Source organism: Pseudoxanthomonas sp. 134C1, assembly GCF_057773065.1.
This window is the reverse complement of record NZ_JBYMTH010000002.1, coordinates 224,247-280,107: the sequence shown is the minus strand read 5'-3', so window position 1 is coordinate 280,107 and position 55,861 is coordinate 224,247. Positions and strand designations below refer to the sequence as shown.

At 68.3% G+C, this 55,861-nt stretch carries 52 protein-coding genes and 1 tRNA gene (2 of these 53 only partly in view); 26 read left to right on the top strand and 27 right to left on the bottom strand.

Annotated features, from left to right (window positions below; genetic code table 11):
• Positions 1-175: the 5' portion of an acyl carrier protein gene (locus AC3DEZ_RS05155; RefSeq protein WP_447101663.1), read on the bottom strand. 74 nt of this gene lie to the left of the window's left edge; 175 of the gene's 249 nt are visible here — the first part of the coding sequence; the start codon lies at positions 173-175; the stop codon falls past the left edge of the window.
• A 139-nt stretch (positions 176-314) separates the two neighbouring features.
• On the opposite strand from AC3DEZ_RS05155, the gene AC3DEZ_RS05150 reads away from it, so the two are divergent.
• Positions 315-1,508 (top strand): PQQ-dependent sugar dehydrogenase, encoded by a 1,194-nt coding sequence (locus AC3DEZ_RS05150; RefSeq protein ID WP_488387272.1) that lies wholly within the window; start codon positions 315-317, stop codon positions 1,506-1,508.
• Here the strand turns inward: AC3DEZ_RS05150 and AC3DEZ_RS05145 are convergent.
• The 3 genes from AC3DEZ_RS05145 to AC3DEZ_RS05135 are packed head-to-tail and all read right to left on the bottom strand — an operon-like array spanning position 1,505 to position 5,698.
• The gene (locus AC3DEZ_RS05145) at positions 1,505-2,446 is read right to left on the bottom strand and encodes a methyltransferase domain-containing protein (protein ID WP_488387271.1); all 942 of its coding nucleotides are present in this window, start codon (positions 2,444-2,446) and stop codon (positions 1,505-1,507) included. The genes AC3DEZ_RS05150 and AC3DEZ_RS05145 overlap by 4 nt on opposite strands.
• Before the next feature lie 48 nt (positions 2,447-2,494).
• Positions 2,495-4,489 (bottom strand): asparagine synthase (glutamine-hydrolyzing), encoded by a 1,995-nt coding sequence (asnB, locus tag AC3DEZ_RS05140; protein WP_488387270.1) that lies wholly within the window; start codon positions 4,487-4,489, stop codon positions 2,495-2,497.
• 24 nt (positions 4,490-4,513) lie between these two features.
• Positions 4,514-5,698, bottom strand: coding sequence for a glycosyltransferase (locus AC3DEZ_RS05135; RefSeq protein ID WP_488387269.1), 1,185 nt, complete (start codon positions 5,696-5,698; stop codon positions 4,514-4,516).
• Between the two features lie 94 nt (positions 5,699-5,792).
• On the opposite strand from AC3DEZ_RS05135, the gene AC3DEZ_RS05130 reads away from it, so the two are divergent.
• The 3 genes from AC3DEZ_RS05130 to AC3DEZ_RS05120 all read left to right on the top strand — a co-directional run bounded on the left by AC3DEZ_RS05130 (position 5,793) and on the right by AC3DEZ_RS05120 (position 9,048).
• Entirely contained in the window at positions 5,793-6,824 is a 1,032-nt protein-coding gene (locus AC3DEZ_RS05130) for an acyltransferase family protein (protein ID WP_488387268.1), read from the top strand.
• Between the two features lie 43 nt (positions 6,825-6,867).
• Positions 6,868-8,340 (top strand): oligosaccharide flippase family protein, encoded by a 1,473-nt coding sequence (locus AC3DEZ_RS05125; RefSeq protein WP_488387267.1) that lies wholly within the window; start codon positions 6,868-6,870, stop codon positions 8,338-8,340.
• Between the two features lie 78 nt (positions 8,341-8,418).
• Positions 8,419-9,048 (top strand): hypothetical protein, encoded by a 630-nt coding sequence (locus tag AC3DEZ_RS05120; protein WP_447101670.1) that lies wholly within the window; start codon positions 8,419-8,421, stop codon positions 9,046-9,048.
• A gap of 27 nt (positions 9,049-9,075) precedes the next feature.
• Here the strand turns inward: AC3DEZ_RS05120 and AC3DEZ_RS05115 are convergent, their stop codons facing one another.
• The 7 genes from AC3DEZ_RS05115 to AC3DEZ_RS05085 all read right to left on the bottom strand — a co-directional run bounded on the left by AC3DEZ_RS05115 (position 9,076) and on the right by AC3DEZ_RS05085 (position 16,348).
• Positions 9,076-10,176: a GNAT family N-acetyltransferase gene (locus AC3DEZ_RS05115; RefSeq protein ID WP_488387266.1), complete on the bottom strand. Its 1,101-nt coding sequence runs from the start codon at positions 10,174-10,176 to the stop codon at positions 9,076-9,078.
• Complete coding sequence (locus tag AC3DEZ_RS05110) at positions 10,173-11,300, bottom strand: GNAT family N-acetyltransferase (RefSeq protein ID WP_488387265.1); 1,128 nt, start codon at positions 11,298-11,300, stop codon at positions 10,173-10,175. The genes AC3DEZ_RS05115 and AC3DEZ_RS05110 overlap by 4 nt, the downstream gene beginning before the upstream one ends.
• Positions 11,301-11,432: 132 nt before the next feature.
• Complete coding sequence (locus AC3DEZ_RS05105) at positions 11,433-13,493, bottom strand: NAD-dependent epimerase/dehydratase family protein (protein ID WP_488387264.1); 2,061 nt, start codon at positions 13,491-13,493, stop codon at positions 11,433-11,435.
• A gap of 17 nt (positions 13,494-13,510) precedes the next feature.
• On the bottom strand, positions 13,511-14,698 hold the full coding sequence (locus AC3DEZ_RS05100; protein ID WP_488387263.1) for a glycosyltransferase: 1,188 nt from the start codon (positions 14,696-14,698) through the stop codon (positions 13,511-13,513).
• Positions 14,691-15,302 (bottom strand): class I SAM-dependent methyltransferase, encoded by a 612-nt coding sequence (locus AC3DEZ_RS05095; RefSeq protein WP_488387262.1) that lies wholly within the window; start codon positions 15,300-15,302, stop codon positions 14,691-14,693. Before AC3DEZ_RS05095 ends, AC3DEZ_RS05100 begins: the two co-directional genes overlap by 8 nt.
• A 25-nt stretch (positions 15,303-15,327) precedes the next feature.
• Positions 15,328-16,077: a hypothetical protein gene (locus AC3DEZ_RS05090; RefSeq protein ID WP_488387261.1), complete on the bottom strand. Its 750-nt coding sequence runs from the start codon at positions 16,075-16,077 to the stop codon at positions 15,328-15,330.
• A 31-nt stretch (positions 16,078-16,108) separates the two neighbouring features.
• Positions 16,109-16,348 carry a hypothetical protein gene (locus tag AC3DEZ_RS05085; protein WP_488387260.1) on the bottom strand — a complete coding sequence of 80 codons (240 nt, stop codon included), beginning with the start codon at positions 16,346-16,348 and terminating at the stop codon, positions 16,109-16,111.
• Between AC3DEZ_RS05085 and AC3DEZ_RS05080 the strand changes: the two genes are divergently transcribed.
• The 9 genes from AC3DEZ_RS05080 to AC3DEZ_RS05040 all read left to right on the top strand — a co-directional run bounded on the left by AC3DEZ_RS05080 (position 16,347) and on the right by AC3DEZ_RS05040 (position 26,424).
• A complete protein-coding gene (locus AC3DEZ_RS05080) occupies positions 16,347-17,327 on the top strand; it encodes a polysaccharide deacetylase family protein (protein WP_488387259.1) in 981 nt (326 codons plus the stop codon). The genes AC3DEZ_RS05085 and AC3DEZ_RS05080 overlap by 2 nt on opposite strands.
• Positions 17,328-17,349: 22 nt before the next feature.
• Entirely contained in the window at positions 17,350-18,645 is a 1,296-nt protein-coding gene (locus AC3DEZ_RS05075) for an O-antigen ligase family protein (protein ID WP_488387258.1), read from the top strand.
• Entirely contained in the window at positions 18,642-20,195 is a 1,554-nt protein-coding gene (locus tag AC3DEZ_RS05070) for an oligosaccharide flippase family protein (RefSeq protein ID WP_488387257.1), read from the top strand. The genes AC3DEZ_RS05075 and AC3DEZ_RS05070 overlap by 4 nt, the downstream gene beginning before the upstream one ends.
• On the top strand, positions 20,192-21,532 hold the full coding sequence (locus AC3DEZ_RS05065) for a phenylacetate--CoA ligase family protein (protein WP_488387256.1): 1,341 nt from the start codon (positions 20,192-20,194) through the stop codon (positions 21,530-21,532). Before AC3DEZ_RS05070 ends, AC3DEZ_RS05065 begins: the two co-directional genes overlap by 4 nt.
• Positions 21,529-22,683: a glycosyltransferase gene (locus tag AC3DEZ_RS05060; RefSeq protein ID WP_488387255.1), complete on the top strand. Its 1,155-nt coding sequence runs from the start codon at positions 21,529-21,531 to the stop codon at positions 22,681-22,683. The genes AC3DEZ_RS05065 and AC3DEZ_RS05060 overlap by 4 nt, the downstream gene beginning before the upstream one ends.
• A gap of 109 nt (positions 22,684-22,792) precedes the next feature.
• Complete coding sequence (locus AC3DEZ_RS05055) at positions 22,793-23,431, top strand: polysaccharide deacetylase family protein (RefSeq protein ID WP_488387254.1); 639 nt, start codon at positions 22,793-22,795, stop codon at positions 23,429-23,431.
• A gap of 92 nt (positions 23,432-23,523) precedes the next feature.
• A complete protein-coding gene (locus tag AC3DEZ_RS05050; protein ID WP_488387253.1) occupies positions 23,524-24,729 on the top strand; it encodes a hypothetical protein in 1,206 nt (401 codons plus the stop codon).
• Complete coding sequence (locus tag AC3DEZ_RS05045) at positions 24,726-25,517, top strand: glycosyltransferase family 2 protein (RefSeq protein WP_488387252.1); 792 nt, start codon at positions 24,726-24,728, stop codon at positions 25,515-25,517. Before AC3DEZ_RS05050 ends, AC3DEZ_RS05045 begins: the two co-directional genes overlap by 4 nt.
• 7 nt (positions 25,518-25,524) lie before the next feature.
• Entirely contained in the window at positions 25,525-26,424 is a 900-nt protein-coding gene (locus AC3DEZ_RS05040; RefSeq protein WP_488387251.1) for a glycosyltransferase family 2 protein, read from the top strand.
• A 30-nt stretch (positions 26,425-26,454) separates the two neighbouring features.
• Here AC3DEZ_RS05040 and AC3DEZ_RS05035 read toward each other — a convergent pair whose 3' ends face one another.
• The 8 genes from AC3DEZ_RS05035 to AC3DEZ_RS05000 form a co-directional block, all read right to left on the bottom strand.
• Complete coding sequence (locus tag AC3DEZ_RS05035) at positions 26,455-28,326, bottom strand: hypothetical protein (RefSeq protein ID WP_488387250.1); 1,872 nt, start codon at positions 28,324-28,326, stop codon at positions 26,455-26,457.
• Positions 28,327-28,671: 345 nt separating this feature from the next.
• Positions 28,672-30,543: a heparinase II/III family protein gene (locus AC3DEZ_RS05030; RefSeq protein WP_488387249.1), complete on the bottom strand. Its 1,872-nt coding sequence runs from the start codon at positions 30,541-30,543 to the stop codon at positions 28,672-28,674.
• A 10-nt stretch (positions 30,544-30,553) separates the two neighbouring features.
• Positions 30,554-31,861 (bottom strand): hypothetical protein, encoded by a 1,308-nt coding sequence (locus tag AC3DEZ_RS05025; protein WP_488387248.1) that lies wholly within the window; start codon positions 31,859-31,861, stop codon positions 30,554-30,556.
• Between the two features lie 18 nt (positions 31,862-31,879).
• A complete protein-coding gene (locus AC3DEZ_RS05020; RefSeq protein WP_488387247.1) occupies positions 31,880-32,644 on the bottom strand; it encodes a P-loop NTPase family protein in 765 nt (254 codons plus the stop codon).
• Between the two features lie 10 nt (positions 32,645-32,654).
• The gene (locus AC3DEZ_RS05015) at positions 32,655-34,250 is read right to left on the bottom strand and encodes an XrtA system polysaccharide chain length determinant (RefSeq protein WP_488387246.1); all 1,596 of its coding nucleotides are present in this window, start codon (positions 34,248-34,250) and stop codon (positions 32,655-32,657) included.
• Positions 34,250-34,873, bottom strand: a complete 624-nt coding sequence (locus AC3DEZ_RS05010; protein WP_488387245.1) for an XrtA/PEP-CTERM system exopolysaccharide export protein — start codon at positions 34,871-34,873, stop codon at positions 34,250-34,252. Before AC3DEZ_RS05010 ends, AC3DEZ_RS05015 begins: the two co-directional genes overlap by 1 nt.
• A 73-nt stretch (positions 34,874-34,946) precedes the next feature.
• Positions 34,947-35,954: an NAD-dependent epimerase gene (locus AC3DEZ_RS05005; protein WP_488387244.1), complete on the bottom strand. Its 1,008-nt coding sequence runs from the start codon at positions 35,952-35,954 to the stop codon at positions 34,947-34,949.
• A gap of 51 nt (positions 35,955-36,005) precedes the next feature.
• Positions 36,006-37,295, bottom strand: a complete 1,290-nt coding sequence (locus AC3DEZ_RS05000; protein ID WP_488387243.1) for a nucleotide sugar dehydrogenase — start codon at positions 37,293-37,295, stop codon at positions 36,006-36,008.
• A 207-nt stretch (positions 37,296-37,502) separates the two neighbouring features.
• On the opposite strand from AC3DEZ_RS05000, the gene galE reads away from it, so the two are divergent.
• The gene (galE, locus tag AC3DEZ_RS04995; RefSeq protein ID WP_488387242.1) at positions 37,503-38,519 is read left to right on the top strand and encodes a UDP-glucose 4-epimerase GalE; all 1,017 of its coding nucleotides are present in this window, start codon (positions 37,503-37,505) and stop codon (positions 38,517-38,519) included.
• A gap of 103 nt (positions 38,520-38,622) precedes the next feature.
• On the top strand, positions 38,623-39,672 hold the full coding sequence (locus tag AC3DEZ_RS04990; protein ID WP_488387241.1) for a diguanylate cyclase: 1,050 nt from the start codon (positions 38,623-38,625) through the stop codon (positions 39,670-39,672).
• Positions 39,673-39,675: 3 nt separating this feature from the next.
• On the opposite strand, the gene AC3DEZ_RS04985 is transcribed toward AC3DEZ_RS04990, so the two are convergent.
• The 6 genes from AC3DEZ_RS04985 to AC3DEZ_RS04960 form a co-directional block, all read right to left on the bottom strand.
• Positions 39,676-40,524, bottom strand: a complete 849-nt coding sequence (locus AC3DEZ_RS04985) for an alpha/beta hydrolase family protein (RefSeq protein ID WP_488387240.1) — start codon at positions 40,522-40,524, stop codon at positions 39,676-39,678.
• On the bottom strand, positions 40,521-41,330 hold the full coding sequence (gene thiD / locus AC3DEZ_RS04980; RefSeq protein ID WP_488387239.1) for a bifunctional hydroxymethylpyrimidine kinase/phosphomethylpyrimidine kinase: 810 nt from the start codon (positions 41,328-41,330) through the stop codon (positions 40,521-40,523). The genes AC3DEZ_RS04985 and thiD overlap by 4 nt, the downstream gene beginning before the upstream one ends.
• 40 nt (positions 41,331-41,370) lie before the next feature.
• Complete coding sequence (locus tag AC3DEZ_RS04975) at positions 41,371-42,045, bottom strand: YoaK family protein (RefSeq protein ID WP_488387238.1); 675 nt, start codon at positions 42,043-42,045, stop codon at positions 41,371-41,373.
• Between the two features lie 104 nt (positions 42,046-42,149).
• Positions 42,150-43,550 carry a PhoH family protein gene (locus tag AC3DEZ_RS04970; RefSeq protein WP_488387237.1) on the bottom strand — a complete coding sequence of 467 codons (1,401 nt, stop codon included), beginning with the start codon at positions 43,548-43,550 and terminating at the stop codon, positions 42,150-42,152.
• A gap of 115 nt (positions 43,551-43,665) precedes the next feature.
• Positions 43,666-44,154 carry a peroxiredoxin gene (locus tag AC3DEZ_RS04965; protein WP_488387236.1) on the bottom strand — a complete coding sequence of 163 codons (489 nt, stop codon included), beginning with the start codon at positions 44,152-44,154 and terminating at the stop codon, positions 43,666-43,668.
• Positions 44,155-44,156: 2 nt separating this feature from the next.
• Positions 44,157-44,717, bottom strand: a complete 561-nt coding sequence (locus AC3DEZ_RS04960; RefSeq protein WP_141453362.1) for a glycine cleavage system transcriptional repressor — start codon at positions 44,715-44,717, stop codon at positions 44,157-44,159.
• Between the two features lie 159 nt (positions 44,718-44,876).
• Here AC3DEZ_RS04960 and dapA point away from each other — a divergent pair, with 159 nt between their 5' ends.
• On the top strand, positions 44,877-45,785 hold the full coding sequence (dapA, locus tag AC3DEZ_RS04955) for a 4-hydroxy-tetrahydrodipicolinate synthase (RefSeq protein WP_488387235.1): 909 nt from the start codon (positions 44,877-44,879) through the stop codon (positions 45,783-45,785).
• Between the two features lie 15 nt (positions 45,786-45,800).
• Positions 45,801-46,325 (top strand): hypothetical protein, encoded by a 525-nt coding sequence (locus AC3DEZ_RS04950; RefSeq protein WP_447101704.1) that lies wholly within the window; start codon positions 45,801-45,803, stop codon positions 46,323-46,325.
• A gap of 164 nt (positions 46,326-46,489) precedes the next feature.
• On the opposite strand, the gene fdxA is transcribed toward AC3DEZ_RS04950, so the two are convergent.
• A complete protein-coding gene (gene fdxA / locus AC3DEZ_RS04945) occupies positions 46,490-46,813 on the bottom strand; it encodes a ferredoxin FdxA (RefSeq protein WP_447101705.1) in 324 nt (107 codons plus the stop codon).
• Between the two features lie 309 nt (positions 46,814-47,122).
• On the opposite strand from fdxA, the gene AC3DEZ_RS04940 reads away from it, so the two are divergent.
• The 3 genes from AC3DEZ_RS04940 to AC3DEZ_RS04930 all read left to right on the top strand — a co-directional run bounded on the left by AC3DEZ_RS04940 (position 47,123) and on the right by AC3DEZ_RS04930 (position 51,179).
• Positions 47,123-47,827 (top strand): pirin family protein, encoded by a 705-nt coding sequence (locus AC3DEZ_RS04940; RefSeq protein WP_488387234.1) that lies wholly within the window; start codon positions 47,123-47,125, stop codon positions 47,825-47,827.
• Positions 47,828-47,922: 95 nt separating this feature from the next.
• A complete protein-coding gene (locus AC3DEZ_RS04935) occupies positions 47,923-49,032 on the top strand; it encodes a PLP-dependent cysteine synthase family protein (RefSeq protein WP_488387233.1) in 1,110 nt (369 codons plus the stop codon).
• Between the two features lie 104 nt (positions 49,033-49,136).
• Positions 49,137-51,179 carry a M3 family metallopeptidase gene (locus tag AC3DEZ_RS04930; protein WP_488387232.1) on the top strand — a complete coding sequence of 681 codons (2,043 nt, stop codon included), beginning with the start codon at positions 49,137-49,139 and terminating at the stop codon, positions 51,177-51,179.
• Positions 51,180-51,260: 81 nt separating this feature from the next.
• Here AC3DEZ_RS04930 and AC3DEZ_RS04925 read toward each other — a convergent pair.
• A tRNA-Glu gene (locus AC3DEZ_RS04925) sits at positions 51,261-51,335 on the bottom strand.
• A gap of 9 nt (positions 51,336-51,344) precedes the next feature.
• Here AC3DEZ_RS04925 and pcnB point away from each other — a divergent pair.
• The 6 genes from pcnB to pgi form a co-directional block, all read left to right on the top strand.
• On the top strand, positions 51,345-52,754 hold the full coding sequence (gene pcnB / locus AC3DEZ_RS04920) for a polynucleotide adenylyltransferase PcnB (RefSeq protein ID WP_488387231.1): 1,410 nt from the start codon (positions 51,345-51,347) through the stop codon (positions 52,752-52,754).
• The gene (folK, locus tag AC3DEZ_RS04915; protein WP_488387230.1) at positions 52,751-53,242 is read left to right on the top strand and encodes a 2-amino-4-hydroxy-6-hydroxymethyldihydropteridine diphosphokinase; all 492 of its coding nucleotides are present in this window, start codon (positions 52,751-52,753) and stop codon (positions 53,240-53,242) included. Before pcnB ends, folK begins: the two co-directional genes overlap by 4 nt.
• Positions 53,243-53,259: 17 nt before the next feature.
• The gene (gene panB / locus AC3DEZ_RS04910) at positions 53,260-54,072 is read left to right on the top strand and encodes a 3-methyl-2-oxobutanoate hydroxymethyltransferase (protein ID WP_488387229.1); all 813 of its coding nucleotides are present in this window, start codon (positions 53,260-53,262) and stop codon (positions 54,070-54,072) included.
• A 48-nt stretch (positions 54,073-54,120) separates the two neighbouring features.
• Positions 54,121-54,963, top strand: coding sequence for a pantoate--beta-alanine ligase (gene panC / locus AC3DEZ_RS04905; protein ID WP_488387228.1), 843 nt, complete (start codon positions 54,121-54,123; stop codon positions 54,961-54,963).
• A gap of 109 nt (positions 54,964-55,072) precedes the next feature.
• On the top strand, positions 55,073-55,453 hold the full coding sequence (panD, locus tag AC3DEZ_RS04900) for an aspartate 1-decarboxylase (protein ID WP_488387227.1): 381 nt from the start codon (positions 55,073-55,075) through the stop codon (positions 55,451-55,453).
• Positions 55,450-55,861: the 5' end (the start) of a glucose-6-phosphate isomerase gene (gene pgi, locus AC3DEZ_RS04895; RefSeq protein ID WP_488387226.1), read on the top strand. The gene runs 1,106 nt beyond the window's last position; the window shows 412 of its 1,518 coding nt (coding positions 1-412); its start codon is at positions 55,450-55,452; its stop codon lies off the right edge, out of view. Before panD ends, pgi begins: the two co-directional genes overlap by 4 nt.

Here is a 55,861-nt window from a genome sequence, read left to right as displayed (position 1 = left end):
CCGGCACGATCTGCAGCTTGAACTGATCCTCGAGAAAGAAGATCAGTTCGTGGATGCCGGTCGAGTCGATGATGCCGCCGCGGATGAGCGAGTCCTGGTCCCCGATGGCGGAGGGATCCTCGGAGAACAGGAAGTTCTCCAGGATGAACTGCTTGATCTGTTGCTTCTGCTGCATGGGGATCCCCTGTGGCTGTTTCGCTTGCTGTCATTGAAAACGCAAGCCCGGTGGGCATCCGGCCAGTCCGTACGGCGGCGTTGGCGGGGCGGGTGGCGGTGTTACCATCGCGCCCGTCGTCACACCGGGGAAGCCCACGATGCGTCGTCTGTCACTGGTCCTGCTGCTGGGATTGGCGGCCTGCCGCCAGGACGCGCCGGCGCCCGCCGCGCAGCCGCACGTGGTCCGCGATGCGGCGCCGATGCGATACGCCTCCGAGAAGGGCGCTTACGCCGTGACCGAACTGGTGACCGGACTGGAACACCCGTGGGCGCTGGCATTCCTGCCCGACGGCGGCCTGCTGGTGACCGAGCGCCCGGGCCGCCTGCGCCGGATTGGCGCGGATGGGCAGGTGTCGCCCCCCATCTCCGGATTGCCCGACATCTTCGTCGATGGCCAGGCCGGCCTGCTGGACGTGGCGCTGTCGCCGCAGTTCGCCCGCGACAAATGGGTGTATCTGGCATTCGCCGAACCCACCTTCCGCGGCAACAAGGCCGGTACCGCGGTGGCGCGCGGGCGACTGGAGGGTGACGCGCTGAAAGACGTGGAAGTGGTGTACCGGCAGGAGCCCAGACTCTCGCACGGCACCCATGTCGGCGCGCGGCTGGTGTTCGACGATGCGGGCCGTCTGTTCGTCACCCAGGGCGACAACCGGGTGGCCGCCGCCGCCGCGCAGGAACTGGACAAACTGCAGGGCAAGCTGGTCCGGATCTGGCCGGACGGGCGGATTCCGGACGACAACCCGTTCGTGGGCAAGGCCGGCGCGCGGCCGGAAATCTGGTCCTACGGCCATCGCAACATGCAAGGCGCGGCGCTGCATCCGGTCACCCGCGCACTGTGGACCAGCGAGCACGGCCCGCAGGGCGGGGACGAGGTCAACCTGCCGCGACCGGGCGCCAACTACGGCTGGCCGCTGGCCACCCATGGCATCGACTACAGCGGCAAGCCGGTGGAGGGCGCTCGCGGACGCAGCGTGCCGGGCATGGAGGATCCGCATTACGTGTGGGAGAAATCCCCGGCGGTGAGCGGGATGGCGTTCTACACCGGCGGACTGTTCCCGCAATGGCAGGGCAATCTGTTCCTGGGCGCGCTGGCGGCCAAGCAGCTGATCCGGCTGGAACTGGACGGCGACAAGGTGGTGCACGAGGAACGGCTGCTGGGCGAGCGCGGCCAGCGCATCCGCGACGTGCGCCAGGGACCGGACGGCGCGTTGTACGTGCTGGTGGATGCGCCGGACGGCAAGCTGTTGCGGATTGCGCCGCCGGCGGATGCCGTGGGCGCGCCGGGCGGCTAGACCGCGGCGGCCACCGCGTGCGCCATCGGCGTGGCGGGTTTGCGCGCGATGAAATCCACGCTGGTGATGCACAGTTGTTCCGGGGGGATGCCTTCGAACTGCGGATGCACCGGTGTGGCCGCCAGCTGGCGCAGGCGTTCCGGGCGCGCGTTCGAGGTGTCCAGCACGATGGCGAATCCGCAGTCGCGGGCGTCATCGACGAATCGGTGCGCGCGCAGGCGGTTCTGGTAGAGGAAGGCGTTGTTCCAGCGCTGCCACTGCCGATCCGAATAGCGCAGGTAGTGCAATTGGTGGATCTCGCGATCCACGTAGGCATAGTGGTCGCCGCAGTTGACCGAATGGAACATGATGCCGCCCGGCGCCAGGATCCGCATCGCTTCGCGGTACATCGCGCCGATGACCTCCGGTGGCACGTGTTCCAGCACGCTGTTGGAGAACACCACGTCGACCTCGTCATCGCCCAGCGTGGTGCGGGTGGCGTCGGCCGGGGCGCGGTACTGGACCACGCCGCCGGTGGCCGCTTCCAGCGAGTCGCCCGCCAGCAGACGGTTGCGCAGGCGCAGGTAGCGTTCGCGCACCGCATGCGGCTCGGCGCCGCCGGCTTCGGCGATGCGCGGCAGGAATTTCTCCAGGGTCGCCACGCAACGTTCGGTCAGGTCGCGGCGCAGGTGGGTATTCAGATCGTAGGTGGTGACCCGCGCCGCGCCGGCCAGGTAGCAGGCGAACGGGAACGTGGGATACCAGCCGGTGCCGATTTCGAAACCGCGCATGCCGGCGAAGGGATGGCCGGCATCGCGCAGGTGGCCCGCCATGATTGCCCAGTCGTCGATCTTCACCGACAGCTCGCGCTCGAAATCCTGCAGCCCGCCGAACTGGCGCTGCAGGTGGAAATGCAGGGTATGGCCGCCGGGCAGGTACCCCAGCACTTTCTGGACCATTCCTTTGACTCGCCAGTGCATGTCGGCTCCGTGATGGGGTGGGTGCGCTCAGGCCGCCGGAACGGCCAGCGGCGCGTCGGCGGCGTGCTGGACCGCGGGGGCGGTGTGCGCTTCGTTGAGCTGGCGGTGCACCAGCATGGTCGAGAGGATGCCGACGAACGCCTGGTTGTCGGCGAACCCGGTGGCGCGGCCCTGCCGGCATTTCTCCACCAACCGCGAGACCGCCTGCGGTTCGAAGTAGCCGGCATCGCGGACGGAAGCCGGCGCCAGCAGTTCGGCCACGTAGTCCAGCGGCTTTCCGTCGAAGAAGAAACTCTGGCTGTCCGGCGCGCGGTAGGGCTGCTTGGTCCGCTGCACGATGTCGGCCGGCAGCAGATCCGCCAGCGCGCGGCGCAGCAGGTACTTTTCGGTCATGCCGCGGATCTTGAAACTGGGCGGCAACCGGTTGGCGAATTCGATGACCCGGTGATCCAGGTAGGGGAAGCGCCCTTCGATGGAATTGGCCATCGCCACCCGATCGCCCTGCGAGGACAGCAGGTAGCCGGCGAGCAGCGACTTGGCTTCGACGTACTGATCGCGTGCCAGCGGACTCCAGTCCATGATGCCCGGCGGCAGGGTCTGCTCGTAGGCGTCGAGGGGATCCCAGCTGGAGGCGGCCACCCGCAGATCCGGCGACAGGAATCCGAGCGCGCGCTGCGAGGTGGTCCAGCGCGGGACATGCGCGAACACCGGCCGTTGCAGGTGTTCCATGCCCTGGCCGAAGAACGACTGGGCGAAGCCCGGATGACTGACCGGCGAGTTGCGCAGGTAACCGTACAGGCGCTCCAGCAGGCGCGGACGCAGGTGCGAATCCGGTTGGCGCGCCCAGAACCGGCGCACCTTGGCTTCCTTGAACAGATCGTAGCCGCCGAACACCTCGTCGGCGCCTTCGCCGGTGAGCACCACTTTGTAGCCATGTTCGCGCACGCTGCCGGCCAGCAGCATCAGCGGCACCGGCGCGGTGCGCAGCACCGGGGTCTCGGTATGGCGGATCAGGCGCGGGAACGCTTCGCCGATGTCGCGGCGGGTGCAGCGCAGGGTGGTGTGGTCGGTGCCCAGGTGGCGGACCATCGCCTGCTGGTGTTCGCTCTCGTCGAATTCACCGTCCTCGAACGCGACCGAGAAGGTGCGGACCGGGGTGTCGGTGAATCCCTTGATCAGCGCGACGATGCCGGAGGAATCCAGGCCGCCGCTGAGGTACGCGCCGACCGGTACGTCGGCGCGCAATTGCAGGCGCACGGCGTCGACCAGCAGCGTGCGCAGTTCGTCGGTGGCCTGTTCCACCGTCAGCGGATAACGCGACGGCGAGGTCTCGGCGGCGTCCGGGAAGGTCCAGTTCCAGTACGGACGCAGGTGCTGGCTGCCGTCGGCCTCGATGCTCAGCAGGCAGCCCGGCGGCAGGCTCTGCACGCCTTCGTACAGGGTGTCGGGATCCACCGGCGCCCAGTAGGTCAGGGTCTGCATCAGCGCGCGCGGGTTGAGCTGCGCGCATTCGGGCAGCACCGCGAGCAGCGATTTCACTTCCGAGGCGAACCAGACCCGGCCGTGGCGGTGGGCGTGGTACAGCGGGCGGATGCCGGCGCGATCCCGCGCCAGCACCAGCCGTCGGCGCTCGCCGTCCCACAGCGCGATCGCGAACTGGCCGTTGAGGTGCTGGACGAAGTCGTCGCCGTAGCGATCGTACAGATGCACGATCACTTCGGTGTCGGAGTGGGTGTAGAAACGGTGGCCGCGCGCTTCCAGATCCCGGCGCAGCTCCACGTAGTTGAAGATCTCGCCGTTGAACACCGTCCACGCCGTGCGGCGCTCGTTATGGATCGGTTGGTCGCCGGTGGCGAGATCGATGATCGACAGCCGCGCGTGCGCCAGCGCCGCGCCGGGTTCGGCGTGGAAGCCGAAACCGTCCGGGCCGCGATGGGCGAGCGGATGGATCATCCGTTCGAGCGTCGTGCGCGCGCCATCCGGGGTGACGTCCGCGCCGCTGAAGCCTGCGATTCCGCACATGGTCGGGTCTCCTTCGCAGGCCGGTCAGGTGGAGCCGGCGGCGTACAGCGCACGCTCGCCCCGGGCTTCGGCCAGCACTTCCTCGCAGGCCAGCAGGGTGTCCTGGGCGACCTGGCGCCAGTCGCGCGAGAAGCGGCGGGCCAGGGCGGCCTCGTCCCAGTCGCGTTCCAGCGCCTGGCGCAGGCCGTCGGCCAGCGCCGCGGGATCGCGCGCCGGGACCAGCACGCCGCTGGCCGCGTCGACCACTTCGGGAATGCCGCCGACCGGGGTGGCGACGACCGGTCGGCCGCAGGCCAGCGCCTCGACCAGCACGTTGGGATGGCCTTCGGAGTAGCTGGGCAGGGTGACCAGGTCCGAGGCGCACATCCAGCGCGCGACCTCCGCCGGCGGACGGGTGCCGGCGAAACGCACCGGCAGGTCGCCGGCGGCGGCCAGCGCCGCCAGTTCCGCGTGCATCGGGCCTTCGCCGACCAGCACCAGTTGCAGGCGCGGGCGCGTGCTCCGCAGCTCGCCGGCGGCGACCAGCAGTTCGCGCAGGCCCTTTTCCGGGACCAGCCGGCCCACGTAGGTGACCACTTCCGTGTCCGCGGGCAGATCCAGGGCCTGGCGCGCTTCGGCGCGGTCGGCCGGGTGGAAGATGGAGGCGTCGCAGCCGTTGGGAATGGCGCGGATGCGGTCAGGGTGGGCGCCGTAGTCGCGTTCGGCGACCCGGCCCAGATCCTCGCTGACCACCAGCAGGCGGCGGGCGGCGTGCAGGACCGGGCGGGTCAGGCGGCGGCTGATGGTGTCGCGCACGCGCAGATCCGAGCCGCGCGCGCCGACCACCAATGGCGCGCCGATCCGGCGTGCGGCCAGCATCGCGCCGTAGGCGTCCGGGTACAGCCAGTAGGACAGCACCAGATCCGGGGCGAAGGCGCGCATGGGCGCGGCGATGGCGCGCGCGCACAGGCGGCCGTTGAACGGCCGGCTGACGGCGGGCAGGGCGGGGTAGCGCACGTACTCCACGTCGCATCCGGGCACGCTGTGGTGCTCGTCCGAGGCCCGGTACAGATAGCTGCGCGGCTGCGCCCAGCGCGGATAGGTGGCGACCGGGCTGAGCACCCGCACCTGCGCCAGCCGGGAAAGCTCGCGCACGGTCTGGTAGATCGGGCGACCGCGGTGGGGCTCGCCGGCAATCGGGAACTGCGAAGTGACGATCAGCAGCCGCATGTCGCCCCGCCTTGGCCGGGTGCCGGGAACTGGCCTGTTGCGGGACTCGCTAGCGTTATATCGACCATGCAGTGAACCGGTTCCGGGAGTTGAAGTGGTCCGCGAAAATTCGCCTTCCGTGCGCGTGGTGGAGCTGGATGCCCTGCGGGGCATCGCCGCCGTGGCCGTGATGGCTTACCACTACACAACGCGGTACACGGAGCAGATAGGCCATGCGGGGGGCATGCCGCTGGACCTGCTGGCGGGCAAGTACGGGGTGCAGTTGTTCTTCCTGATCAGCGGCTTCGTCATCTTCATGACCCTGGAGCGGACCCGGAACGCGATGGACTTCGTGGTCTCGCGCTTCTCCCGGCTGTTCCCCGGCTACTGGTCGGCGCTGGCGATCACCAGCCTGGTGGTCTATTCGATCGGCCTGCCGTTGCAGCAGCTTCCCCTGCACGACTGGGCGCTGAACCTGACGATGGTGCAGGAGTTCCTCGGCGGCGAGCACCTGGACGGTTCCTACTGGACCCTGCAGATCGAGCTGTTCTTCTACGCGCAGATGCTGCTCTGGTACATGCTGGGGCTGTTGAAGCGGATCCACTGGATCATCGCCGGCTGGCTGGTCCTGGTCGCCATCGAGGGCGTGTGCGAGAAGCACGGCTGGCATTTTTCCTACGTGCTGCGCGAGCTGCTGATCCTGCGGTTCATCCCGTTCTTCGCGATGGGCATCCTGTTCTACCGGATCCGCCAGCATCCCGGCGAATGGCCGTTGAACGCGGCGATGATCGCGTTGTGCCTGTTCGCGATCGGCATCGGCGAACGGCCGGTGTTCCTGCTGGTGGGCACGATCTGCTGCGCGATCTTCATCGCCTTCACCCTGGGCTGGCTGCGTTTCCTCAACGTGCGCTTCTTCGCCTGGCTGGGGACGCTGTCCTATTCGCTGTACCTGATCCACCAGGCCATCGGCTTCGCGGTGATCTACCGGCTGGAGCAGCTGGGCGTGCCGAGCCTGGCCGCCTGCGGCGCGGCGGTGGCGGTGGCGTTCGGCCTGGCCATGCTGCTGAGCTACGGCGTGGAGAGGCCGGCGATGCGCTGGATCCGCTCGGAGTGGAAGCGGCGCGGCATGCGCCTGGAGACCGCGTGAGCACGTACGATGGCGCCCACGCGCGGCGGGACGGGGAGCGGGTTTGAAGGACAGGCACAAGATCATTTCCGCCGCGGCGTGGAGCATCGGCGCGGGCCTGGCCGGGCGTGCGGTGGGGTTGCTGGGCACCCTGTTGATCGCCCGCCACCTGAGCCCGGACATCGTGGCCGAGGTGACGGTGGCCACGATCATCGCGCTGACCGGCAACTGGATCGGCGCCTGGGGCTGCGGCCAGTACGTGATGGTGCGTGGCGGCGAGGGGCGCGAGGCGATTTTCACCGCCAGCGTGTTCTACCTGCTGGCCGGTTCGCTGGTGATCGCGGCCACCTGGTGGGCGACGCCGTGGCTGGCCGGCTGGTTGCAGGCGCCGAACCTGGCGGCCTATCTGCCGGGCGCCCTGCTGGGCATCGGCATCCGCCGTCTGGGCGCGATACCGGACAAGCTGCTGGCGCGCGAACTGCGGTTCGGGCGCATCGCGATGGCCACCGCGATGGGCGACGTCGCCTACGCCACCGTCGCCGTGACCCTGGTGAGCACGACCGATCTGGGCGGCCGCGCGATGATCCTGGGCTTCATCGCCCAGTCCTGCGTGATCGCCGGGGTGACCATCACCGGCACCGGCTGGCGCAGCTGGCTGGCGCCGGCCCGGCTGCGCTGGGCGCGGGTGCGCGACATCATCCGTTTCGGCGCGCCGATCACCGGTGAAATCACCCTGGCCGAAGGCGGGCGCTACTGGGACAAGCCGCTGATGCTGCGGCTGGTCGGCGCGCATGACGCCGGCGCCTACGGCATGGCCTTCAACCTGGCGCAGTTGCCGGCGGTCTACGTCGGCGGCCATATCGGCACGGTGATGGTGCCGGCGATCGTGCGCGCGGAGCCGGCGGCGCGCGCGCCGCTGATCGTCAACGCGCTGGTGGTCGCGGCGGTGCTGCTGTGCCCGATGGCGGCGGGCCTGGCCATGGTCGCGCCGACCCTGGTCGCCGCATTGCTGCCGCCGACCTGGGCGCTGGTCGCGCCGCTGCTGGGCATACTGGCTTTCATGCTCCTGCTGGGACCGGGCAGCTACATCCTGTCCTCGTTCCTGACCTCGCTCGGGCGCAACGCGGTCCTGATGTGGATTGAAGTCGCGACGATGGTGGTGCTGTTGGCCGCGTTCGCCGTGCTGGCCCGTTGGGGAGTGATGGCGGCGGCCTTCGCGGTCGGCGTGGCGATGCTGGTGCAGTGGGTGCTGACGGTCCAGGCCTGTCATCGCGACGGCGTGCGGCTGGGGCGCCTGTGGTCGCCGCTGTCGCGGGTCGCGCTGGCCTGTGCGGTGATGGTGCTGGCGGTATGGGGATTGCGGGCGCTGATCGCCGGCCAGGTGCCGGCGGCGGCGCAGTTGGTGCTGGAAGTGGCGACCGGCGTGCTGGTCTATCCGGTGGCGCTGGGGATATGCGGGGGCGGCCTGCTGGGGAACCTGTTGCAGTCGGCGGGCCTGGGACGGCTGCCGCTGCTGGGGCGCTGGCTGCGCGGGTGAGGGTGGGAACCGTGCGGGGCGATCGCCTCGTGCGTACGGAATCGTGGCTTCCATGGGAGCCGAAGGGGAAGGAAGGGGATGTTCGATTTCAATGCCATCGTGCTGTTGCGACGCGAGGCCGGCAGCCCGGGCGACAATCCGCTGGCGCCGGAGCAGCAGTTCGTCGAGCTGAAGCTGGGAGACGAGGCGCGGCTGTCGAAGGTTTACCGGCAGCAGGGCCGCACCGGCGATCCGGCGCGCCTGCGCCTGCGCTTCGAGCGCGGTTTCCGGTGCTTCGCGATCGAAGAGGGCGATGAAGTCATCGCCTGGTTCTGGGCGCTGCACGGGGTGCCGCGCTACTTCGACGAGATGGGCTGGCTGTTCCCGCTGGACAAGACCCAGGTCTGGCTGCGCGATGCCTATGTCGTGCCGCGCCGGCGCGGCCGCCGGTTGCTGCTGGCGATGATGGCGATTGGCAGCACGGTGGAGGCGGCGCCGCTGGAGTACCTGTCCGATGTCAGCTACATCAACCGGCCTTCGCTGCGCGCGCACCGGACGATGGGTTTCAAGCCGTTCGCCACCGTGCGCAGCCTGATGCTGGGGGGACGCCTGCTGTGGCGGAGCCCGCCGCCGACGTTGCTGCCGGCGCCCACCGCGCTGCATCCGCACAAGCGCCTGCTGTGGTTGAGCGCCGAGGAACGCGCCTGGCACCGCACCCAGATCGCCTGAGGCGCGGCGCCGGGGCGGCGATGCGTTTCAGTCGTCGTGACCGAGCCGGTAGGCCAGCGGCCGCAGTGCGCGCGCCGCCGACAGCCAGCGGTTGGCCGCGGTTCCGGCCGCGAGCACGCCGGACACCATGACCTGGTGATCCGGCAGCAGTTCGGCCAGGTAGGAACTCTCCTGTGCCTGGCTGTCGAACTGGCGCAGTTGCGGCCAGCGCGCGCTCATCGCCTCGAACAGTTGCCATTCGTTGATCCGGCCCGGACTGGCCTGGCGGTATTCGGGATCCCAGCCGGTCTTGAACCCGCTGAGCACCTGGCCCGACATCAGGTTGCTGGTCGAGGCGATCACCTTTCCCGCGCACAGCGTTTCGACGAACACCAGCGTGCCGGTCGGCGCCAGCCGCGCCGCCATGTCCAGGAAGAATCCGCGCTGGGCCGGACTGGCATGCAGCGAGCTGCCGGCATCACCCTTCCAGCCGGCGTGTTCGAGCGCGATATGGCGCTCGGCCGCGGCCTGGTCGGCATCGCCACCCTGCAGGATGCGGGTGGCGACTTCGCCCTGATCCTGCAGGCGGCGCAGGCGCCGGCGCAGATCCTTGAGCACCGAACCGCGCATGCGCGCGGTGGTGGAGACACCGGACCGGGTGCGCAGCACCGGCCGCTGGAAGCGCCGGGTTTCGTGCCATTGCAGGCGGGGATCGCGGGTGGCCCACAGCGCGGCCGACAGCGGGCATTCCGCCACCAGGTTGTGCAGCAGCAGCACCGGCGCCGGCGAGCGTGGCCGCGCCATCAGATCGATCACCGCCGCGGCCACCGTCTCGGCGGCGCCGGGCGCGTGCAGCAGGCCGGACTGGAACGCGTGCGCGTGCCGATAGCCGCGCCAATGCGGCAGCGGCACGAACAGGTTGGGGCGCCGGTGTTCCAGGCAGGCCAGGCCAATCAGATCGCCACCGCCGTCGCGCACGCGCAGCAGCGAAGGCGGCGCCTGCGGCGTCAGCCAGCGCGCCGCCGCCTGCACGAAGCCCGGCATCAGGAACGGATTGGACGCCGCGCTGGCGTGGGCCAGGGCGTCCCATTCCGCGAAGTCCGCGGCTTCCAGGTGTTTCCAGTGATCGAGGGTGACCGTCGCGGTCATGCCGGCACGGTTCCGTGCTTGCGGCCGCGCAGCGCGTCCATCACGCGCGAGCGCAGACCCACGCGATCCACCGACAGCCAGGCCATGCGGCCTTCGGCCATCGCCAGCACGCGCTTGTAGTCCATGTCGCCCGCCATCAGTTCATAGCGGCGATGGCCATCCTGGATGGCATGCTGCACCGCCTCGGTCAACAGCAACAGGCCCGGGCTGCCGCAGTCGCCGATGCGCGGATAGTCGATGCCGGCCTGATAGAAGCAGACCACGCCGCGCGAAATCAGGTGATAGAGATAACCCGCCACGTGCCCGCCCGCCTCGAAGCGCAGCAACTGCGCGCCATGGCCCGGCTCGGAGTCGGCGATCAGCCGGCGATGGAAGGCGATGATGCGCGGATCGGCGAACGCGCCCTGTTCGCCGGCTTCGGCGGTCCAGTGCGCCTGGTGCAGCGAGATCAGGCCATCGAAGAATGCCAGGCGCTGTTCCGGCGTGGTGGCCACCTCGACTTTCAGTTCGCCCCAGCGTTCGCCGAGCTTGCGCGCGGTGCGCCGCACCCGTGCGCGGGTGTTGCGTCCCAGCACGCTCGACAGGTACAGGCCGTGATCCTCGCGCAGGCCGGTCAGGTCGATGTAGGGCGTGGGCCGCTTGAACATGCGCAGGCGCAGGTTGGGCGCGCGCAGCTGATCCAGCGGGATGCGATCGACTTCGATGCCGGGCAGGAACAGGGTGAGCCAGTGACGCTCGTGGCGATGCAGGTGATCCACGAACGCCACCAGGGTCTCGCTCTCCAGGCCGGCCTCGCTGAGCAGGCCGTTGAACTCGATGGTCAGGCTGTCGAGCACGCGGTCGCCCACCTGGTGCAGGCGCAGATGGGTGGGGCCCAGGCCGAGGAAACGCCGGCGCGCGGTGACGATGCCGAGGCCGACCAGGCGCTTGTTGAGATAGACCGAAGCCAGGCGCGCGTTGCGGCGCGGGCAGATCATCTGCAGCCAGGTGCCGATCCAGAGCCAGCTGAGGAAGACGCTGCACTGCGAGCGGCTTTCCAGTTCCTCCCAGCGTTGGCGCAGGAGATCCAGATCCGGCAGCGGTTCCAGGCGGACTTCGAACGAGCGGGTGGCGGGCGAGAGCATCGGAGGTTTCTCGTATCCGTGGAGTGCGATCACAATGACCCCGCGCGACCGCGCGGGATCAGGGTGGAGGATGCAAGAGTCGTGCCACGCGGACGCGCGGCACGGACGGCAATGGCGTGGAAGGCGACATGATCAGCCGAACGTCGCATCCAGCCCCTGCTCCACACCCACGCGCGGCGTCCAGCCGAGCTGTTCGCGCGCGGCGCTGGTGTCGAAGTTGGCGAGCGGACGCAGCGAGCGCACGCGGTAGCGGGTCAGCGGTACCTCGCGCTTGAGCAGCTTGCCCAGCAGTTCCACGCCCCAGCCCAGCAGCAGGAACGTCCATGTCGGCACGCGCAGCCGCTTCAGTTCGCCGCCGAGCTTGCGCTGCGCGCGCTGCAGATAGGCTTCCTGGGTGACCGCGGACGTGTCCACGATGTTGAACACCCGGCCCACCGCCTGCGGCGCGTCGGCCGCCTGCACCAGCGCGTCGACCACGTCGTCGATGTAGACCAGCGGCAGCGTCTGCGCGCCGCTGCCCACCGCCACCCAGCGTCCGGCCAGGCCGATGACGCCGTTGGGCGTGACCTTCTCGGCGCCCGGTCCGAAGATCTGGCCCGGACGCAGCATCACCGCGGGCAGGCCATGCCGTTCGACGGCATCGCGCACGTGGCGTTCGGCGTTCAACTTGGTCTGGGTGTAGGCGCCGCGCCATTCCGGATGCGGTTCGTAGGCCGAGGCTTCGGTCATCACCGCGTCCGCGGCGCGGCCGGCGTGATCGAACACGCTCATCGAGCTGACGTAGACCAGACGGCGGCTGCCATGCTTGAGGCAGGCGTCGACGACGTTGCGGGTGCCCCACACGGTGCCGGCCTCGAAATCGCGCGGACCGCCACGCATGGCGGCGCCGACGTGATAGACCACGCCCGCGCCCCTGACCGCGTGATCGACGATGCGCGGATCGCCCAGATCGCCGATCACCGTCTGGATGCCGGGATCCTGCGTGTAGGCGGCGACCGGACGGCGTACCAGCACGCGCACGCTGCGGCCTTCGGCGCGCAGGCGCGCGACCAGCCGGCGGCCGAGGAAACCGGCGGCGCCGGTCACCAGCGCATCGGCGGGCGGCAACTCGGTGTAGCGGCTTTCCAGCAGCGCCAGGCGCTGGCGATCCGGTTCGGCGCACAGCGGTTCCAGCAGGCGGGCGATGCGCAGCGCGTCCTCGCCGGTGAACGGCGGCGCGGCGCCGTCGCGCGCGGCCTGCGCGAACGCCTGCGCGCCGTGCTGGATGCCGGGCGAGGGTTTGAGCATGCCGGTGGCGAAGCGGACCACGTTCCAGGGCACGCGGAACACGTCCTTGAGCGAACTGAAGAACGCGTTGGCGACGATGCCGATGAACTTGGGGCCGGGCAGCACGCGGTGGATGCGGCAGGTCTGCAGGAAGCGATCGATCTCGATGGTGCCGCGGGTGCCGCGCACGAACACGCGGTTCTCCATCGGCCGCGCATTCCAGGACAGCAGCAGCCGGCCCACGCCGCGTTCGGCCTGGATGTGCGCCTGCCATTCGTCGAAATGCAGGTTGGGATCGGTGCCGCGCGACTGGAACGCGACCTCGGCATGGCTGATCCCGCCCAGGAACGCCTCGAGCGTGTACAGGCCATGCACGCCGAGGTCGCGGAACGGGTAGGACCCCTGGGTCACCGAACCGGGCAACGGACCGCCGGCGTACGGCGGATACTCCGAATTGCGGATGATGTCCACCGAGACCACCTCGCCGATGCGGCCATCACGCACCGCCTGCAGCGCGCGCATCAGCACCGGGTCGAACAGATCCGAATGGTTGACGCCGAGCAGGCGGCCGCGTGCCTGCGCGCGCGCGATCATCGTTTCGCAATCGGCCACGCTGTCGGCCATCGGCTTTTCGACCAGCACGTGGCAACCCATGTCCAGCGCGGCCAGGGCGATGGCCGGATGCGAGGAGGGCGGAGTGAGCACATACACCGCCTGCGGCTGCGCGTCGGCCAGTTCCTCCAGGCGAGCGGCCGCGCGGGCCACGCCGAAGCGCTTGGCCAGCGCCTGCGCCGCCGGCAACTGGCTGTCGCAGACGCCGACCACGTCGACGAAATCCAGGCGCTTCAGCGCGGACAGGTGATGGGTGGCGACATAGCCGGCGCCGACGATGGCGACGCGCAGCCGGGTGGAAGTGGAAGCGGGCATGGGGGTATTGAGCATGATCAGGAAAGGGGGCGTTGGCGTTGCAGGGCCTGGGCGACGGTGTCCAGCACGGCGTCCACGCGGCTGTCCCAGGTCTGGTCGGCGACCGCGGCGATGCGCTCGGCGGCGGCCTGTGGCGTGTCTTCGGCGAGCGCGCTTTCCAGCGCGCGCAGGTAGGCGTCGCGATCATGGGCGATACGCACCCAGCGCGAGAACTTCTCGATTTCCGGGTTGTGCACGCTCACCACCGGCTTGCCGGTGGCCAGGTACTCGCGCAGCTTGAGCGGATTGGAGTTGGCCACCTGGCGGTTCATCCGGTACGGAATGATCGCCACGTCGAAGGCCTTGGCCCACTGCGGCAGGCTGGCATAGGGCTGCGCGCCGGGCAGGCGCACGTTGGGCAGCGCGCGCAGTTCGCTCACGTCGGCGGCGGCGTGGCCGACCAGCAGAAAGGTCCACCGCGGGCGCTGCCGCGCCAGCCAGGCGATCAGGTCCAGATCGATCCATTCGTGCAGCGAGCCGATGTAGCCGACCACCGGGCCGGGCAGATCGCGCGCGGCCGCGGGAATCTCGGTACCGGCGTCGCCGGCGCGCCGGAACAGCGCCACGTCCACGCCATGCGGGGAATAGAAAGTCTGCGGATTGAGTTCGCGCTTGCGCTCCAGCAGCGCCGGCGGAGCGACAAACTGCAGATCGGCGGCGCGGCTGAGCGCTTCGTCGCGCTGGCCGATCAGTTCGGCATCCACGCCGGGATGGGCGGCGTAGTCGTCGATGCAGTAGTACACGCACAGCTCTTCGCCCAGACGTCCGGCCAGGAAACCCGGATGCGGAACGGCGAACCAGGAGATGCGCCGCTGGATGCCGACCGCGCGCAATGCGCGGCGCACGGCCCAGCGTCCGAACAGGCGGTTGAACGCGTCGACGCCGGGAATCCGCCGGAACGGCAACTGCGGCACGGTGCAGCGCCAGAATCCCTCGCGGATGCGTTCGGGCCGGCGCAGCGCGGCGCTCAGTTTGCGCCACGCCTTCTTCAGGTCGCGGCCGGAAGCGTTGGGGGCGCGCATGCCGGGGGAATCCACGTACAGCACCGGCATGTGCTCGGCCAGGCGGGTGGCGATGTGGTGGCTGCTGGTGCGGTTTTCCGCGTTCCAGTCATTGCCGAAGTACACCACGCCCAGCCCCTGCAGGGTCGCGTTGGTATCAGGCATCACGCCACCATGCGATCAACCAGGCGGTCCCGCCGTGGTGGATCCAGTCCTTGTGCACGCCGGGGATGGGTTCCACATGCGGGCCGATCCGGCCGCAGGCGGGTGCGAAGAAGGTGACCAGGCCGTTGCGGCCCAGGTGGCGCATGCGCGCCACCGTCGCCGCCGGATCGCTGAGGTAATAGAGCACTTCGCAGGCGGTGACCAGATCGAAGCGGTGGCGCTGCTCGCCCCAGGGCTGATGAAACAGATCCGCGGCGGCGAAATGCGCCCGCGGCAACCGCGCCTGCGCACGCGCCACGGCATGGGGACTGACGTCCAGCCCGTACTGCTCATCGCTCAGGCGGGCCAGGTATTCGGTCTGATGGCCTTCGCCGCAGCCGATTTCGAGCACGCTGCCGACCCGGCCGAACGCCTGCTCGATGACCCGGTTGGTGGCCTCGAAGCGGGTCCGCTCCATGGCCGAATCCATGTTCCAGGGATCTTCCATGCGATAGGCGAGATCCAGCCGCGCATGGTTGTCGCTGCCGCCGACGCCGCGCAGCGCGTACTTCATCCACAGGCGTCGCTGCGCCTTCTTCAGCAGTCCGGCAGTGCCAGCAAACATCTCAATCCCCCTGATCCATCTTCCTTCAGCAGTGCGGCACCTCCGCGGCGGCCGCATGCGCGTTTTCCTCGCTGACCCGCAACGGCCGCAGCGGCGAGCTGTACCAGCCGATGACCTTGCCGCAGCGGAATTCGACCCAGGACGGGCCGTAATCCCAGCGCGCGGCGTGTTCGCCGTCGGGCTCCCCGAGGATGCGCCGGGCCTGCTGATCGTCCATGCCGACGGTGAGCCGGCTGGCGACATCCGGCGCTCCCAGCCCCGGCGAAACCGCATCACCGGGACCCGCGGGATCCAGCGACGGGATCGAGGTCTTCTGCGCACCCCACCAGTACAGCACCAACGCAAGCAGGGCCAACATCAGCAGGTAACGGCGACGGCGGGGGAATCCGGTCACCGGCGCCGGCCCGGCATCGATGTCGACATCGTTGGCGGGTTCGGACTCATGCGTCCACGCGCGCGCCGACGCTGCGAACGCGGGCGTCGCGCCGGGGGGCGGGACATCCACGAACGGAATGGCGTCGTTCGCTTCGTCCTCGGGCACCGGCGTCGGACGCGAGGCGCCGGGCAGGCGGCCGTGCGCGCGATGGAACTCCAGCGCGGCCGCATACATGCGGTTGAGCCGCTGCAGCCGCGCGACATCGGCGGGGTGGCGCTGGTGATCGGGATGCAACTGCATGACCCGGCGCCGGTAGGCATGCTTGAAATGCAGCATGCTGCACTCCGCATCCAGTCCCAGTTCGTTGTACAAAGCAACAAAGTCGGTGTCGTCCGACATGCAGAACACGCCCCTGATGATCCCGCCCACGTTAGCGCAGTGCGTCCGGATTCGCCTGCCAGACGGCAAAGCGGCGCGGATGCGGCCACCGGTTCGGGCGATGGCCGGATTTGCCGGCAATCCACGTATTCAGGGCATCGGGCATGGTTGCCGGATGCGGATGGATGATGGCCAGGGGAGCATCGAAACAGGCAAGGGAACGGGCAGGGCGCAGGCAGCTGCTGGCACGCTGGTGCCACCGTGCCGGCGTATTGCCGCTGTTGGGTCGCATGCGCCTGGGATCCGGCGACGCGGTCAGGGTGCTGGCCTATCACCGGGTGCTGGAATCGGCCGAGCCGGACAATTTCAGTTTCGACACCGACCTCATCAGCGCTTCGGCGGATGCGTTCCGCCAGCAGATGGCCTACCTGAAGCGGCATTTCGTGCCGATGACCTTCGTGCAGGTGCTCGAGCACCTGGACCAGGGGCGGCGGCTTCCCCGCGGCGCGGTGCTGGTGACGTTCGACGACGGTTACGACGACAACTACCGGATCGCCTTCCCGATCCTGCGCGAGCTGGGGATGTCGGCGATGTTCTTCGTGTCCACCGGGCACATCGATTCAGGACGGCCGTACGCCTACGACTGGCTGGTGCACATGGTGTGTTCGACCCCGGCCGGACGCCTGCAGGCGCCGGAACTGGGCGTGGACTGGACGCTGGGCGCGAGCCTGGACGAACGCCGCGTGCAGGCCTCGGAGCTGCTGGACCGGCTCAAGTCGCTGGATGACGAGGGCCAGGGCGCGTTGATCGCGCGGCTGGAAAGCGAGTGGAACCTGCCGCGTGCGGAAGGGCATCCGCATTGCCGGCCGATGACCTGGGACCAGCTGCGCGAGATGCGCGCGGCCGGCATGGAAATCGGCTCGCACGGCGTGGACCACCGGATGCTGGCCAAGCTGCCGCGGGATCGGATGATCGCCGAGGTGCAGGGGTCCAAGCAGGCGCTGGAGCGCGAGCTCGGCGGTCCGGTCGCGGTGTTGTCCTATCCGGTCGGAGGACCGGACGCGTTCGACGGCGACACGGTCGAGGCGGTGCGGGCGGCCGGATTCCGGATGGCCTGCAGCTACGTGGCCGGAACCCGTGCGATCGAGGCCACCACGCTGTATTCGGTGCCGCGCCTGCCGGTGGAACGGCAGATGGATCGGGAATGGTTCGAGGCGATGGTGGCCGTGCCGGAGATGTTCAGCTACACATCAAGGTTGCGCACAGGTTGAACGAGCGGAGCGACAGGGGCTGATGTTCTTTTTCTTGTTGGTGTATCTGGCGCTGGTGATCATCCGGCCCCAGGATTATCCGGCCATTGCCGAGAACCCGGGGCCGCCGTTGCAGTCGATCGCGCTGCTGCTGGCCGCCGGCCTGTGGGTGTTCTCCGCGCGCAAGCAGTTCTCGGCGCCGCAGTACCTGCTGATCCCGTGCTTCCTGTTCGTGGCCATGGTCTCCAAGGTGGTGAACGGCTGGCCGGGCGGCGCGCTGTTCGTGTTCTTCATCTTCGCCCCGGTGCTGCTGGCCTATGTGCTGCTGGCCAACGCCGCCAATACCCGCGAGCGGCTGGAAACGGTGATGGCGGTGCTGACTGTCTGCGCCGGGGTGCTGGCGCTGCACGGCGTGGAACAGGCCACCATCGGCATCGGCTGGACCGGGGTGGAGCTGTCCCAGGGCACCCGTATCCAGTACGTGGGCATCTTCAACGATCCCAACGACCTGGGGCTGCTGTTCGTGATGTGCCTGCCGATGGCGTTCTACCTGAGCGCGCGCGGCGGCCTGATGGGGCTGCGCCGGTTGTTCTGGCTGGTGGTGGCCGGCCTGTTGATCTACGGCTGCTACCTGACCAACTCCCGCGGCACCCTGCTGGCGCTGGTCGCGCTGCTGGGTGTGTACGTGTGGCGCAAGCGCGGCATCTTCACCGCCGGCCTGCTCGGGGTCGGGGCGCTGGCCGGTCTGATGATGCTGCCGTCGCGCCTGCAGGAAATGGAGGTCTCCGAAGCCTCCGCGATGGGACGGGTGGATTCCTGGTACGAAGGCATCCAGATGTTCATCGGCAACCCGGTGTTCGGCATCGGTGCCGGCGGCTACTCGGATCTGCATGAGCTGACCGCGCACAACTCCTTCGTGCTGGTGCTGGCCGAAATGGGCATCATCGGCTTCACCCTGTGGCTGGCCATCGTCGGCTACAGCTTCCGGATGATGCTGGCGCCGCTGCGGCGCGGCGACGACATCATCAACGACGTGCCGCCGGAGGTGTCGGACGAGCAGGCGCTGGCCGACTGGCGCAAGGACCGGGCCCTGACCCTGACCCTGCTGATGTCGCTGAGCGGCTTCATCACCGCCGCGTTCTTCCTCAGCCGCAGCTACGTGATCATCCTGTACCTGCTGATCGCCATCGTGGTCGCCCACTACACCCGCCTGCGCGAGGTCTATCCGAGCCTGCCGGTGTTCAGCCTGGACAAGGACCTGCTGCGCTGGCCGATCTACTCCGTAATCGGCGTTATCGGGCTGTACGTGATGGTCAAGGTCCTCCTGGCAATGGCATGAACAGTCGGTCGCGCACCCTCAGCAACACCCTGTTCTCCTCGGTAGGCACCTATACCGAGTACGTGCTCGGCATGCTCACCTCCATCGTCATCGCCCGGCATCTTGGACCGGACGGTTTCGGCACCTACAGCCTGGTGATCTGGCTGGTCGCGATGGGCGTGGCGATCACCAACTCCGGTACCGCCAGCGCCGCGATCAAGTTCGTCGCCGAGCTGCGCGGCACCGAGCGCACCGAGATGGTGCCCTACCTGCTGGACTACCTGCGGCGGGCCCAGCGGATCTTCCTGCTGGTGGTGCTGCTGGCCGGCGCGGCGGTGTTCATCTTCGGTGGCGACCACATCGCGCCGGGAATGAACCACAAGCTGCTGCTGGGGTTCCTGGTGGTGGCGGTGGCGCTGCGTTCGTCCTACATGTTCAACATCGGCGTCGCCAAAGGCTTCGAGAACTTCCGCGCGACCGCGACGGTGGCGCTGATCTCCACCCCGATCAACCTGTTGCTGGTGCTCCTGGCCTGGCGGCTGGACGCGCCCGTGGAATGGCTGCTGGCGGTGTTCGTCATTTCCAGCTTCGTGTTCTTCGGCATATCGTTCCGCCAGATCGCGCCGCTGGTGCCGGCGCGCCAGCCCGGCGTGCAGTTGCCGGCGCCGTTGCTGGGCCGGGTGCGGCGGCATATGGGCTGGACAGCGCTGACGGTGTCGGTCGGCTTCATGGCCGCCAGCGAAGTGGAAGTGATGTTCCTGAACATGTATGCCGACAGCCATGCCGCCGGCCAGTTCAAGGTCGCCTATCAGCTGGCCATCGGCGCGGCGATGCTGGTGCCGGGCGTGTTCGGCGCGTTGCTGCTGCCGATGATGGCCAACGCGCTGAGCCGCGGGCGCGAGGTCGCCGCGCAGCGCTTCGTCGCCACCACCGGCTACCTGGTGCTGCTGGCGGCGCCGCTGGCGGCGTTCGGCGTGGTGTTCTGCAACGACGTCATCCATCTGCTGTACGGACGCGAGTACTACGCGGCCGGGCCGGTGTTCGCGGTGTGCCTGGTCGCCGCCTGCCTGACCACCATGACCCAGGGCGGGTCCAGTCTGCTGGTCAGCGCCGATCGCCAGCGCAGCATCCTGGTGCTGGTGATCATCTGCGCATTGCTGAAGGTGGTGCTGGACGCGGTGCTGATCGCGCACTTCGCGCTGACGGGGGCGGTGGTCGCGTACATCACCGTGGCCACGCTCAACGCCACGGTCTACATGACCCTGGCCACCCGGGTCAGCCACGCGCATCCGGAATGGGGACGGCTGGCGCGCATCCTGCTGGCCGCCGCGCTGGCGGGCCTGCTGGCCCTGCCGCTGCGCGGGCTGCTGCCGATCGCATCGGTGCTGGCCGGCGGCGCGGTCCTGGTGCTGGCCTACATTCCGTTGACCCTATTGCTCGGCTGCTGGAGCCGGGGCGACATCGAGCACCTTCAGCATCTCCACCAGCGCTTCGCCGCAGGTCGGCCGCGGCTGGGCGCGCGTTTCCTGGCGTGGGCCTACCAGCGTGCGCCGGGGGAGGGCACACCATGAGCCTGTATGCGCCACTGTTCCGGCGGGTGCTGTTCCCGCTGTACGAATCCGGGCTGCGCGGACGCAAGACCCTGCGCTATCTCGACGAATACGAACGCAACCAGTCGCAGGACGAGGAAGCGCTGCGCGCGCTGCAATGGCAGAAGCTCCAGCGCCTGCTGCGTCATTGCTGGGAACAGGTGCCGTTCTACCGGCGGACCTGGGGCGAACTGGGCATCCGCTCGCCCGAGGACATCCGCGGGCTGGACGACTACGCCCGCCTGCCATTGCTGGACAAGCCGACCATCCGCGCCAACTTCGAGGCGCTGGTCGCAGCCAATCAGCGCGCCGGCCTGCTGTACAAGACCACCGGCGGCTCCACCGGCGAGCCGCTGAGATTCGGCTATACCCACGAGAGCTACGAGCGCCGGATGGCGATCATGTGGCGCGGCTACGGCTGGACCGGCGCGCGCCTGGGCCAGCGCACGCTGTACCTGTGGGGCACGCCGGTCGGTGCGCAGAAGCGCAAGGACCGCCTGTACCACGCGGCCTTCAACCGCTACATGCTCAGTGCCTTCGAAATGAGCGACGCGCGGATGGCGGAATATGCCGACGCGTTCGACCGGTTCCGTCCCGAGACCGTGGTGTCCTACGTGGCGCCGATCGTGAAGATGGCCGAGTGGCTGATCGCCAACGGTCGCCGCGTGCACCGGCCCCAGCGGATCCTCGGCGCGGCCGAAACCCTGCACGAAAGCCAGCGCGCGCTGATCGAGCAGGCCTTCGGCTGCCCGGCCTACAACACCTACGGCTGCCGCGAGTTCATGCTGATCGCGGCCGAGTGCGAACATCGCCAGGGCCTGCACGTCAACATCGATCACCTGCACGTGGAACTGGGCGCGGGCGTCGGTGGCGACGTGGCCGGACCGCGCGAGATCATCGTCACCGACCTGCACAACCTGGGCATGCCGCTGCTGCGCTACGTCAACGGCGACCTGGCGACACCGGGGCAGGGACGCTGCAGCTGCGGACGCGCGCTGCCGCTGCTGGCCAGCGTCGACGGCCGCAAGCTGGATGCCCTGCGCACGCCGGATGGGCGTTACATCCCCGGCGAATTCATCGTGTACGCTTTCCTGGGCGCTACCGGCATCCGCCGCTACCAGGTGGTGCAGAAACGCCTGGACGCCTTCGAGATCACCCTGGTGCGCGACCATGACTTCGACCCGTCGGTCGTCGAGCGCATGGGCGCGGAGCTGCGCAAGGTGATGGGCCAGGACGTGGCGCTGGATTTCCAATTCGCCGACGACATTCCGCTGACTGCGACCGGCAAACAGCGCGTGACGGTATCTGAACTGATATGAAGGGTATGGAAGTCATCCACTTCGTCGAGAACCTGGAGCGCGGCGGGCTTGAGCGCACCGTCATCGATCTGATCGCGGCCCAGCGCGACTCCGGCCATACCTGCCGGGTGATCTGCCTGTTCGAGCCCGGCCAGCTGGCAAACGAACTGACCGGCCAGGGCGTGGAAGTCACGGCCTGCCACAAGCGGCGGGGCATGGACTGGGTGGCGGTGCGCCGCGCCCGCGCATTGCTCCGCCGCCACCCCGGCGCGGTGCTGCATACCCACAATGCCACCGCGCACTATCACGCGGTGCTGGCGGCACTGGGCCTGCCGCTGGCGCGGGTGATCAATTCCCGCCACAGCATGGGCGCGAAGGATCCGCGCAGCCGCAAGGAGTGGCTGTACCGCCGAAGCATGCGCTTGACCGACTACGTGGCGGGCGTATGCGAAGCGGCGCGCGAGTGTTTCGCCGACCAGGGCGTGCGCCCGCGGCAGAGCCTGCTGGCGGTTCCCAACGGCATCCGCCTGGAACGTTTCCAGGCCACCGACGCCGCCCGGCGCGCGGCGCTGGCGGCGGAGCTGGGCTGGCCCGCGGACAGCCGCGTCATCGGCACGGTCGGACGCCTGCAGCCGGTCAAGGATCAGCAGGCGCTGCTGCGCGCATTCGCGCAGGTGCGCGTGAACGTGCCGAAGGCGGTGCTGGCGATCGTCGGCGACGGCAACCTGCGCGCGCCGCTGGAGCGTCTGGCCGGCGAGCTGGAGCTTGGCGACGCGGTGCGTTTCCTCGGTGATCGCAGCGACGTGCCGCGGCTGCTGACCGGGATGGAGGTATTCGCGCTGTCGTCGCTGAGCGAGGGCTACTCCATCGCGTTGCTGGAGGCGTGCGCGGCCGCGCTGCCGATCGTGGCGACCGACGTCGGCGGGAACCGCGAGATCGTCCGCGACGGGCGCAACGGACGGCTGGTGGCGCCAGGCGACCCCGCCGGCCTGGCCGAAGCTCTGCAGGCCGTGCTGGCCGCGCCGGAGGCGGCGGCGCGGATGGGCCAGGCCGGACGCGACTGGGTGCTGGCCGAAGGCTCGTTCCGCACCATGGCCTTGCGCTACGAGCGCCTGTACGCGGGCCATTCGGTGAGCGCCGGCGAACCCGCCCCGGAAACGGAAGCCGTCTGATGTACGCGTTCGCACGCCCTGTCATCCGGAACGGGCATCATCCACATGTCCCCGTGCACGGCCGCAAGTCCGTCGATCGCTTCTCCCACGAATCCGGATCCCCCGCCGCATGAATCCCCGGCCACGACGACTGAAAGTCCTGCAATGGTTGCCGAATGCCTGGCTGACCACGGCAGGTCCCGTGGACGGACGCAGCCTGTACCTGACGTTCGACGATGGCCCGCACCCCGAGCACACGCCACCCTTGCTGGATCTGCTGGCCGAGCACGGCGCCAAGGCCAGCTTCTTCCTGATCGGGCAGCAGATCGAGCGGCATCCGGAACTGGCCAGGCGGATTGCGGCGGAAGGGCATACGCTGGGGAACCATTCGTTTTCCCACCCGCGCTTCGAGACGCTGTCGCTGCGGCAGCAGTTCGATGAAATCCGTCGCACCGACCGGTTGCTGACCGCCATCAGCGGCCAGGACAACCACGGCTTCCGACCGCCGCGCGGAGTCCTGTCCCTGCCGATGATCGCCCGCTGTGTCCGCGAACGCCGGCGCATCCTGTACTGGTCCTACGACAGCATGGACTACAGCCGGCGGCCGGCGACCGAACTGATGGATGCCATCGACCGGCATCCGGTGCGCGCCGGTGAAATCGTGCTGATGCATGACGACAGCCGGCTGTCGCTGGATCTGCTGCGGGATCTGATCCCGCGCTGGAAAGCGGCGGGTTTCGCGCTGCGCGCGTTGCCGACGACGGCCTGACACGCGCTACCCCGGCGCTGGCCGGATTGCCCCCCGTCCCGCGTTGTTGGAAGTGGCGGCAGACGCCGGACCAGGCAACGACAGGGGGAAGCTTGAACGTTCTGATTGGATTGGCCGTGCTGGCTGCCATCGCGGCGCTCGGCGCCTTCGCGATCTGGCGCCTGCTGCGTGCCCGCAACATGGAAATCTGGATCGGCAGCTACCTGCGACGCAAGCCGCCGCGGGTCACCGATCGGCCGGTCCATGTGATGTTCTGCTTCGTCGACCATTTCGAGCCGATGTGGCGTGGCGCCGACCTGGCCACCCAGCGCACGCGGGTGGACCGCTGGTGCCGCGAGTACCGGGACATGGCCGCGCGCCATCGCGACGCGGACGGACGACCGCCGCAGCACAGCTTCTTCTATCCGGAAGAGGAATACGCGCCGGAGCATCTGGAGAAGCTGGCCGAGCTGTGTGCCGACGGTTACGGCGAGATCGAGGTGCATCTCCACCATGACAACGACACCGAAACCAACTTCCGCCAGAGCATCACCCGTTTCTGCCACATCCTGCACGAACGGCACGGCGCGCTGCCGCGCGATCCGGCCAGTGGCGAACTGCGCTTCGGTTTCATCCATGGCAACTGGTGCCTGGACAATTCGCGCCCCGACGGCCGCTGGTGCGGCATCGACAACGAACTGATCCTGCTGCGCGAACTGGGCTGCTACGCCGACTTCACCATGCCCTCGGCGCCGAGCGACACCCAGACCCGCATCATCAATTCGATCTACTACGCCACCGACGATCCGCACGCGCCCAAATCGCATGACGACGGCATCCCGGTGCGCGTGGGCGGCAAGCCCAGCGGCGATCTGATGCTGATCCAGGGCCCCCTGGGCCTGAACTGGCGCGACCGCCGGATGGGCGTCATCCCGCGCATCGAGAACGCCGACGTGCGCGGCGGGCAGCCGCCGACCTCCGCCCGCGTGGACGCCTGGGTGCGCACCGGCGTGCACGTGGAAGGCCGCCCGGATTGGGTGTTCATCAAGATCCACACCCACGGCACCCAGGAAGCGGACATGGACACGCTGCTCGGCGCGCCGGTGGACGCCATGCACCGGCACCTGGAAACGGCCTACAACGATGGCAGCCGCTACGTGCTGCATTACGTCAGCGCGCGCGAGGCCTACAACATCGCCAAGGCCGCCGAAGCGGGCCGCGAAGGCAACCCCAACGACTACCGCGACTTCGTGTTGCCGGCGCCGCGTTCGTCATGGGCCGGCTCGGGCCGCAATACGGCCACCCGGGACGCGGCGTGAACACCCTTGCCGCCACGCCATCGACGGACGGCGTCGACGCGCTGGTCAGCGTGATCATGCCGGTCTACAACGCCGAGCAGACCCTGCGGCGTTCGGCCGAGTCGGTGCTGGCGCAGACGTTCGCGCGGGTGGAGCTCATCCTGATCGACGACGGCTCGCGCGATGGTTCGGCCGCGCTCATCGCGGAGCTGGCCGCGCGCGACGATCGCGTGGTCGCCCTGCGCCAGGCCAACGCCGGCGTCGCGGCCGCGCGCAACGCGGGCCTGCGCGCGGTGCGCGGCACCCATGTCGCGTTCCTGGACAGCGACGACTGGTGGGAGCCGCGCAAGCTGGAACTGCAACTGGCGCGGATGCGGGAAACCGGCGCGCAGGTCTGCTACGCCAGCTACCAGCGCGTGGCCGAGGATGGCCGCCTGCTGTCGAAGGTGTCGCCGCCGTTGTCGGTCGACTACCGCCGCATGCTGGGCAGCAACCACATCGGCAACCTCACCGGCATCTATGACCGTCGCCTGGGCGAAGCCGCGTTCCAGCGCATGGGGCACGAGGACTACGTGTTCTGGCTGGAGCGCGTGCGCCGCGCCGGCCACGCGGTCCGGGTCGAGCAGGACGAGCCCCTGGCCTATTACCTGGTGCGCAACGGCTCGGTGTCCGCGAACAAACTGCGCGCCGCCGGTTGGCAATGGCGCATCTACCGCCAGGTCGAAGGACTGAGCACGCCGCGCGCGGCCTGGTACATGCTCCACTACATCCGCCATGCGCTGTGGAAGCGCAAGCCCATGGCGACCTGACCCGACAATGACGAACAGAACCGAAACCGCGATGGCCTCCTGCGCCGTCGTGATTCCCGCCTACAACGCCGCCACGACCATCGCGGCGGCGCTCGACAGCGTGTTCGCCCAGACCGTGCCCGCCATCCGGGTGATCGTCGTGGACGACGGTTCGCCGGACGGCGAACGGCTGGCGTCGGTGCTGGCCGGCTATGGTGATCGCGTCCACCTGCTGCGCCAGGCCAATGCCGGTCCGGCGGCCGCCCGCAACACGGGGGCCCGGCACTGTGAAAGCGAATGGATCGCCTTCCTCGACGCGGACGACAGTTGGTTGCCGCACAAGCTGGAACGCCAACTGGAACTGGGGCGCGACCCGCGGGCCGGCCTGCTGCACGGAAGCGCACGCGACAGGCGGCCGGCGCCGCCGCGGGAAATGGATTTCGCCACCTTGTGGCGTTGCAACCGCATCTGCACGTCGATGACGATGGTGCGCCGGGAGGCGTTCGAGACGCTGGGAGGCTTCGACGAATCCCCCGAGCTGATCGGCGCGGAGGACTACCATCTGTGGCTGCGCATCGCACACGCCGGCTGGAAAGTGCTCGCCTGCGAGGAGCGGATCGGGCACTACACGCCGGCCGACGGCAGCATCACCAGCCGGGTCGAGCGGTGCGCGAGCGCGGAACTGCACAACGCCACCACGCTGGGTCGCTCGCTGGGTGTGCCGCGACCGCAGGTGGATGCCAAGCTGAGGGCGATCCGCACCGACTTCGGCCAGCACCTGCTGCACACGCGCAACGTGCGTGGCGCGCGCCGGATGCTGTCGCAGGCGCTGGCCAGCCGGATGTCGCTGCGTGGACTGGGACTGTGGTCGGCCACCTTCGTGCCGACTCCGTTGCTGGATCTGCGTCGCCGCCTGCGCAACGGCTGAGCATCGCGCAGGCGGGACGGACAATCCGGATCAGATCTCGCTCAGTTCCACCACGTAGCCGGTGGTGCCGCCGGTCACGTCGATGCGGTAGCGCGCGCCATCCTCGACGTACTTGCCGGAGCTGAAGTTGCTGTTGATGGTGGCGTTGGCCGGCTCGATCACGCGCACACGCAGGCGCCCCGCGGTGGCCTCGCGGCTGTTCACCAGCGTCGGCGCCACCGGCACGTTGACCTGGAAGGTCGCGGTGGTGCCGCTGGTGACCGCGAACTGATCGCGCACGGTCAGACGGCGATTTGCGAAGGTGAATTGCCGCTGCCAGGAGGTGACCGCGCTGTTGTCGCAGAACGCCGGGGTCAGGTTGGCGTTGGCGGTGAACGAACCGCCGGCGCCCGGAGTGACGTTGAGGGTGGACGCGCGGGTGGTCGACTCGCATTGGCGCGCCACTGTGCCGTTGCGGGCGAACCGCACGATGTTGTGCACGTCGGTGCCCTGGTTGATGCCGCTGCCGCTCCAGATGTTGGCGGTGACCGCCAGCCAGTCGCGGGAGAACAGGGTGAACGAACCCTGGTCCTGATGCGCGTGGCTCTCGTTGTACGGCCCGGCCACGACCGCGACCCACATCGCGTTGCGATCCCAGCCGGTGCGGGCGAACAGATGGCCCACGCCCTTGGCGTGGTAGATCAGCTCGGTGGGCTGCACCGGTGTGGTGCCCGCCGGCAGCAGATCGTAGCGGTAGTTGAAGCCGGAGGTCATCTGCGACACCGAAATGTTGCGCAGCCACCAGGTGGCGATGTTGCGCGCATCGCTGCTGACGGCGAGATCGCGGGCTTCCAGCATCAGCCGACGGTGGTAGTCGTACAACTCGGGAACGGAGTTGCGCGCCTGGTCGCCGATGGGTGCGAAGCGATCCATCGTCGGCACGGTGGCGTTCACCCAATAGTAGATGCTGTCGGTGGCATGCGGACTGGCCAAGGCCAGGTCCGTGCCGGTGGCATCGCGCCATACCTCGTACAGCCAGAACAGCCGCATGTGCGAGGTACCGTAGCCGGTGCCTTCACTGCTGCCGCCGCCGGGCAGGCGGGCGAAATACTCCCGCAGCGCGGGCAGCTTGTTGGTCCGCAGGAAGTTCATCCAGGTGCTGCTCCTGCTGGCCAGCGCCCAGTACATGGTCGCTTCCAGGAAGCTGTAGTAGTAGTTGTTGCCGGGATTGCTGGTGGACCAGCCCGACCACGGGAACGAACGCCCGCCCCATTGCGCGCTGTTGTAGTTCCAGATGTTCCAGACGGCCTGCTCGGCGTAGGCGGACCAGCGGCTGCGCTGGCTGGCGGTGAGGAAGTTGCCGCAGGTGTCCAGTGTGGTCGCGACGTCGGCGATCATGGTGCCGACTTCCAGATAGGAATCCCCGGAGACCGCGGGGCGGCCGCCGCCGGCGATGGCCGTCTCGGCCGCCGACACCTGGCGCTCGGTGATGTTGATGGCCAGCGTGCAATACCGGGTTTCCGGTGACAGCTGGTACATCATCACCGCCTCGCTGGCGGTGAACCCGTAGCCGGTGCCGCCGTTGCCGACCGCGGCGTCGACCCAGTTCTTGAAGCGGGTATAGGCGGTCGAACTGCGATCGGTATACAGCCGCGCCGAGGGCAGGGCGACCAGGCGGGGCTGTGAAGAATTCTGGGCGAGCCCGCCGCCGCCGGTGACCGGCACCTGCGTGGAGGGAGGAACGACGGGCGTTCCGCCGCCGTTGCCCGCGGGCTTGCGCGCGGTGAGGCGGGCGAACGGAGCGCGGGCGAAAGTAGCGATCTGCCCGGCGGCGGTGCGCACATCCTGCCATGCGCGGATCGTGGTCCACTGGGCGCGCTGGCCGAACAGGCCGGCGGCGCCGGCCGCACCGAATCCGCTCAACAGCGGAACGGCGATGAAGACGGAAACAAGGAAACGACGCCAGCGGACGGACCGCGGCGAACTGGGAACACCGGAAAACGGGATGCGCGACAAGGGGATCTCCTGGCAAGGAAACCGCGCGCGAAAAAGGAAAAGCACGACCTGTGATGATCGCCCGCTGCGGCTCCCCCTAGCCACATCGACCCGCGCAACGGCGTGCGCATCATAGCCGCATAACGGACTCGGCCGTCCATGCCGGCCTCGGCGGGACGGGTTTGTTCAGCTTCGAGATGGCTTGGTCGCGAAGATGTGAGGATGCCGGCACCGGCTAATCACATGACCGGCCAGAAACTGTGACGGACCGCATCATTGTTCGCTGAGTTCGACCAGATAACCGTCCTCGCCGCCTTCCACGTCCAGCCGCCAGCCGCTCCGGAACTCCTGCGCGTCAACGCTGCTCCAGTCGTGCGCGCGCAGGGTGGCGCCGGCCGGCTCCAGCACCCTGATCTTCAGGCGCCCCGCCTGTGCCTCGTTGCCCTGGATGCGCGGTTTCTCCGGCACGTTGACCTGGAAGATCGCGCGCGTGCCCGCGCCCAGCTTGAAGGTGTCGCGCACCAGCAGCCTGCGTCCGCCGAAATCGATGCGGCGCTGCCAACTGTCCAGCGCGGGATTCCCGCGGTAGACCGGAGTGAGGTCGGCGGTCGCGGTCAGGCCGCCGTCGGGATTGCGGGTCAGGTTGAGTCTGGACCGGGACTGCTGCGACTCGCATTGATGCACGACCGTGTCGCCGCGCGGTGCCGCGCACTGCTGGGCGTCGGCGTTGGCGCGTTCGAACCGCACCACGTTGTGGACCGGCGTTCCCTGCTGGATGCCGCTATGGCTCCAGATGTTCTCGCTGACCGCCAGCCAGTCGCGCGCGAACAGGGTGAACGAACCCTGGTCCTGGTGCGCATGGCTCTCGTTGTAGGGACCGGCGACGAACGACAGCCACATCGCGTCCTTGTCCCAGCCGGTGCGCGCGAACAGGTGGCCCGCGCCTTCGGCCAGGTAGATCAGATCGGTCGGCGCGGCACCGCCTTCGCCGGCCGGCAGCAGATCGTAGCGGCTGTTGAAGCCCTGGCTCATCCGGGGCACCGAGATGTGGCTCAACCACCAGGACGACATCGCCAGCGCATTCGGCTCCTGGGTGAGCTGGCGTGCTTCCAGCACCAACCGGCGGTGGTAGTCGAACAGTTCCGGAATCGAATTGCGGGCTTGATCGCCGATGGGCGCGAAGCGATCCATCGTCGGCACGGTTGCATGCACCCAGTAGGCGATGCTGTCGTGCGCATGCGGGTTGGCATTGGCCAGATCCTCTCCGGTGCTGTCGCGCCACAGGCGGTACAGGCCGAACAGGCGCATCTGCGCCGCGCCGTAGCCGGTGCCTTCGCGACTGCCCCCGCCGGGCAAGCCGGCGAAGTACGCCTGCAGCGGTGGCAGCCGGCGCTCGCGCAGTTCCTTCATCCAGGTCGGGTTGCCACTGACCAGCGCCCAATACATGGTCGCTTCCAGGAAGCTGTAGTAGTAGTTGTTGCCGGGATTGTCGATCGACCAGCCGCTCCATGGATGCGACTTCCCGCCCCATTGCGCCTGCGCCGGATGCCAGACGTTCCAGACCGCCTGTTCGGCGTAGTCGGACCAGCGCCTGCGTTGCGCGGCGTCGATCTTTGCCTGGCAGCCGTGCAGGGTCATCGCCAGATCGGCCAGGTGGGGGCCGACTTCCAGATACGAATCCCCGGAGATCGCGGGGCGGCCGCCGGAGGCGATCGTCGCCTCGGCTTCGGACACCTGCTGCTCGACCATGCGTACCGCCAGATCGCAGTACTTGGCGCCGTCGCCCAACAGGAACATCAGCGCGGCATCACCGGCGGCGAAGGCATAGCCGGGCCTGCCGGCCACCGCGGCGTCCACCCAGTCGCGGAACCGGGAATACGCCGAGGAACGCCGGTCCACGCGCGCCAGTTCGAGGTCGAGGGTGTCCTTGCCCGGCGTCGCCATCGCGGCCGGTGCCAGCGCCGCCGGTTGCGCTGCCGGCGGTGGCGGGCTGGCGGGTTTCTGTTCGGGCAGGCCGGCGCCGGTCTCGCTGCACTGGCCCATCGCCGCCGCCATCAGCGCCAGCGCCAGCAGGAACACGCTGGGCAGGCCGTGGGTTTTCATCCGCGAGGTGTGCGGGGTGGAAGGCGAGGGGCGCGTGCGCATGGCGGTTTCCTCAGCGATTGGTATAGGACACGCTCAGGTAGACGATGTTCTGCGATACATCCTGGCCGAGGTCGGTGCTTTCGCGCTTGTAGCGCTCCCACAGCAGGCCAAGGCTCCAGTGCCGCGACCATTCGTAACGCAGGGTCGCGCCCAGGCGGGTGGTCTTGTCCTCGCGATTGAGCACGGTGTACTCGAGCTTCTCGTGGGTGGCGTAGGTGCCCAGGGTCAGCGACTGCCGGACCAGCCAGTGCAGGTCGAAGCGCGCGCCGCGGTTCTTCTGGTCGAACTCGTCCGAGTCCACGTAGTTGCGCTTCTGCACATACGGCGAAATCGAGAAATTGGTGCGGGTGCTGGTGAACTGGTAACCCAGGTCCAGGCTGCGCACCTCGTACGGCGACGCATTGACGATGGCGTCGCCGGTCAAGACATGTTCGGGCACCGTGGGCGCCGCGTCGGCGTCGATGCCGCGCAGCGCGTCGGTGGCGGTGTCGGAGAACTGGCTGGCGACGGCGGCGGTGAACTGGCTGCGCGAAGTCGGGTTCCACTCGGCGTCCAGGCGGATCAGCGGGTCCGAACGGCTTTCGCCGCGGCGATAGTCGATGCGCGAATAGCCCACGTCCGCGCCCAGTTCGAAATGCGCGAGCGTGCGCGAGTAGCGCGCGAACAGGTCGTAGCGGTTGTAGTCGCGGGCGACGACGTCATTGTCGAAATCGACCCGCTGGGCCTGGAAGTTCGCCGACATCCGGCTGGTCGCCGAGAATTCCTTGATCGCGCGCAGGGCGGCGGCGATCCGCTGCGAGTTGAACTCGTCGGTGATCTCGGCGTCGCTGTTGACGTAGCGCAACTCGGCCTGGCCACGCAGCGCCTGGCTCCAGTTGAACAGCAGGGTGGGGCCCAGCGAGAACACGTTGACCTGCTGGCGGTTGCCGGGCGCATCCGGCGCCAGTGCGTTCACCGGTTGCACCGACAGGTTGTCCTCGACGGTGAAGAACAGGCGCTCGGGAATGGCGATCCAGTTCATCCGTCCGTTGAGGGTGCCGTCGACGGTGTCCTTGAACACGTCGTCCTCGTAGTCACGGTACTCCACCCGGCCGCCCAGGCTCAGCTGCAGCGCGGACAGGTTCTCGGTGACGGTGAAGCCCAGGCCGGCGCGCAGGTAGCGCTGCTGGATCGGATCGAAGGGCGCGAGGGTGACGTTGTCATTGTCTTCCACGCCCAGATCGACGGTGTAGTCGACCCGGGCGGCCCAGGCATCGGCGGAGATCCCGGCGAGCGTGGCGGCGGTGATGACCGAGGCTCCCACATACTTCATCGGCATGCGCCTGCTCCTTGCTTGTCAGGGAATCTGGTTGAAAACCACGCCAGCGACTTTCTCGTGCGGGAAGCTGGCGACGGCCTTTTCGATGCTTTCCGGCGTCACCAGGCCGTAGCCTGCGACCAGCACGACCAGGTCGGCCAACTCGGACAGGATGCGCGCGTCCGGCGAACCCAGTACCGAGGGACTGTCCAGGATCAGATAGCGATCGGGATAGCGGCTGCGCAGCGAATCGACCATCGCCCGCATCTTGAACGAACTGTAGGCCTCGCCACTGGTCTCGCGTTGCGGACCGCTGGGAATCAGCCGCAGGCGGGGCACGCCGGTGCGGTAGATGATCCGCGCCAGGTCGCCTTCGCTGTTTTCCAGATAGTCCATCAGGCCGCCATGGCTGGCGTCGATGCGCAGGGCATTTTGCTGGGTGGGATGCAGCGCGTCGCAGTCGATCAGCAGCGCGGACTTGCTGTCGTCGAAGGCGAACGCAGCGGCCAGGTTGCGGGCGACGAAACTGCCGCCGCAGCCGTGGTTGATCGGCGCGACCAGGGTGACGAAGTTGCGCTCGCCGCCCAGGCCGAGCAGGCGGGTGCGCAGTTCGCGGAACGCATCGGCCTGCTCGCGCACGGAATCGTTGCGGTGGATGAGCCGGCGTTCCTCGAGTTCGCGCGGCGTCAGCGCCTTGGGTTCATCCATGAGGGCCAGGGAGCGGGCGGTGTCGGCGCGGTTGGGCACGCCTTGCAAACGTTCGTTGTCCGGGGTCACGAGCGGTTCCAGAGTGGCTTGTTGCATGGCATCGTCCTCAGGCTGCGGCCATCTGCTTCAGCCCGAAGGCCAAGGCGTAGGCGAGGACGACGACGATGAGCATGCCGACGCTCAGCGCGTTGCGCTTGAGCTGCAGGCGGCGATCGTGCGGCGAGGCGTAGGCCGGCACCGAGGTCAGCAGCACCAGGCCGGTGGCCTTCTGCAACTGGCGGGCGGAGCGGATGCGCGGGTCGAAGCGGGCACGCAGGAACAGCAGGCCGATCGGCAGCGCGATCGCCACGAACAGCCCGGCGATGGCGAAGTGCAGGAAGCGCAGGCCGGTCGGGCGCAGCGGCATCGTCGCCGGGTCCTGCACGCGCAGGGTCAGGCCGCGCTTCTCGCGGTCCAGCTCCATCGACACGCGGGCGTTCTCGCGCCGGCGCAACAGGTCCTGATAGATGTCGCGGTTGACTTCGTAGTCGCGGGTCAGCTCGGCCAGCGCGCTCTCCGATTCGGCGATGCGGCGGCTGCGGTTGAGTTCATCGTTGAGCATCGACTCGGCGATCGACATGCGCGACTGGGTCGCGGCGACCTCGCGCCGGGTCTGCGCCTGCTGGCTGCGCAGTTCCTGGTACAGCGGGTTCATCTGGGTGTCGTCGAACGGGCTGTTGCTCTGCGGCGCCTGTGCGCGGCGCTGCTGTTCGTTGGTCATGGCCTGCTGCAGGTCCGCCATCTGGTGGCGGATGCGGACCACGTCCGGATGCTGCTCGGTGTAGCTGAGCAGCAGGCGATCCAGCTGGCCCTGCAGTTCCAGCAGCTGCGCGCGGTACAGGCTCTCGCGGGTGGCGACCGCGGTCACCGCCGATTCGCCCGACAACTGGGAGGCAATCGCGCCTTCACGCGAGCGCTGCTCCAGCAGCGACATCCGGGTCTGCTCGACCTGGGTGCGCAGGGCGCTGATGCGGGTGTTGGCGTCGGTGGCGCTGCCGGGCTGGGCGTCGGCGTTGGCCGAGCGGTAGTCGCGCAGATTGTTCTCCGCTTCCATCAGCTTGGCGTGGTAGTCGGTGACCTGGCTGTCGATGAATTCGTAGGCCTCGCGGCTTTCGCGTTCCTTGGCGGCGAGGCTTTCCTCGATGAACAGCGCGCCCAGTCGTTCGGTGACGTCATAGGTGCGCTTGGCGTCGGTATCGCGGTAGGTGATCTGGACCAGGTTCGGGCGCGGACTGGTGATGGCGATGCGACCCTTGATCTGTTCCATCAACCGGTCCTGCTCCACCGGCGTGGGCTTGCTTTCCAGCCAGCCGCCGGCCTTCAGGCCTTCTTCCAGCACCTTGCGGCTGTAGATGACCTGGCGTGCGATGCCGGCCCGGTCCACCACCTCGGTGGCCACGGCGCGGCCTTCCAGCAGCGGCTGGATGATGTCGCTTTCCTGCGCCAGTATGGTGGTGGACGCGGTGTAGTTCTTGGGCAGCACCAGCAGGCCGACGAACAGCGTCAGCAGGGCGATGGCGGCGAAGATTCCAGCCATCGCCAGGCGGTTGCGCTTGGCCTCTTCCAGCAGGATCGGCACCAGTTCGTTCGGGGTCAGCGTGGTCGCGGCGGCCTGCGGCGCGGTGACCGCGCGGCGGGCGACGGGAAGTGGATTGTTGCTCATCAGAACGTCCGCTCGGGCACGGTGATCACGTCGCCGGGGGAGACCGGGTAGTTGGTGCTCAGGTCACCCCGGTTGAGGATGCGGTCCAGGCGCACGGCGTAGGTGCGGGTTTCCTCCGCGCTCTTGCGGTGCAGATCGGAGCGGTCCGGCGCGGCGAACTCGGTGATGCCACCGGCGGCCAGCACGGCGTCCAGCACCGTCATGCCCGGGCGGTAGGGCAGCGACACCGGCTGGCGCACGGCGCCGGTGACACGAACGCGCGAGAGGTACTCATGGCTGCGCAGGTCGGTGAGGATCACCGCCACCTGCGGATCCCGCACGAAGGTGGCCAGCTTTTCCTGGATGTCCTTCGCCACTTCCTGCGGGGTGCGGCCACCGGCGGACACATCGCCCACGAGCGGCACGGAGATCATGCCGTCCGGGCGGACCGGCACGGTGATGCCCAGTTCCGGATTGCGCCACACCGAGACCTGGACGATGTCGTCGACGCCGATGTGGTAGGCATCGGTGGCCATCGTGGTGGTGGCGGCCGGCGGCGGCGCGTCGCTGCCCGAGGTGGTGGCGCACGCGGCGAGCAGTAGCGAAAGACCTGCGGCAGCAAGGCCGGCAAGGGCGCGTCTCATCGGAAGTTTCCCCTGTGGTGTGGATTACCCGGGAAAACGCGGCGGACGGCCGAAACCGGCCAAGCGGAAGGGCTCAGACCCGGTAGAAATCCCGATACCAGTCGACGAAACGGCGCACGCCGGTCTCGATCGGCGTGGAGGGCGCGTAGCCGGTGTCCCGGCTCAGCGCGGCCACGTCGGCGTAGGTGTCCGGCACGTCACCGGGCTGCAGCGGCAGCAGGTTGCGCTCGGCCTTGCGGCCCAGGCAATCCTCCAGCACCTCGATGTACCGCAACAGCTCGACCGGCTGGTGGTTGCCGATGTTGTAGACCCGGTAGGGCGCGCTGGAGGTGGCCGGGCTGGGCTGGAGCGGGTCGTAGTCCGGATCCGGGCCGGGCACGCGGTCCAGGGTCCGGATCACGCCCTCGACGATGTCGTCGATGTAGGTGAAGTCGCGGGTATGGCGGCCGTGGTTGAACACGTCGATCGGCTCGCCGGCCAGGATCCTGCGGGTGAACAGGAACAGCGCCATGTCCGGCCGGCCCCAGGGACCGTAGACGGTGAAGAAGCGCAGGCCGGTGGTGGGCAGATCGAACAGGTGGCTGTAGGTGTGGGCCATCAGTTCGTTGGCCTTCTTGCTGGCCGCGTACAGGCTGACCGGATGGTCCACGCTGTCCTCGACCGCGAACGGCAGCTTGCGGTTGGCGCCGTAGACCGAACTGGACGAGGCGTACACCAGGTGCTCGATCCGGCGGTGGCGGCAGGCTTCCAGGATGTTGATGAAGCCGGTGATGTTGCTGTCGATGTAGGCGTGCGGATTCTCCAGCGAATAGCGCACGCCGGCCTGCGCGGCCAGGTTGACCACCCGCTGCGGACGGAAGCCGTCGAAGGCCTGTTCCAGCGCGGTGCGGTCCTCCAGCGCGGCGTTCACGAACCGGAAGCCCGGTTGCGGCAGCAGGCGGTCCAGGCGCGCCTGTTTCAGGCGCGGGTCGTAGTACGGATTGAGGTTGTCGTAGCCGAGCACCTCGTCGCCCCGCGCCAGCAGGCGCTCGCTCAGGTGATAGCCGATGAAGCCGGCGGCGCCGGTGACGAGTACGCGCATGAAGGGCCTTGGACGATGTGAGGGAAGGACCGACGGTAGGCGGAGCCGTGTCTAGAGGCTGTCGTCGACCGCCGCGCGCGGCAGGGCGCGCTTGACGTCGAATAGTACCGCGCCGGGCTTGCCGAAGCCGCGGATGCCGTCCACCCCCAGGGCGATGAATTCGCGGTGCGAGACCGCCAGGATCACCGCGTCGTACTTGCCCGGTTCAGGTTCCGCGATCAGATCCAGGCCGTATTCCTCGTGCGCCTCGGTCGGGCTCACCCACGGGTCATGGATGTGCACGTTGGCGTTGTAGCTGCGCAGTTCGGCGACGATGTCCACCACCCGGGTGTTGCGCAGGTCCGGGCAGTTTTCCTTGAACGCCAGGCCCAGGATCAGCACGTTGGACTGGGTGGTTTGCAGCCCGCGCTGGCCCATCAGCTTGGCCACGCGCTGGGCCACGTGCCCGCCCATGCCGTCGTTGATGCGACGGCCGGCCAGGATCACGTCAGGGTGGTAGCCGATCTGCTGCGCCTTGTGGGTCAGGTAGTAGGGATCCACGCCGATGCAGTGGCCGCCGACCAGGCCGGGCCGGAACGGCAGGAAGTTCCACTTGGTGCCGGCGGCTTCGAGCACTTCATGGGTGTCGATGCCCAGGCGGTGGAAGATCAGCGCCAGTTCGTTGATCAGGGCGATGTTGACGTCGCGCTGGGTGTTCTCGATGACCTTGGCCGCCTCGGCCACGCGGATGCTGGAGGCCTTGTGGGTGCCGGCGGTGACGATCGCGCCGTACAGCGCATCGACGAAGTCGGCCACCTCGGGGGTGGAGCCGGAGGTCACCTTGGTGATGGTTTCCAGGCGGTGCTGCTTGTCGCCCGGATTGATGCGCTCGGGACTGTAGCCGGCATAGAAGTCGTCGTTGAACACCAGCCCGGACTCGCGCGCGATGATCGGCACGCAGACTTCCTCGGTCGCGCCGGGGTAGACGGTGGATTCGTAGATGGCGACGCCACCTGGTCCGATCGCGCGGCCGACGGTGCGGCTGGCCGATTCCAGCGGGCGCAGGTCGGGACGCTTGTACTCGTCGATCGGGGTGGGGACGGTGATGATGAAGACGTTGCAGCCCTTCAGCGCCTCGGGATCGTCGCTGAAGTCGAGCTGGGCGGCTTCCTTGAGCTCGGCCTCCGACACTTCCAGCGTGTGGTCGTGGTGGCGGCGCAGTTCCTGCACGCGCTTGCCGTTGATGTCGAACCCCAGCGTGGGAAAGCGGCGCCCGAAGGCCGTGGCGAGCGGAAGGCCGACGTAGCCAAGGCCGATGACGGCGATCTTGACCTGGTCGAGCGCGGGCAGTGAGGCATTCATCAAGCGTCGTTCCCCTGTGGTGGACATGCGCACCGCTGGAAGTCTAGCGGGTGTGTACGCCGGGAAACGCGCAAACCATCGCGGAGAGGACACGCCGGGGGGATCCGGGTGGAAGTTGGCCTGTCCGGCCCGGACACCGCGTATCATCAGACGGGTGCGGCCAGCATGCGGCCGTGTCCGCGGACGAACCAACATCGGGAACGAGGAATGCGGATCCTGCTTTGCGGCGGCGCCGGCTACATCGGCGCTCATACCTGCGTGGAACTGGCGGCGCGTGGCCATCACGTGCATATCGCCGACAATTTCTCCAACAGCTCGCCCCGGGTACTGGGCCGGCTGGAACGGATCACCGGCCAGGCGCCGGTGTGCCACACCCTCGATCTGCGGGATCGTGCCGCCACTCACGCGCTGTTCGACGCCCATGCCTATGACGCGGTGATCCATTTCGCGGCGCTGAAGGCGGTGGGCGAATCCTGCGAGCGCCCGCTGGACTACTTCGAGAACAACATCGGCGGCACCATCCACCTGCTGCAGGCGATGCGCGGCGCCGGCGTGCGCCGGCTGGTCTTCAGTTCCTCGGCCACGGTGTATGGCGACCCCGCGCAGGTACCGGTGCGCGAGGACGCGCCCCTGAGCGTGACCAATCCCTATGGGCGGACCAAGCTGGTCATGGAGGATCTGATCGGCGATCTGTGCCAGTCGGATCCGGCGTTCCGGGCCGCCAACCTGCGCTATTTCAATCCGGTCGGCGCACATGCCTCCGGCCTGATCGGAGAGGATCCGTCCGGCACCCCCAACAACCTGATGCCCTACATCTGCCAGGTGGCGGTCGGACGCCGCGAGCGCCTGCGGATCTTCGGCGGCGACTACCCGACCCGCGACGGCACCGGTGTGCGCGACTACATCCATGTGGTCGACCTGGCCCGCGCGCATGCCGACGCCATCGACTACCTGGTGCGCGCGGATCGCAGCCTGACCATCAACCTGGGCACCGGGCAGGGCGCCAGCGTGCTGGAACTGGTGGCGGCGTTCGCGCGCGCTTCCGGCCAGGCCATCCCTTACGACATCGTCGAACGCCGGACCGGAGACGTCGCCGAGGTCTATGCCGACCCGCGCCTGGCACGGGAACTGCTGGGCTGGAGCGCCGAGCGTGGCATCGATGCGATGTGCGAGGACGCCTGGCGCTGGCAGGCGATGAATCCCCGGGGTTACGAAGCGGCCTGAGCCACCGGTTGGCCCCGAGGGATTCGCCGGCCACGAGCGAACCGCTGGACGCTGCCGGCCGGTTCGCGGAGAATCCGCCGGACGGAGCCACCGACTGCTTGTCTTGCCACTGGAACGCGTAAACCGCATCGACGAGCAGACCCGCAGCCGGTTCGGCTTCCGCACCTATCGGATGCGGGTTCTCGGGCTGGGGCTGGGCACGATCTGCGTCGGTGCCGTTCTCTATGAGCACGGGGATGGCATCGCGCCCTGGCTGCTGTTGCTCTTCAACGGCCTGGTCTGGCCGCACCTGGCCTACTGGCGGGTGCGCCGCAGCCGCGATCCGATCAACGACGAGTACCGCAACCTGACCCTGGACGCCGCCATGGGCGGATTCTGGGTGGCCGCCATGCGCTTCGATGCATTGCCGAGCCTCCTGCTGGCGGTGATGCTCACGATGGACAAGATCATCATCGGTGGACCGCGGTTCGGCGCCCGCACGCTCGGCGCGATGGCGCTCACCTGCCTGGCCGCCAGCGCCGCCTGGGGATTCGCCTTCGAACCATTGACCAGTTATCGGGTGGTCCTGGCGTGTCTGCCGTTCCTGGCGATCTATCCGATGGCGATCGGCTTCGCCACCCATGCGATTTCGCGCAAGGCCCAGCAGCACAAGGATCTGCTGGAGAAGATGGCGCGCTTCGATGCCGCCACCGGCCTGATGAACCGCCAGCAGTGGCTGTACGCGGTAGCGGTCGAGTTGAACCGCTACCAGCGTTCGCGCCGGCCGTCGGTGCTGGTGCTGATCGACATCGACCACTTCAAGCAGATCAACGACACCCGCGGCCACACCATCGGCGACAGCGTGGTGGAGGAATTCGCCCGCCTGATGAAAGCCTGCCTGCGCGATGCCGACACCGGTGGGCGCTATGGCGGCGACGAATTCGGCATCGTCATGCCGGACACCCAATGGGAAGACGCCATTGTCGCGGCCGAACGCCTGCGCCGGCAGGTGGCGGCGTATGCCTTCACCCGCGACGGCCTGCGCTGCACGGTCAGCATCGGCCTGGCCGAAATCAGCCCGTCGATGGCGACGGTGAGCGACTGGATCGATGCCGCCGATCGCGGCCTCTATCAGGCCAAGCGCAAGGGGCGCGACTGCATCGTGGTCGGCTGAGGCTCAGTCGCCGTCCGGCCCGGGCAGCGCGGCGGCGACCGCCTCCGGTTGTTTCATCCAGGCGAAATGATCCGCGCGGGCGCCGAGCGCGCGCGCGTCCAGCCGGACCACATGCTTGCGTGCCCGCGGGAACTTGGCCAGCAGGCCGGCCAGCGAGGCCTGCGGCGCCAGCCAGTCGTGGTCGAACAGCACCCCGCGGATGGCCGGGGAAGCGCCGGCCATGCCCGTCTCCAGATCCGCTTCCAGCCCGGCGGCGGCGTAGTGGCCACTCAGGCCCACGGCGGCCCAGTCACCGATCAGGCCACGCGCCTCCTCGCCACCGAAGCCCAGCCGTCGGCCCGGGAACGTGCCGCGTCGGCGCGCGATCCAGATCGCGAACTGGTAGAACCACGGCAACAGCCAGCCGCGTGGCGGAGCGAAGGTCTTCCAGTAGGGCGTACCGCTCGCAACCAGCCACAGCCGCTCGAAATCCCGTGCGTGCAGGCCCAGGTAGCAGGCCGCCAGTTGTCCACCCAGGCTGTGTCCACCGATGACCGAAATGCCATCGCCGCCGTGGGCGCGCATGGCCGCCTGGCTGGCAGGCAGATCCGCGGCCAGCAGTTCGCGATATCCCCAATCCTGCCTGCGATCCGGGCGCAGGCTGCTGCTGCCGTTGCCACGCCACTCATGCAGGTAAACCGCGACGCCGCGGGCCGCCAGCGCCTCGGCGAACGGCAGGTAGTGGCGCGCGGCCACGCCCAGCGCCGGCAACCACAACAGATGCGCCCTGGGGTGCTCCGGTACGCGCGCGGCCAGGATCCAGGCATGGCCATCGGCGCCTTGCACCGGCAGTTCGAGGGCATGGATGTTCATCGGTCGGGCGACGCTCCGAAGTGGTCCAGGACGACGATGGCGCTTCGGCCGGGACGGTAGCCGTGTTTCAGCGCCGTGTGCACATAGTCGGAGGCGGCGAAACAGGCATCGGCCAGCGGCATGCCACGGCACAGGTTGGCGGCGATCGCCGAGGCCAGGGTGCAGCCGGTGCCGTGTGCTTCCAGCGACAGGCGCGGGTGGGAAATGCCGCGCACGCCGCCCGCATCGGCGAACAGATCGGTGACCTCGCCGGTGTCGGGCAGGTGCCCGCCTTTCAGGAAGACCGCCTGCGCCCCGAGATCACGCAGCGCGAGCGCCGCCGCATGCATGTCCTCCCGATTGGCGATGCCCCTGCCGAGCAGCAGCTCGGCCTCGGGCAGGTTGGGCGTGACCACGCTGGCAAGCGGGAGCAGCCGAGCGCGCAGCGCCTGCAGCGCGCTGTCCTCCAGCAGCTTGGCGCCGCTGGTCGCGACCATCACCGGGTCCACCACCACGAATGCCGGCGCACGCGCATGCAGGGCCCCGGCGACCGTGCCGATCACTTCGTCGGTGGCGAGCATGCCCAGCTTGGCAACCCGCACGTCGAAGTCGTCGAAGCAGGCATCCAGTTGCGCGCGCAGGAAATCCATCGGCGGCACGTTCACCGCGGTCACGCCGCGGGTGTGCTGGGCGGTGAGGGCGGCGATCGCGGACAGGCCATGCACGCGATGGGCGGCGAACGTCTTGAGGTCGGCCTGGATGCCGGCACCACCGCCGGAATCGGAACCGGCGATGGTGAGCGCGGAGACCACGGAAGGAAGCGTCATGGTCGACATTGTGCCATTCCGCCCACGCGGCGGCCCGCGATCAGCGCGGCATCCGGTGCAGGCGCCAGTGCCGGTAGATCACGTAACCCAGTCCGGTCATGCCGGTCAGCAGGGCCGGCGCGAACAGCGCTTCGTAGCTCCAGCGCCGGAACAGCCAGGCGCCGATCACGCCGCCGATCAGGAAGCCGCTGATGATCAGCCCGCTCAGGGTGAGCCGGCGCATCGGCAGCGGCCGGCCGCGGATCAGGTGGCCCAGGCCGATACCCAGGTCGGTGAACATGCCGCTCAGGTGGGTGGTGCGGACCAGCGCGCCACTGTAGGTGGTGACCATCGCGTTCTGCAGGCCGCATGCCGTCGCGGCCAGCAGCCCGCCCCAGATCTGCTGTTGCTGGAACAGCGGTACCGATGCCGCCAGCAGCAGCGCCTCCACCGTCAGCACCACGCCGTAGCGGCGGCCGAGCTGCAGGGTCTGATCCTGGATGATCAGGCCGCTCATGGTGGCGCCGAGGCAGAAGGCGATCAGCACGCCCCACAGATGCGCGATCGCGCGGCCGTCACCCGCCGCCAGCGCCGCGCCGAGCAGGCTGGTGGTGCCGGTGAGATGGCTGATGGCCTGGTGCTCGAATCCCAGGAAGCCGATGACGTTGACCATGCCGGCCACGCAAGCCAGCGCTATCGCGCCGATCCAGACCCAGCGCGGAAGTTGCATGCCCATGTGCAGGACGGATTCGCCGAACCAGTGGGCAAGTCTATGCGATCAGGCCCGCGCACGCCCGGCGGCGCCGGCGTTGGCCGGCGCCGCCATCCGTGTGCCACGGGTTACAGCACTTCCGACGCGTAGTCCGCCAGTCGCGAGCGTTCGCCGCGACGCAGGGTGATGTGCGCGCTGTGCGCCCAGACCTTGAACCGATCCACTGCGTAGGTGAGGCCGGAGGTGGTTTCGGTGAGGTAGGGCGTATCGATCTGTTCGACGTTGCCCAGGCAGACGATCTTGGTGCCGGGGCCCGCGCGCGTGATCAGCGTCTTCATTTGCTTGGGCGTCAGGTTCTGGGCCTCGTCGAGGATCAGGTAGCGGCTCAGGAAGGTGCGGCCGCGCATGAAGTTCATCGAACGGATCTTGATCCGGCTCGCGAGCAGGTCGTTGGTCGCCGCGCGGCCCCAGGCGCCGCCTTCCTGGTTGTGGGTGAGCACTTCCAGGTTGTCGGTCAGCGCGCCCATCCATGGCGTCATCTTTTCCTCTTCCGTGCCGGGCAGGAAGCCTATGTCCTCGCCGACGCTGACGGTGGCGCGGGTCATGATGATCTCGCGGTAGCGCTGCTGGTCCATCGTCTGCGCCAGGCCGGCGGCCAGCGCCAGCAGGGTCTTGCCGGTGCCGGCGGTGCCGAGCAGGGTGACGAAATCGATTTCCGGATCCATCAGCGCGTTGAGCGCGAAGTTCTGCTCGCGGTTGCGCGCGGTGATGCCCCACACCGCGTGCTGGCCATGGCGGAAATCATCGACGATGGTGAGCGTGGCCTTGCGATCCGCGCCGACCTTGACCACGCGCAGTTCGACCTCGTCCTCGCCGGGCAGGTACAGGTACTGGTTGGGGTACCAGTCCTCGTCGTCGGCCAGGGTGATCTCGTAGCTGGTACGGCCCTTGTCGCTCCAACTGCGCAGATCGGTGTTGTGCTTGTGCCAGAAATCCTCGCCCAGCTCGGTGGCGCCGGTGTACAGCAGGCTGAAATCATCCAGCGCGCGATCATTCTCGTAATCCTCGGCGGCCAGCCCGCTGATCGAAGCCTTGATGCGCAGGTTGATGTCCTTGGACACCAGGATGACCGGGACTTCCGGATGTTCCTCGCGCAGTTCCAGCACCGCCGCCAGGATCTTGTTGTCCGGTGCCACGGTGCCGAAGGTGCGGCCCGGATCCACCGGCTTGACCTGGAAATACAGCTTGCCGATCTGTCCGCGCGACTTCAGCTGCAGGCCCTGCGGGTGGGTCAGGGTGATGCCGGCCTGGATGTGGTCGGCGCCGGCGCCCACGATCAGTTCATTGAGAAAGCGGCTGACCTGGCGGGCGTTGCGGCTGACTTCGGAAGTGCCCTTCTTGGCGTTGTCGAGTTCCTCGATCACCTGCATCGGCAGAAACACGTCGTGTTCTTCGAATTTGAACAGCGCGGTGGGATCGTGCATCAGCACGTTGGTGTCCAGCACATAGATGCGCTTGCTTCGGGTCATTCAGGCAGCCTCGTGGAGGATGGTATGTGTGAACACGCGTCGCGGAAAGCGCACAGCAGCGAACCACCACGCCCGCCGCGACACGGGATGGTGGAGAAGGTGGAGAACCGTTCGATCACTGGGTTTGGAGCGCCTTCAGTGCGTCCAGCACGGCCTGGGCGTGGCCGGGAACCTTGACGCCGCGCCATTCCTGGGCGAGGCGGCCGTCAGGTGAAACCAGGAAGGTGCTGCGGACCACGCCGAGCACCTTGCGTCCGTACATGTTCTTCTCGTGGATCACGTCGAAGGCCTGGCACAGCTTCTCGTCGGCATCGCTGACCAGGGGAAACTTGAAGCCCTGCTTGGCGCAGAAGTTGTCGTGCGACTTGACCGAATCGCGCGACACGCCCAGTACCGTGGCGTCCAACTTCTTGAACTTCGCCAGCAGCGCGTTGAAGTCCAGGCCCTCGGTGGTGCAGCCGGGCGTGCTGTCCTTCGGATAGAAATACAGCACCAGCCATTGGCCGGCGTAGTCGGCGAGGGTGGCGTGTTCGCCGCCGGACAGCGCCAGCGGCAGCTTGAGGGTTGCCTTGGGCAGGGCCTTGCCGGTGCTGATCGCCGTCATCGTCAGAACTTCATCGGATCCATGATCGCGTCCAGGTTCAGATGGTCGCAGAATTCGAGGAAATCGTCGCGCAGCGCGGCGATATGCATGTTGGCCGGCACCCCGATGGTCACCTGCGCGGAAAACATTTCCGCCCCGGTCTGCATGGCGCGGTAGCGGGTGCTCTGCAGGTTCTCGATGGTGATGCCCTGGCGATCGAAGAAGTCGGCGAGCTGGAACAGGATGCCCGGCTTGTCGGCGGCGACCACTTCCACGATGTACGGCAGCAGGTTGGACTGCACGACCTTGGGGCCGGTGCGGTACCAGACCAGTTTCAGGCCCTCTTCGCGCTCCAGCCGGGTCATCATCGCCTCCAGCTTGGCGACCGAGTCCCACGAACCGGTCGCCAGGGCCGTCACCGACACGTCCCGGCCCACCGTGGACAGGCGGGCGTCCACCAGATTGCATCCGCTGTCCGCGATCCGGCGCGTCACCGCCAACAGCGGGGACTCCGGATGCGTCGTATAGGCGTTGATCAGGAGGTGGTTTTCGTTCGGCGAAGGCCGGGGCGTGGGATCGGTCAAAGCGGCTTCCGGCAAGGCGGCGAGTCTGAATGGCACCCCGGGCTGGCGCCCGGTACGGGATCCAGCATACTTGCCCGCGCTTTCACGCCGCAAGTAACATCGCAGGGTGCGCGGACGCCGCGCAGCCCTGTTCAACGAGACGTTCAAGAAGGCATACGCTTGTCCCTTTCCGGCAGCATCACCGCACTGGCCACGCCGTTCACGGCCGCTGGCGAACTCGACCTCGACGCCTGGCGCCGGCTGCTCAAACAGCAGCTCGACGGCGGCACGCAGGGCGTGGTCGTCGCCGGTTCGACCGGCGAGGCGGCGGCGCTGTCCGACGAGGAATACGAGCGGTTGCTGCGGATCGCGGTGGAAACCCTCGGTGACCGCATTCCGGTGCTGGCCGGCACCGGCCAGATGAACACCGCCAAGACCATTGCCCAGACCCGCCGCGCGCAGGCGGCCGGCGCCGAATACGCGCTGGTGGTCACCCCGCCTTACGTGCGGCCGACCCAGGCAGGCCTGATCGCGCACTACCGCGCGGTGGCCGAGCAGGGCGGCCTGCCGGTGGTCCTGTACAACGTGCCGGGCCGCACCGGTTGCGACATGCTGCCGGAGACCGTCGCCGAACTCGCGCCGCATCCGCACATCGTCGGCATCAAGGAAGCCCGTTCCGAACCGGAGCGGATGACCGCGCTGCTGGCGCTGCGCAATGACGGTTTCGCCGTCCTCAGCGGCGACGATCCGACCGCCGGCCGGGCCATGCTGGCGGGCGCCGACGGACTCATCTCGGTCGGTTCCAACGCATTGCCCCGTACCTTCCGCCGCCTCTGCGATCGCGCCCGTGCCGGGGACGCCGCGGCGGTCGCCGCGCTGGACGCGGAGCTGGGCGAGGTCTACGGCTTCCTCGGGGTGGAATCCAATCCCATCCCGATCAAGGCGCTGCTGCAGCGCCAGGACATCGGCGCCGGGCTGCGGCTGCCCCTGCTGTCGCTGTCCACCCCTCACCAGGACACCGCGGATCGACTGGCCGGACTGGTCCGTCGACTCGAAGAACAATCCAGCCGCGATACGATCGCGGCCTGAACCCAGGAGAACACCATGCGTTTTTCGCCTTCGCTCATGCGTCCGCTCGCCTTCGCGCTGCTGGCCGTTTCCGTGGCCGGCGGCCTGTCGGGCTGCAAGTGGTTCAGCAAGAAGGGCGCCAAGGGCGACTACGCGCTGAGCCCGGAAATGCGTCCGCTGGAAGTCCCGCCGGATCTCAATCTGCCCAGCACCGCCGGCGCGATGAATCTCCCGACCACCGCTTCGCAGGTGCAGGCGCAGGGCCAGGGCAGCGCCCCGGCGGCGGCCTCCAACACCGGTTTCAACACCGCCGGCAGCCGCGATGAAGTCTTCACCAAGGTCGGCGACGCGCTGGGCGGCATCGAAGGCGTGACCGTCGCCAGCCGCGCCCAGCTGCTGGGCACCTACGACGTGAACTACGAAGGCAGCAACTTCCTCGTGCGCGTGGTCGGCCTGCAGGCAGGCGCTTACGTGTCCGCGGTGGATCCGCGCGGCCTGCCGGCGCAGGGCGAAGCAGCCACCAAGCTGATCGCCGCACTGAAGGCCAAGCTCGGCAACTGAGCTTCCGGGCCGCGGCAACGAAAAAGGCGCCCCAGGGCGCCTTTTTCTTTTTGCCTGTCCCCGCCATTCGTGCGGGATGTGTTCGACGGCGGGCCGGCCGAAGCGCGCGATGTGGAAGCGGACGACAGGAATCCGATGCCACATCCACGCGAAAAAGGCGGGTATCAGCGTTCCAGCAGCGGCAGCTTGCCGGGTTTGCCTTCCCATTCCTTGGCATCGGGCAGCGGATCCTTGCGGGTGGTGATCACCGGCCAGGATTTCGCCAGCTCCGCATTCAACTGCACGTAGTTTTCCTGGCCGGCTGGGACATCGTCTTCCGGATAGATCGCATTGATCGGGCATTCCGGTTCGCACAGGGTGCAGTCGATGCACTCATCGGGATCGATCACCAGGAAGTTCGGGCCTTCGTGGAAGCAATCCACCGGGCAGACTTCCACGCAATCGGTGTACTTGCATTTGATGCAATTCTCGGTGACGACGAAGGGCATTGGCAGAGCATCGAAACGGAAACCCGACAAGTTTAAAGCAACGCGCACATCGGGATGACATTGATTGTGGTTCGCGTCGTGCCGGGGCCATGCGGCGTACGCGGAACACGGCCGATTGCCTCCCGGGGTGGTCGGCGGCCCGGCTTGCGCCGCAGTGAATCCGGCAACCGATTCGTTGCGTTGTTGAGAAAATCCGTGGTTTTTTTAAATATTGTCCCGAAATTGGAACAACCCATTGGCCGGCCACCTGTTTATCCTGACCGCGCGGAACCGCATCCTTTCGCCAACGTTTCCCGTGGAGGTTCCCCGATGATCACCCTGCGTCCGGCCACCGAGCGCGGCCACGCCAACCATGGCTGGCTGGATTCCTGGCACAGCTTCTCCTTCGCCGGCTACTACGACGACAACCACGTGCACTGGGGCCCGCTGCGGGTCATCAACGAGGATCGGGTGGAAGCCGGGCGCGGGTTCGGCCAGCACGGCCATCGCGACATGGAGATCATCAGCTACGTGCTGGAGGGCGCGCTCGGCCACAAGGATTCGATGGGCAACGCCTCCAGCATCGTGCCCGGCGACGTGCAGCGGATGAGCGCCGGCACCGGCGTGCAGCACTCCGAGTTCAACCACAGCGAGTCCGGCACCACCCATTTCCTGCAGATCTGGATCATCCCGGATCGGCAGGGTGTCGCACCGTCCTACGAGCAGAAGGCGTTTTCCGCCGGGGAAAAACAGGGACACCTGCGCCTGATCGCCAGCCCGGACAGCGCCGATGGATCGGTGGGCATCCACCAGGATGCGCGCGTCTATGCCGGTCTGTTCGATGGTGACGAGAAGGCCGAACTGCGCCTGGCCGGGGGCCGGCTGGGCTACGTGCACGTGGCCCGTGGCGAGGTGACCGTCAACGGCCATGCGCTGGCGGCCGGCGACGCCCTGCTGTACGAAGGCGAGCCGCTGATCACCGTGGGCGCCGGCCGCAGCGCGGAAGTGCTGGTGTTCGACCTGCCCAGGATCTGAGCGGGTTGTTCCGGGTGGCGTGGCCGCCCGGGAACATCCGCGGGCGGGGAGTGGGATAATGCCGGGCGATCGTTTCCATCCGGACATTCCGTTCCATGTCGCACCGTCACTGGGTGGCCGCGTCCATCCGCAGAATCGAGGCCGACTTCAATCGATCGGCCGATACCCACCTGATTCCGCTGTCGCTGCCGGGTTATCCGGACATCGACTTCTATTTCAAGGACGAGTCCAGCCATCCCACCGGCAGCCTCAAGCATCGGTTGGCGCGCTCGCTGTTCCTGTATGCGCTGGCCAATGGCTGGTTGCGCGAAGGCGCGCCGGTGATCGAGGCATCCAGTGGATCCACCGCGGTTTCGGAGGCCTACTTCGCCCGCCTGCTCGGCTTGCCGTTCATCGCGGTGATTCCGGCCAGCACCTCGCCGGAGAAAATCGCCGCGATCGAGTTCCAGGGCGGGCGCTGCCACCTGATCGAGCGCGCCTGCGATCTGGACGATGCCTCGCGCCAGTTGGCGCGCGAGACCGGCGGGCATTTCATGGATCAGTTCACCTACGCCGAGCGCGCGACCGATTGGCGCGCCAACAACAACATCGCCGAATCGATCTTCAAGCAGATGGCGGCCGAGCCTCATCCGGTGCCGTCGTGGATCGTCTGCAGCCCAGGCACCGGCGGCACCGCCGCCACCCTGGGCCGCTACGTGCGCTATCGCCAGCACGGCACCGACATCCTGTGCGTGGATCCGGAAATCTCGATGTTCTACGACGGCTACCGGGAAGCGCTGGCCGGCCGGCCGTGGCGCGAACTGACCAGCACCGGCGGCTCGCGCATCGAGGGCATCGGCCGTCCCCGCGTGGAAGCCAGCTTCCTTCCCAGTTGCGTGGACGCGATGGTCAAGGTGCCGGATGCGCTGTCGCTGGCGGCGATGCGCGAAGTCAGCGCCCGCCTGGGGCGGCGCGTCGGCGGTTCCACCGGGACCAACTTCGTCGGCGTGCTGTGGGCGGCACAGCGGATGAAGCAGGCCGGGCGCGCCGGTTCCATCGTCACCATCCTGTGCGATGCGGGCGAACGCTATGCGCACAGCTATTACGAAGCGTCGTGGTATGCGGACAACGGCATCGATGTGAGCGACAGCGATGCGGCGATCGCCGCCGCGAGCGCGGGCGAACGCTTGCCGGATCTGCCCTGGGCGGCGCAGGCCATGGCCTGAACGGCACCGTGCCGACGCGGATGTCCGCTTGCATCCGCGGCCGCCGCCTCCACTGTGGAAAGGGCGAACCCGCCTTTCCCTCGCCTGATTCCAGGAGTTCCGACGTGACCCTTCCGCTGCTCGATTTTTCCGGCCTGCCGCGTTTCGACGAGATCCGCCCCGAGCAGATTTCCTCCGCCATCGACCAACTGCTGGCCGAGGCGGACGCGGCGGTGAAGCAGGCGGAGACGACCGCGCCGGTGACCTGGGAGAATTTCGTGGCGCCGCTGGATGACGCCACCGAGCGGCTGTCCCGGGCCTGGGGCCAGGTCACCCATCTGCAAGCGGTGGTCAACACGCCGGAACTGCGCGAGGCCTACAACGCCAATCTGCCCAAGGTCACCCGCTTCGGCAGCGCCCTGGGGCAGAACCTGGCCTTGTACGCACAGTACAAGGCGTTGTCGCAGTCGCCGGAAGCCGCCGGCTACGACGATGCGCGACGCAAGGCGTTGGAGAACGCGCTGCGCGATTTCCGCCTGGGCGGCGCGGAATTGGACGAGGCCGGCAAGGCCCGCTTCACCGCCATCCGCGAAGAGTTGTCGGCGCTGTCGGCGAAGTTCTCCAACAACGTCCTGGATGCCACCGATGCCTGGGCGCTGTTCGTAGAGGAACCGTCCCGTCTCGCCGGCCTGCCGGCGGACGTGCTGGCCGCCGCCCGCGCGCAGGCCGGGAAGGATGGGCGCGCCGGCTGGAAACTGACCCTGCAGATGCCGTGCTACCTGCCGGTGCAGACCTACGCCGAGGATCGTGCGCTGCGCGAACAGCTCTATCGCGCCAGCGCGGTGCGGGCTTCCGAACTGGGGGACGACACCGGCCTGGACAACAGTCCGCTGATCGGGCGCATCCTCGCCCTGCGTAGCGAACTGGCGAGTCTGCTCGGGTTCGACAGCTACGCCGATTATTCGGTGGCGACCAAGATGGCCGACAGCCCGCGGGCCGTGCTGGCCTTCCTGCGCGACCTGGGCGGCCGGGCATTGCCGCATGCGCGGCGCGACCGCGCGGAACTGGAGGCGTTCGCGCGCGACGAACTCGGCCTGGACGGCCTGGACGGCCTGGAGGCCTGGGATCTGGCCTGGGCAAGCGAGAAGCTCAAGCAGGCGCGCTACAGCTATTCCGGGCAGGAAGTGAAGCAGTACTTCACCGAGCCGAAGGTGCTGGCTGGCCTGTTCGATCTGATCCATGCACTGTACGGCCTGCGGGTCGAACCGGATCAGGCACCGGTCTGGCACCCGGACGTGCGCTTCTACCGGCTGAGCAACGAGAAAGGCCAACTGGTCGGCCAGTTCTACCTCGATCTCTACGCGCGCGAAGGCAAGCGCGGCGGCGCCTGGATGGACGATGGCCGCAATCGCCGCGAGCGCGGAGCGGAGCAGGGCGCGCAGACGCCGCTGGTGTACCTGGTCTGCAATTTCGGTCGCGGCGCCGATGGCAAGCCGGCAACCTTCAGCCACAATGAAGTCACCACGCTGTTCCATGAAATGGGCCATGGCCTGCACCAGTTGCTGACCCAGGTCGGCGAACTGGCGGTGGCCGGCATCAACGGGGTGGAATGGGATGCGGTGGAACTGCCCAGCCAGTTCATGGAGAACTTCTGCTGGGAATGGGAGCGCGTGCAGGCGATGACGGCGCACGTGGACACCGGCGCACCGCTGCCGCGCGATCTGTTCGAGCGCATGCTGGCGGCGAAGAACTTCCAGAGCGGCATGGCGACCGTGCGGCAACTGGAGTTCGGCCTGTTCGACATGCTGCTGCATGCCGGCGGCTTCGATCCCGCGGGTGACGGCGTGCTCGCACTGCTGGAGCAGGTGCGCGACGAGATCGCGGTGAACCGGCCGCCGGCCTGGAACCGTTTCCCGCACCAGTTCAGCCATATCTTCGCCGGCGGCTACGCGGCCGGTTATTACAGCTACAAATGGGCCGAGGTGCTGAGCGCGGATGCCTACGCGGCGTTCGAGGAGGCGCCGGCACGACTGGCCGAGACCGGTGCCCGCTTCCGCCGCGAAGTGCTGGCGCGCGGGGGAAGCCGGGGCGCGGCGGAGAATTTCCGCGCATTTCGCGGGCGCGAGCCACGCATCGATGCGCTGCTGCGGCACAGCGGCATGGCGTAAGTCGGCGGGGAAGGGATGCCGGCGGAAATGCCGGCCCCGGAGACTGCGGACCCCGTGGGGCCGTACCATGTTCAGCCGGAATGGCGCTCCCTAGGGGACTCGAACCCCTGTTTTAGCCTTGAGAGGGCCACGTCCTAACCACTAGACGAAGGGAGCGTTTGGGTGATGCCGGCGAAGCGCATTAGTATATGCGGCTACCCCGGCATTCGGCAATCGCCTGCCGGGGGCACGAGACAACCTGACGGAACCGCCACCATTACCCCGAATACCACCCTGCGCATCATCCCCCGCGACCAGCACCCGATCTCGCGCAGGGACATCAGTCCCAATGCCCTGCGCGTGCTGTACCGGCTGCGTGACGCGGGCTTCGCCGGTTACCTGGTCGGCGGGGCCGTGCGCGACCTGCTGGTCGGCGGGCACCCCAAGGATTTCGACGTCGCCACCGACGCCACCCCGGAGCAGGTCAAGCAGTTGTTCCGCAATTGCCGGCTGATCGGGCGCCGCTTCCGCCTGGCCCACGTCGTGTTCGGCAGCGAGATCATCGAGGTCGCCACCTTCCGCGCCAACAGCGACGACGGCAGCGGCGATCGCGAAATGGAAAACGGCCGGCTGGTCCGCGACAACGTCTACGGCACCGTCGAGGACGACGCGGTGCGCCGCGACTTCACCGCCAATGCGCTGTACTACGCCATCGAGGATTTCTCGGTGCGTGACTACGTGGGCGGGTTCGAGGACGTGCAGGCGCGCACGCTGCGGCTGATCGGCGATCCCGAACAGCGTTATCGCGAAGATCCGGTGCGCATGCTGCGCGCGGTGCGGCTGGCGGCCAAGCTCGATTTCTCGATCGAGGCGGCGACCGCGGAACCGATCGCGCGGCTGGCGTCCCTGTTGTCGGATGCCGCGCCCGCGCGGCTGTTCGAGGAAATCCTCAAGCTGTTCCTGTCGGGCCATGCGGTGGCCAGCTTCGAAGGCCTGGAGCGCTTCGGCCTGCTCGGCGTGCTGCTGCCGGAGACCGCGGCGGCGCTGGCGTCCAACCGCAGCGGCGCATTGCGCCGCATGCTGGTCGAGGGCCTGGCCGGGACCGATCGGCGCGTCGCCAACGATGAACCGGTGTCGCCGGCCTTCCTGTTCGCGCTGTTGCTGTGGCCGGCGTACTGCCGCGCCCTGATGGCATTGCAGGCGCAGGGCGTGCACGCGGAGGAAGCCCAGCGCCGCGCCGCCGACCGGGTCACCCTGCACCAGCTCAACACCATTGCCTTGCCACGCCGCTTCTCGCTGCCGATGCAGGAGATCTGGTTGCTGCAGACGCGGTTCGGCAACCGCCAGCGCAAGCGGGTCATGCGCCTGCTGAGCCACCCACGCTTCCGCGCCGCGTTCGATTTCCTGGTCCTGCGGCTTTCCGCATCCAGCGAACATGCCGAGGACGTGGCGTTCTGGCGCGAGGCCCAGGCGCAGTCGCCGGAGGTCCTGGCCAGTTCGCTCACTTCCGCCTCCGGCGCCTCGGAGGAAGAAGGCGGTCCGCAGGGCCGCCGCCGCCGCCGTCGCCGTCGCACTGGCGCCGCTTCGCCGGAATGAATCCGCCAACCACGGCCTTCGTGGGCCTGGGCGCGAACCTGGGCGACGCCCAGGCCAGCGTGCGCGCCGCCGCGGCGCGGCTGGGACAACTGCCGGAGACCGCGTGCCTCGCGCTGTCGCGCCTGTACCGCACCCCGGCGTGGGGACTGGAAGCGCAACCGGATTTCATCAACGCGGTGGCCATGCTGCGTACCGGACTGGAACCGCTTGCATTGCTGGAGCAACTGCTGGCGATCGAGCGCGAGTTCGGGCGCGATCGCAGCCGCGAGCAACGCTGGGGACCACGCCGCCTGGATCTGGACCTGCTGTTGTACGGGGATCGGGTGCTCGACGTGCCCGGGCTGCAATTGCCGCATCCGCGCCTGCACGAACGGGCCTTCGCGCTGGTGCCGCTGCTGGAAGTGGCGCCGGATGCCTGGATTCCGGGGTACGGCTACGCGCGGGATGCAGCGTCCGGCCTGGAAAGGTCGAACATCCAGCCGTTATGAGGGGATAATGCATCCCCATGAGCACACACGCCGATAGCAAGCCCTGGACCGTTCCCGCGCTGGCCGATGCCAAGCGGGACGGACGCAAGCTGGTCATGCTGACCGCCTACGACGCCGGGTTCGCCCGGGTCTTCGACGCCAATGGCGCCGACCTGATCCTGGTCGGTGATTCGCTCGGCATGGTGGTGCAGGGACATGATTCGACCCTGCCGGTGAACACCGCCGATGTCGTCTACCACACCGCCGCGGTCGCGCGCGGGCTGAACCGGGCACTGTTGATCAGCGATCTGCCGTTCCAGTCCGACGCCACGCCCGAGCGCGCGCTGGATGCGTCGATCGCGCTGCTGCAGGCGGGCGCGGAGATGGTCAAGCTGGAAGGCGCGGGCCACAAGCTGGAGGTCATCCGCTTCCTCACCGAACGCGACATTCCGGTGTGCGCGCACCTGGGCCTGACACCGCAGTCGGTGCTCAAGTTCGGTGGCTACAAGGTGCAGGGCCGTGACGAGGCCGCCGCCGCGCGCCTGCGCGCCGATGCCCGCGCCGTGGCCGATGCCGGCGCCTCGCTGCTGGTGCTGGAATGCGTGCCATCGCCCCTCGCCGCCGCCATCACCGCCGACATCGCGATCCCGACCATCGGCATCGGCGCCGGCCCCGGTTGCGACGGCCAGGTACTGGTGCTGCATGACTTCCTCGGGTTGGACACCGGCCACCGCCGGCCGAAGTTCGTCAAGGACTTCCTTGCCGAGGGCGGTTCGGTCGCCGGCGCCGTGCGCGCGTACGCCGACGCGGTGCGCGACGGCAGCTTCCCCGACGCCAGCCACTCCTACTGAGCCGCGCCACGGCGCGGCGTTCCTGCGGACTTCCCTGCGGACACCTACATGCTAGAAACCATCACCGAATCGCACGATCTGCGCGCACGCGTCAGGCAATGGAAACGCGAAGGCCTGAAAGTCGCGCTGGTGCCGACGATGGGCAACCTGCATGCCGGCCACTACTCGCTGGTCATGCTGGCGCGGCAGTACGCCGACCGCGTGGTGTCCAGTGTGTTCGTCAACCCGACCCAGTTCGGTCCCAACGAAGACTTCACCCGCTACCCGCGCACGCCGGAAGCGGACATGAGCGGACTCGAAGGCGCCGGCTGCGATGTCCTGTGGTTGCCCACGGTGGAATCGATGTATCCGTTCGGGGTGGAACTGGCCGCCCGGGTGCACGTGCCCGGCGTCAGCAGCCTGCTGGAAGGTGCGCATCGGCCCGGTCATTTCGATGGCGTGTGCACCGTGGTGGCGCGTCTGTTCAATCAGGTGCAGCCGGATCTGGCGGCGTTCGGCAAGAAGGATTACCAGCAACTGGCGGTGATCCGGCAGATGGTGGCGGATCTGGCTTTCCCGATCGAACTGCTGGCCGGCAGCATCGTCCGTGAGACGGACGGCCTGGCGATGAGCTCGCGCAACCAGTACCTGTCCGCGGACGAGCGTCCGCGCGCCGCGGAGATCCGCCGCGTGCTCACCGCCATGCGTGACGGAATAGTCGGCGGGACGCCGCGCACGGAGGTCGAGCGTGCCGCCAGCCGCCAGCTGGCCGATACCGGTTTCGTGGTGGACTACACCACCGTGCGCCGGCCCGATCTGGGCGAACCGAACGATGGCGAACCCGGCAGCCGGGTCGCCCTGATCGCCGCCCGTCTGGGCAGGACCCGGCTGATCGACAACCTGGAGTGGTGAGCGCGGTCCCGCCGCATCCCGCTCACGCATCCCTCCTCGCCGCGTGCACGTCGGCCGCCGCCGGCCGCTGCTAAACTCCCGTCTCCTCCGTGGTCCGTTCCCCCTCGCCATGCATCTCAGCCTGCTCAAGACCAAAATCCACCGCGCTACCGTCACCCACGCCGAATTGAACTATGAAGGCTCGATCGCCATCGACGGCCTGTTGCTGGATGCCAGCGGCATCCGCGAGTTCGAGCAGGTGCATATCTGGGATGTGACCAACGGCGCGCGTTTCTCCACCTATGCCATCCGCGCCGACGAAGGCAGCGGCATCATCTCGCTCAACGGCGGCGCCGCACGCCATGTGCAGATCGGTGATCTGATCATCATCGCCGCGTTCGCCGGCATGAGCGAGGAGGAAGCCGAGCGCTTCCAGCCCAAGCTGATCTACGTCGACGGCAACAACCGGATCACCCACACCAACTACAGCATCCCCAAGCAGGCCGCATGAGCCAGACATCGGGTTTCGAAGCGTTGCAGTCCCACGCCGCACGCCTGCGCGGGCAATCCCTGCCGGCGCTGCTGGCGCAGGATCCGGCGCGTGCCAACGACTTCGCGCTGCGCCATGGCCCGCTGTATTTCAACTTCGCCCGCCAGGGATATGACCGCGACGCGCTGTCGGCGCTGGTCGCGCTGGGCGAATCGCGGGATCTGAAGGGCGCGTTCCAGCGCCTGTTCGATGGCGAGAAGGTCAACGTCACCGAGGGGCGCGCCGCCCTGCATACCGCGCTGCGTGGCAATCACTCCGGCGCCGCCATCGCGCGCGAAGCCTTCGCCACCGCCAGCGCGGTGCGCGAGCGCATGGCCGCACTGATCGCGGATCTGGAAGCCAGCGATGTCACCGACATCGTCAGCGTCG

Excerpts from the sequence above, each read along its gene's own strand:
- AC3DEZ_RS05040 (WP_488387251.1), top strand. The coding sequence starts at position 25,525 with ATGACGAACAGAACCGAAACCGCGATGGCCTCCTGCGCCGTCGTGATT.
- AC3DEZ_RS05085 (WP_488387260.1), bottom strand. The coding sequence starts at position 16,348 with ATGCGACCCAACAGCGGCAATACGCCGGCACGGTGGCACCAGCGTGCC.
- AC3DEZ_RS05005 (WP_488387244.1), bottom strand. The coding sequence starts at position 35,954 with ATGCGCGTACTCGTCACCGGCGCCGCCGGCTTCATCGGCTATCACCTG.
- galE (WP_488387242.1), top strand. The coding sequence starts at position 37,503 with ATGCGGATCCTGCTTTGCGGCGGCGCCGGCTACATCGGCGCTCATACC.
- AC3DEZ_RS04985 (WP_488387240.1), bottom strand. The coding sequence starts at position 40,524 with ATGAACATCCATGCCCTCGAACTGCCGGTGCAAGGCGCCGATGGCCAT.
- AC3DEZ_RS05025 (WP_488387248.1), bottom strand. The coding sequence starts at position 31,861 with ATGCCGATGAAGTATGTGGGAGCCTCGGTCATCACCGCCGCCACGCTC.
- AC3DEZ_RS05110 (WP_488387265.1), bottom strand. The coding sequence starts at position 11,300 with ATGCTCTCGCCCGCCACCCGCTCGTTCGAAGTCCGCCTGGAACCGCTG.
- AC3DEZ_RS05145 (WP_488387271.1), bottom strand. The coding sequence starts at position 2,446 with ATGGTCCAGAAAGTGCTGGGGTACCTGCCCGGCGGCCATACCCTGCAT.
- AC3DEZ_RS05065 (WP_488387256.1), top strand. The coding sequence starts at position 20,192 with ATGAGCCTGTATGCGCCACTGTTCCGGCGGGTGCTGTTCCCGCTGTAC.
- panD (WP_488387227.1), top strand. The coding sequence starts at position 55,073 with ATGCATCTCAGCCTGCTCAAGACCAAAATCCACCGCGCTACCGTCACC.
- AC3DEZ_RS04965 (WP_488387236.1), bottom strand. The coding sequence starts at position 44,154 with ATGACGGCGATCAGCACCGGCAAGGCCCTGCCCAAGGCAACCCTCAAG.
- AC3DEZ_RS04940 (WP_488387234.1), top strand. The coding sequence starts at position 47,123 with ATGATCACCCTGCGTCCGGCCACCGAGCGCGGCCACGCCAACCATGGC.
- AC3DEZ_RS04950 (WP_447101704.1), top strand. The coding sequence starts at position 45,801 with ATGCGTTTTTCGCCTTCGCTCATGCGTCCGCTCGCCTTCGCGCTGCTG.
- AC3DEZ_RS05020 (WP_488387247.1), bottom strand. The coding sequence starts at position 32,644 with ATGCAACAAGCCACTCTGGAACCGCTCGTGACCCCGGACAACGAACGT.
- AC3DEZ_RS05100 (WP_488387263.1), bottom strand. The coding sequence starts at position 14,698 with ATGCCTGATACCAACGCGACCCTGCAGGGGCTGGGCGTGGTGTACTTC.
- folK (WP_488387230.1), top strand. The coding sequence starts at position 52,751 with ATGAATCCGCCAACCACGGCCTTCGTGGGCCTGGGCGCGAACCTGGGC.
- panB (WP_488387229.1), top strand. The coding sequence starts at position 53,260 with ATGAGCACACACGCCGATAGCAAGCCCTGGACCGTTCCCGCGCTGGCC.
- AC3DEZ_RS04970 (WP_488387237.1), bottom strand. The coding sequence starts at position 43,550 with ATGACCCGAAGCAAGCGCATCTATGTGCTGGACACCAACGTGCTGATG.
- AC3DEZ_RS05030 (WP_488387249.1), bottom strand. The coding sequence starts at position 30,543 with ATGCGCACGCGCCCCTCGCCTTCCACCCCGCACACCTCGCGGATGAAA.
- fdxA (WP_447101705.1), bottom strand. The coding sequence starts at position 46,813 with ATGCCCTTCGTCGTCACCGAGAATTGCATCAAATGCAAGTACACCGAT.
- AC3DEZ_RS05000 (WP_488387243.1), bottom strand. The coding sequence starts at position 37,295 with ATGAATGCCTCACTGCCCGCGCTCGACCAGGTCAAGATCGCCGTCATC.
- AC3DEZ_RS05095 (WP_488387262.1), bottom strand. The coding sequence starts at position 15,302 with ATGTTTGCTGGCACTGCCGGACTGCTGAAGAAGGCGCAGCGACGCCTG.
- AC3DEZ_RS04975 (WP_488387238.1), bottom strand. The coding sequence starts at position 42,045 with ATGGGCATGCAACTTCCGCGCTGGGTCTGGATCGGCGCGATAGCGCTG.
- AC3DEZ_RS05105 (WP_488387264.1), bottom strand. The coding sequence starts at position 13,493 with ATGCCCGCTTCCACTTCCACCCGGCTGCGCGTCGCCATCGTCGGCGCC.
- AC3DEZ_RS05055 (WP_488387254.1), top strand. The coding sequence starts at position 22,793 with ATGAATCCCCGGCCACGACGACTGAAAGTCCTGCAATGGTTGCCGAAT.
- AC3DEZ_RS04935 (WP_488387233.1), top strand. The coding sequence starts at position 47,923 with ATGTCGCACCGTCACTGGGTGGCCGCGTCCATCCGCAGAATCGAGGCC.
- AC3DEZ_RS05135 (WP_488387269.1), bottom strand. The coding sequence starts at position 5,698 with ATGCGGCTGCTGATCGTCACTTCGCAGTTCCCGATTGCCGGCGAGCCC.
- AC3DEZ_RS05120 (WP_447101670.1), top strand. The coding sequence starts at position 8,419 with ATGTTCGATTTCAATGCCATCGTGCTGTTGCGACGCGAGGCCGGCAGC.
- AC3DEZ_RS05080 (WP_488387259.1), top strand. The coding sequence starts at position 16,347 with ATGCGCCTGGGATCCGGCGACGCGGTCAGGGTGCTGGCCTATCACCGG.
- AC3DEZ_RS05090 (WP_488387261.1), bottom strand. The coding sequence starts at position 16,077 with ATGTCGGACGACACCGACTTTGTTGCTTTGTACAACGAACTGGGACTG.
- AC3DEZ_RS05115 (WP_488387266.1), bottom strand. The coding sequence starts at position 10,176 with ATGACCGCGACGGTCACCCTCGATCACTGGAAACACCTGGAAGCCGCG.
- AC3DEZ_RS05060 (WP_488387255.1), top strand. The coding sequence starts at position 21,529 with ATGAAGGGTATGGAAGTCATCCACTTCGTCGAGAACCTGGAGCGCGGC.
- AC3DEZ_RS05015 (WP_488387246.1), bottom strand. The coding sequence starts at position 34,250 with ATGAGCAACAATCCACTTCCCGTCGCCCGCCGCGCGGTCACCGCGCCG.
- pcnB (WP_488387231.1), top strand. The coding sequence starts at position 51,345 with ATGCCGGCGAAGCGCATTAGTATATGCGGCTACCCCGGCATTCGGCAA.
- thiD (WP_488387239.1), bottom strand. The coding sequence starts at position 41,330 with ATGACGCTTCCTTCCGTGGTCTCCGCGCTCACCATCGCCGGTTCCGAT.
- panC (WP_488387228.1), top strand. The coding sequence starts at position 54,121 with ATGCTAGAAACCATCACCGAATCGCACGATCTGCGCGCACGCGTCAGG.
- AC3DEZ_RS05075 (WP_488387258.1), top strand. The coding sequence starts at position 17,350 with ATGTTCTTTTTCTTGTTGGTGTATCTGGCGCTGGTGATCATCCGGCCC.
- asnB (WP_488387270.1), bottom strand. The coding sequence starts at position 4,489 with ATGTGCGGAATCGCAGGCTTCAGCGGCGCGGACGTCACCCCGGATGGC.
- AC3DEZ_RS05070 (WP_488387257.1), top strand. The coding sequence starts at position 18,642 with ATGAACAGTCGGTCGCGCACCCTCAGCAACACCCTGTTCTCCTCGGTA.
- AC3DEZ_RS05010 (WP_488387245.1), bottom strand. The coding sequence starts at position 34,873 with ATGAGACGCGCCCTTGCCGGCCTTGCTGCCGCAGGTCTTTCGCTACTG.
- AC3DEZ_RS05150 (WP_488387272.1), top strand. The coding sequence starts at position 315 with ATGCGTCGTCTGTCACTGGTCCTGCTGCTGGGATTGGCGGCCTGCCGC.